Raw genomic sequence first — 56127 nt, 5'->3', positions numbered from 1 at the left:
CGGACGCCGCGGTCCTCGCCGCCCAGCTCGACCAGGACGTCACCGCCGAGTACGGCGAGTGGCACCTGCACGCGATCCAGGTCCGCGAAGTGCGCGGATACCTCGCGGCCCTGGCCGGAGACCATGCGTCGGGCCTGCCCTGGTACCTGCACGCCACACAGCTGCGCGTCACCATCCAGGGCCCCGGGCACCCCGACGTCGAGGCGGCCACCCTCCGCGCCTACGGACTGTGGCGGGCCATGCCGTCGCAGGCCGACCGACAACGACTGGGCCCTGACCTGCTGACGATCGCCGGCGACATCCACGGCCCCGACTCCCGGATCGTGCGCCGCATCCGGGAACGGCTGTACACCCTCGCTCTGCCCTCCGGAGCGACGCCCGCACAGTGATGAGCACCCCTACGGGGCGGAGGAACAGACCGGCGCCGTCAGGGCCTGTGCGCAGGTCGGCGTCCTCGGGTGTGGCTCCTGGGCTCCACAACGGGGAGCGGATGACAAGGCGGGCACACACGCGGGCGGCCTCGTCCCCGCTCCGGGGGACGGCGGCAGAGGCATCCCGGCCCCGGCCGCCGCGCCCTCGCTACGTTCTCCAGCACCGCCGGCCCGGCCCGCTGCCGCCCATGGACCGCCGGGCGGCGCGCACGGCAGAGGGCCCTGCGGACTCCAAGTTCCCGGCTCGGGATCTCCGGTTTGTTCGGCGGCCTCCGGAACAGCACACATGGCCTCGTCGACCTCCCGAGACATAGGGGCGTCGCGACCGGCCCACCTGGGGATGCGGCGGCCGAGGTGAGCGTCGAAGGTGGGTCACATGGTGATCGTCGTGCTGCGCGAGCTACGCAAGAAGCTTTCCGAAGACTTCGGCCCGGGCGATCCGGTCTCGGAGATCGAGGCGGTTCACGCGGCGCCGACCGACCCCGCCACCCCCGGCGGCGTGGACGAACGGACATTCTGTGGCAAGCCGACCCTGGACATAGAGCGGGCGAACTACCAGCCCTCGGAACCGGGCGCATCGTGGTCACCGCCCAACATGAAACGTTGGGAGTGCTCCGACTGCGCCGACGCACTCCGTTCGCTGTAGTCCCCCAAGGTGTCACAGGCGATCTCGACGAGCGGGGCGTTCTTCAGGCGATCGATGTCGTCCATGTAGCGGGCAAGGACACGGGAACCGTCGCGTCGGCGGCGATCATGTGGTCGAGCGCTCAGCGACGCCGAAAACGATGGGCCCCGGCAGCATCTTGATGCTGCCGGGGCCCATCGTTTTTCGCAGAGGCCTGGAGATCCCGAGATCTTTGGCGAGAGCAAGGACTCCCAGACCTTCCATCACCCGTCGGGTAAGCAGCGCGCATGAGCTGTCCCAACGCGCGTCTTCAGAACGTCCCCACTGTCGGGGCGCCGTCACCAGTAATAGGCGGTGAGATCCGCGAACCGTGCAGTGGATCACGGATCTGATTCGAGTGAACCATGTCACCTTCAGCCGAGGTCATTTCGGGGCGTATCAGCTGCTCGCGCTCTGGTTCAATGCTGGCAAAACTCAACAAGGGCCAAGCAGGGCCCGCCACTTCACGAGGTCTTTGGCGAGAGCAGTGGGGTGTGCGCGGCTTCCGTCGCCCGAGGGGAGGGTCACCGACGCCGCACGAGCGGCTCGGTTTCCCTTCCCCTCTTCGGCTGGCCCCCGAACGAAGGGGGGACCTTCATGGGTCTTTCTTCTGTGTGCGCGCGCATCCAGGGGATGCGCCGGCGCCTTGTCCGCGGCGTGCGCCGCATGCCGCCCCTGCTGCGCCGCTGGGTACGGGCGGTCGACCTCTGGGTGCAGGACCACCACGTCAGGGTCGTCACCGGCATGTTCGTCCTGTTGATCGCGGGTGCCGTGACGCTGCTGTGGATGGACTGGAACACCGTGGTCGGGTTGGCGACGGATCTCGCGCCCGTCCTCACGATCGTTTCGCTGATCGCCAGCGCGTTCCTGGGTGTCATCAAGTGGTTCCGGGAGCGCCGGGCCAAGCGGCTGGCCCTTCGGGACGCCGGCTCTGCCACCGTGCCGCACGCGCGCGGCGGAGGGCACGGCGGGCCGACGAGTCCTTCCGGCAGCGAGCGTGGAGGGCATAACCATGACCGGGCCTGACACCTCCATGCCATCGGTCCACTACGCCTCCCTCATGGTTGACGACGAGAACCATCCACGGGAGGTCGGGAGCACCTACCGGGTCGGGCACCGTCCTGCCGAGCCCCTTGCCGGGGTTGCTTTCGCGTCCGTGCCCTTGGATGTCGACAGCGTCGATGGCGGCCCGGCCGACCAGCAGTACGGCAATGTCGACGGCATTCCATTCGAATGGGTCAAGGACCTGCCCGTCATGGACTTCGACGAGTTCCATGCCGAGCACCGGGCGCGGCTCGTCGCGCTCGTCCGCAAGGTCCTGCGGGAGTGTTGGTACGACGTCAGCATCGACCCCGAGGACGTTGTGCAGGACACCATGGAGATGGCCGTCCGCAACTGGCCACGCATCGGTCGGATGATGCACCCGGACCGGTACTTGCGAAGGGTGGCTGCCAAGCGCGCGCTGCGCGCGATGGAGAAGTCCGCCCGGGAGGTGTCGACGTCGACCGAAGGGTTCTTGACGATGTTCGAGGGGTCCCTCACCTCGGGCGCAGAGCGAAGCCCTGAACAGATGGTCGCGGCGGATCTCGTGCGGGACGTCCTCATATCTCTGCCCCACCGGCAGGCACAGGTACTCCTGCTCACCGCGGACGGTTGGAGTGACTCTGAAATCGGGAAGAGCCTCGGTATCTCTGCCGGCACCGTACGGTCCCACCGCCGTCATGTGAGGAAGGTCTTCACTCAGAGGCTGCCTATCAGCCGTTGGTGGGGGCTCGTGGGCGTCATCGACTGAAGTCTGGAAGTCGAAGAGGGCCGCCGGGTACCGAGTCCGGCGGTCCTCTTCTGCTGTACGAGCACACCCGCAGGATGGTCCCGAAAAATCCAAAGACCCTCGCCGGCTACCTTGTGCTCTGCCTTCTGGCCGGCGTGATCTGTGGGGGTGCGACGGCGGCCTGCTGGTGCTGTACGGCTCGCTTCGCCTGTTCCTGTTGGACGGTACGGCGTCCGGTCATCTCCCGAGCGTGCAGATCGGGGAACTTCTCGGCGATTGTGACACGCAGGGATTGCTCGGCGCGCGCGTGGGCGGCCTGGGCTCGGTGGCTGGCGGCGAAGGTCCGGAACTCCCTGGCCTGGCGGGTCGCGCGGCTGACGTCGTCACGGTCGCACTTGTTCATGCTGTGGCCGTGCCGGGAGGCCGTGGAGCGCAACTCCAGGAACCACTCGGCGGCCCTGTCCGCTGGTCGGGAGTGGGCCGGCCCGCCGCGCCGAGCGAGTGGGTGATCGGGCTGTCCCGGACGGGCTCCCACGCCGCGTCCAGCGCCTGCCGGGCGTCGCGCCGGGAGTCGGCCGCAAGATCGAGGTACGCGGTGCGCTCTGCGGTCAGGCGCTGGATCAGCTCACGGTGTTCCTTCAGCGAGGTGCCCGCCAGGCGCAGCGCGAGGCGGCTCCTGCCCTCGCCCTCGGCGAGCTTGGCGAGCCGGCGGGTGCGTTCCTCGGCGTGGCCGGCGGCCTCTGCGGCGGTCCTCTCGATGCTCCCGCGCGGTGGCGAGGTGGGTCTCCGCCTGGTCGAGGATCTGTCCGGCCTCGGCGGCGAACCGCTGCCCACGGGTGGGCCGGCCCGTGGCCTGCTCCAGGTCGAGGCTGGCGGCGAGTTCACGGGCAGCGGTCTCCGCCTTGGTGGCTTCGGCCTCGGCGTCGACGGCGAGCCGGTCCCCCTCGGCGATCCGGCGGTTCAATTCCTGCGGAGAGAGCGTGCCGTGGATGCGGGTCCGCCAGGACGGCACCGCGCCCTCCTCCGCGTCGGCCTTCAAGCGGGCGAGGAGCTCCTTGGCCCTCTCTTTCGCCAGCCGGGCCTGTACCTGGAGCCAGGCTTCGTCCTCGGCCCGGCGGTGGGAGAGGTTCACCGACTGCGCGCGGGCGGCCTTGGCCATGCTCGTCCGCCGGAGCCTGCGTTCGGACTCGGCGCGTGCCTCTTCGGCGGACAGCTCGCGCCGCCGGGGCAGCGGCGCGGGCGCCGGCGGCACGCGCAGGAGGTCGGAGACCAGGCTGTCCGGCCGGGACTGGCCCAGGAAGCGGGGGAACGCGTTGATGGCGCGTTCCAGGCGCTCCTTCTCGCTGCGGGCCTCGCCGAGGCGCGCCCGGGTCCGCTCGTCCTCCAGGACGGCCGGCGGCAGCCACAGGTGGTTCTGGCGCCGGGCCCGGGAGGTGCCGGGATAGGCGGCGAAGGCGTTCGCGCCGTGCCCGTACATTAGGGACGTGTCGCACGTCAGGCCCTGGCTTGCGGCGATCGTCATGGCGTAACCCAGTGACAGGGCCCCGCCGGTGACGCTCTGCGCCGACACCCAGCCGGACTCCTCGCGGTAGCCGCCGGGCGCCTTGGCGTCCTTGGCCCGCCAGGCGATCTCGACTCGGTGCCGGTCGTCCAGCCCGGTTAGGACGGCCCGGTAGCCGTTGAGCATGTCCGGACCCGCGCCGCGGCGAGAGCGGTAGTCGTTCTCCCTGACACGGACGACGTCGCCCACGGCGAGGGTGAGCGTGTCGCCGCCGGGCAGGACGTAGGTGTGCTCGGCGCCGAGTTCGCCGGCCTCGCGGCGGATCGCCCGCGCGCCGAGGTTGAGCGCGTCGACGTCGCGGTTGCGGGCGGCGAGCACCACCATGCTGGCGATGGCGTCGTGCGGGTCGGCCCACTCCAGCAGACGCAGTTCGTCCCAGGCCATGAGGATCTGGGAGCGGGCCTCGTCGGCGGTCTCGGCGGGATGGACGCGCCCGCCCTCGGCGAGCATTCGCAGCGCCAGCTCGTGGTTGCCGGTGCGCCACACATCCAGGGCGGCCCGTTCGGCGGCGTCCTCCTGGCGGCGGTTCTCGGTGAGAGTGAGCCCGTGCACCAGTCGGTGGGTCTCCTTGAACCAGCCGCCGGGACCGATCGCCTGAAGCTGGAGGTGGTCGCCGATGCCGACGACCTTCGTGCCGGTCCGGGCGGCCTCGCCCATCAGCACGGCCGCAGCTCGGTCATCGACCATCGTCGCCTCGTCCACGACCAGGACGTCGACGCCGCGCAGGCCGTTGCCGTTCTCGATCTCGCCGAGCCAGGCCGCCACGGTCCTGGCGGGGATGCCGGAGGCTTCGTGCAGCTGCTTGGCGGCGACCGCGGCGAGGGTCGCGCCGGCGTACGTCGTGCCGGTCGCGTCCCAGCCGATCCTGCACGCCTCCATCAGCGTGGACTCGCCCGCCCCGGCGACGCCGACCAGGACGTCGATGCCGTGCCCGGCGTTGAGCACCCGACTCACCGCGGCCTGCTGCTCGGCGGCCAGCTCGAACCCCCGCGGCCACCTGGAAGACATCGATGGCGGCGGCAGCCTGGTCGATCGTGAGCTGCGCGGTGCGGGTGTCGAAGCGTTCCCGCGCCTGGACGCGCACGGACTCCTCGGCGTCGAGGATGTCTTGCGTGGTGTAGCGGGCGGTCGAGGACATGACGGTGGAGCCGAGGGTGGGCAAGCGCACCGCGTAGCCGGTGACGTCCACGACGTCTCGACAGCCCAGCATTTCCTGTGCGGCGTGTCCCGGGCATGGAGCCAGCCGCGGGCTACTCCGCGTTCGCCGAACTCAGCACCCCACGGGAGGGCATCCTGCCGCTCGGAACGCGACCTCATGCGCACCGCGTCCCATGCCGTAGGAGTCGGTATCGCTCCTCGGACACGGGACCCGCGGTGTTTGGGGCTCTCAATCGACGATGCCATGGACATAGAACAGCGGCGCGACGCACCGCTCAGTGCTCCCTCACCGGACGGACGGCCAACCTCCCTTCACGCGATGCCCTCATCACTCCACAAGCCGCCCCAACAGGGACGTCTCGAACGGCTCAGCCTGACGTGCGGCTACCGGCGGGAACAGGTGAAGTGATGCCTGTCCCTGTCCTCCAGCATCTGGAGAAAGATCATGATGGGTATACGTAGGACTGCCGCGGCCACCGCCCTGGCTGCTGCTGCTGTGCTGGCCGGATCCGGCGTAGCCGCGGCGGGAGACGGCTCCGACGGTGACAGCGTCCAGCAGGTACTGGATGCACAGTGCAACGACTTCACGACCCAGGTAGGTGTGGTCAACGTCAACCAGGGTCCTGTCTGCGTCGACTTCGACGACGACAACGCCGGCACTCAGGAGGCGCTCGGCGGGGACAGCTACGACAACAACACCACCGCCTACTGCAACTCCTTCGTGAACCAGTACGGCGTGATCAACGTCAACCAAGGCCCGGTCTGCATCGACTTCTGAAGTAGCGCCGCGCGGACCGAATCCGAACAGCGAATCTCCCTTCCCGCCGAAAGGCGAAGCCGCTGCGCGTGGATACTCCGGTCGCGTAAAGGGAACACACGAAGTGCGTGAGCATCCGACCTGGCCCGGCTTCGCAGTCAAATGGTTCTCCCGACTGCTCCGACCGCGCCAGGCCGGGTGAGGTCGTTCCAAGTGCACCAATTGGTCGAGCCGTTACGGCACGCCCGCGGCGCAGCGATGCACGCAGCTGCCCTGGGCGCACGAGCAGGAGCCGATCCTCTACGGCGCGTCGGTCGCGTTTGTTTCTCGACCTGGCTAGCAGTGCTACTGTGACGCCCCCGCTGGGCAGGGGCCTCCACTCGCATTCAGCCTCTGCCCCGACCGCTCCCCCTCGGTCGCCCGTGAGCGGGCTGGCGGTGCGTACGAACCGCTCCCAGCTGATACGCAGCGCCCCCTCGCCTGCACCGGCGCCCGACGTGTGCCCCTCCCCAGAGCCGCTCCCCCAGCCACCGCGTGCGGACTATCGTGCCCTCTCACCGCAGACGTCCGGCACGTACGACCAAGTCCGGGTCCGTCACGCATGCAGCATCAGCGGTGGCCACGAGTACGATGCCGGACCCGCCAGGAGTTCGTGGACGGTCGAAGTACGTGTCAGCTGGCCCGAAGACCGACCGCCAGCGTCAGTTCAAGGACCCGGTGTGGCGATGCGAGATCCGGAAACAGCTCCCGCAGCTGCGACATCCGGTACCGGACGGTCTGGGGATGGACGAACAACGCCGCCGCCACCTCGTCCCGCCTGCCCTGGTGCAGCAGCCACGCCCGCAACGTCTCCTCCAGCCGCCGTGCGGTCGCCACGGGCAAGGTCCTGAGCGGGGCGAGGGCTCGGGCACGCAGGTCTGCGAACGCGTCCACATCGGCGGTCAGCACCAGCTCGGACAGGTGATCCTCGGTGTCGCGAATATCAGAGGAGAGAGAGCGGGCGCGTACGGCTCGTCCGTACGAAGCGGACGCACGGGTCCATGGGCGGGCCGGGCCGACCACGGCCGTGTGGTCGGTCAGCTGCCGCAAGAGATGTGATCGGTCGGCATCGGGCACGAGCAGCACACCGGTGGCGTCCGGCAGATCGTCGAGGACGAGGGTGCTCGGGTCGAGCGCGCGGTAGGCAGGCCGGGCCTGGGCGGCGGGCAGCAAGACCGCCGTCAGCGAATCCGGAGGCTGCCATCCGGCCCGTTGAGCAGAGGCCAGCAGCACGTCCGGACTCGCGCCGGCGAGGAGATCGCGGGCCAGGTGTTCCAGGTGGCGCTCGTGGGCCCTGCCCCGGGCCGCCAGTTCGTCGGCGTGGCCCGCAGCGCTCGCGGCGGAGAGCTCGTCGATGTAGGCGAAGGTCAGCTCGGCGAACTTGGCGACCTCGGCGGCGGGCAGACCTGCGGACACGGCGCCTGCGGCCAGGCGTCGCCAGGCCACGCGGGCGCCGACGCGGTAGGCGCTGAGCAGGGCGTCCATCGAACGGCCGTCGCGCACCTCGCCGCGGCCCAGCTCGTAGGCTGCATCGCCGGCGTCGCCGCCTGTGGCGTTCCCGCTCGCGAGGTCCAGGTAGTGCCCCAGGGCGGTGCGGACGGCCCGGCGGATGGTGGCGCCCATATGGCCCGACAGGGCGTTGGCGTAGGAGGGGACTTCGTCGATGATCGCCTGAACGACCTCGTCGGCGGTGGTCTTCAGCGCGGCCCGCAGTGCGGTGACCGTCGTCTCATTCAGGGCCAGTTCGCTGGCCCTCCGGATTGCATGGCTCACGTCTTTGTTCCCTGCGAACAATTCCACCCACCAGATTCACGTCCTGCGGTCAGGACTTTACGCCCTGAGGCGCAGCAAGCTGGAGCCATGACGAGTGCAGCCCTCCGCAGCAGGGCGTGGAAATTGCTGGAGATGGTCACAACGCCGCTGCTGCCGTCGGACTACCTCGACCTGCTCAGCCCACTGCGTGCGGGCGCAGACCTGCGTGGGCGCATCGAGGCCGTGCACCCCGAGACGGGTGACGCCGCGACCATCGTGATCAGGCCGGGACGGGGCTGGCGCGGCCACACAGCCGGTCAGTACGTGCGGATCGGGGTCGATGTCGACGGGGTGCGCCTGTGGCGTGCCTACTCCATCACCTCGCCGACGAACCGCCAGGACGGCCGCGTCACGATCACCGTGAAGGCTATCCCGGACGGCAAGGTCAGCAACCACCTGGTCCGCAGGGCGAAACCGGGCACGCTGATCGAGCTCGACCAGGCGACCGGTGACTTCGTGCTGCCGCAGGCCAAGCCCGCCAAGGTGCTCTACCTGACGGCCGGCAGCGGCATCACACCCGTGATGGGTATGCTGCGCGACACCGAGCCCGACGACGTCGTCATGGTCCACTGCGCGCCACAGCCGCAAGACGTGATCTTCCGCAACGAACTGCACAACCTGGTCGCGGACAAGAAGCTGCGGCTCACCGAGGTGCACACCGCCAGGGACGGCATGCTCGACATCGCCCGTCTCGACGAACTCGTGCCCGACTGGGCCGAGCGCGAGACCTGGGCCTGTGGGCCCGCGGGCCTGCTCGACGCCGCCGAAGAGCACTGGAGCACACACGGCCTCCAGGACCGTCTACACACCGAGCGGTTCCGCCCCAGCATCGTCGTCGCCGGTGATGGCGGCGAGGTCACGTTCAGCGCCACCGGCAAGACCGTCGACGCGGACGGCGCCACGCCGTTGCTCGACATCGGCGAAGGGGCGGGCGTGCTCATGCCCTCCGGGTGCCGCATGGGCATCTGCTTTGGCTGCGTCACGCCGCTCAAGGCGGGCGCCGTCCGCGACCTACGCACCGGCGAGATCACCGAGGCCGAGCCAGGCGTCCTCATCCAGACCTGCGTGTCCGCCGCCGCGGGCCCCTGCGACATCGAACGGTAGGAGAACCTTGACCGCTATCGACCCCACCGCCCACCTGACTGCGCAGCAGATCGAGGAGCTGGGCCGCGAGCTGGACGCGATCCGCGACGAGGTGATTGCCAGCCGAGGCGAAAAGGACGCCGCCTACATCCGTAAGGTCATCGCCGCCCAGCGCAAGCTGGAGCTGGTCAGCAGGGGCGTGCTGCTGTTCTCGATATTCCCGCCCGCGTGGCTGCTCGGCACCGCCGGTCTGTCCGTGGCGAAGATCATGGATAACATGGAGATCGGCCACAACATCCTGCACGGCCAGTGGGACTGGATGCGGGACCCGAAGATCCACTCCTCCACCTGGGAGTGGGACCACGTCTCGCCAGCCGACCAGTGGAAGCACTCGCACAACGAGCTACACCACACGTACACCAACGTGATCGGCAAGGACAACGACCTCGGCTACGGCATCATGCGCGTCGACGAGGACCAGACGTGGCACCCGTTCCACCTAGGCCAGCCGCTGTGGAACTTCCTCAACGCCTGCTTCTTCGAGTACGGCATCGCAGCGTACGACCTGGAGCTCGGCAAGAACCTGAACAAGCGCCGCCGCAAGGACCCGGAGTTCCGCGCGCGGGCCAAGGCCGTGGGCCGCAAGATCCGCAAGCAGGTGCTCAAGGACTACCTGATCCACCCGCTGCTGTCGGGCCCGTCGTTCCTCCCCACGCTCGCCGCCACGTTCACCGCGAACCTGGTCCGCAACATCTGGTCCCACTCGGTAATCATGTGCGGACACTTCCCGGAGGGCGTACAGGTCTTCGAGCGCCGGTCGATCAAGGACGAGACGCGCGGCCAGTGGTACCTGCGCCAGATGATGGGCTCGGCGAACATCAGCGGCAGCAAGGCCATGCACTTCATGACCGGCAACCTGTCGCACCAGATCGAGCACCACCTGTTCCCCGACCTGCCGAGCAACCGGTACGCCGACGTCGCGGTGAAGGTGCGCGCCCTGTTCGAGAAGTACGAGCTGGAGTACGTCACAGGGCCGCTGCCCAAGCAGGTGTTCTCCGCGTGGCGCAAGGTCTTCCGGCTCTCGCTGCCGAACAAGAAGCCCGAGGTCGGAACGCCGGATCGCGAGCAGGAGCTCGTCGCCGCCTGATTGTTACAAGCGCCTGGCTCACGAACCCGAGGTCAGGCGCCCTTGTCCGCAGGCTCCAGAATCGCCACGCACTCCACGTGATACGTCATCGGACGTCACAGGGTGTGTGGACGGGAGGAGGATCTGCGGCAGGTCAGCTGCGGGATGCCCGGCGCAGCGCTCGTCACCGGGCCGCCCGGGCCAACCCGGTGGGCCGGTGACGAGGCTGGACATCCGACCGACTCGTCGCCGGGTTTCACCTCGTGCACTTCGGCGTCCGCCCCGGACACCTGCCCGGGTGTTGCTCAGGCGTCGATGATGATGGGGATGATGAGGGGCTTGCGGCGGTGGGTGCGGAACGCCCAGTTCGCCACGGCGCGGGCGACGAGTTGTTCGAGTTGGCGCGCGTCCCCGACGCCTTCCTCGGCCGCGGTGGCCAGGGTCTTCTCGATGACGGGGATGACCGGCTCGAAGGTGGTGTCGTCGTGGACGAAGCCCCGGGCGAGGAAGTCGGGGGCTTCGGCGAGGGCGCCGGTGTCTGCGTCGACGATCGCCACCACCGTGACGACGCCTTCGGCGGCGAGGGTGAGGCGGTCCTTGAGGGACGCTTCGGTGGCGCCGCCGACTTCCATGCCGTCCACGTAGACGTTGCCGGCGGGGACCTTGCCGGTGATGGACGCGCGCCCGTCGACCAGGTCGACGACGACGCCGTCCTCGGCGATGACGACCCGGTCGGGGTCGACACCGGTGCGGATGGCGAGGTCGGCGTTGGCCCGCAGGTGGCGCCATTCGCCATGCACGGGCATGACATTGCGGGGCTTGACGATGTTGTAGCAGTAGACGAGTTCGCCGGCGCTGGCATGCCCGGAGACGTGCACCTTGGCGTTGCCCTTGTGGACCACGTGGGCACCCCACCGGGTGAGTCCGTTGATCACCCGGTAGATGGCGTTCTCGTTGCCGGGGATGAGGGAGCTGGCGAGCAGGACGGTGTCGTCCTTGCCGATGCGGATCATGTGGTCCCGGTTGGCCATCCGTGACAGCGCGGCCATCGGTTCACCCTGGGAGCCGGTGCACACCAGAGCGATCTTGTGATCCGGGAGCTTCTCCAGCTCCTTCGTGCTCACGACCAGACCGGAGGGGACCTTCAGATAGCCCAGGTCCCGGGCGATGCCCATGTTGCGGACCATCGACCGGCCGACGAAGGCGACCTTGCGGCCGTGCTGGTGGGCGGCGTCCAGGACCTGCTGGATGCGGTGCACATGGCTGGCGAAACTGGAGACGATGACCCGGCGCGGCGCGGTGCGCATCACCTGCTCGATCGCCGGGTTCAACTCCCGCTCGGAGGTGGTGAAGCCGGGTACTTCGGCGTTGGTGGAGTCGGTGAGGAACAGGTCCACACCCTCCTCTCCGAGGCGGGCGAAGGCACGTAGATCGGTGATGCGGTCGTCGAGAGGGAACTGGTCCATCTTGAAGTCGCCGGTGTGCAGCACCATCCCGGCCCGGGTCCGGATCGCGACCGCGAGGCTGTCCGGGATGGAGTGGTTGACCGCCACGAACTCGCAGTCGAAGGGCCCGAAGCCACGCCGGTCCCCCTCCCGCACCCGCACCGAGCGCGGCCGGATGCCGTGCTCCTTGAGCTTGGCCTCCAGGAACGCCAGCGTCAGCTTGGAGCCGACGACCGGGATGTCCCTCCGCTCGCGCAGCAGGTACGGCACGCCGCCGATGTGGTCCTCATGACCGTGGGTGAGGACCACCGCCACGACGTCGTCCAGCCGGTCCCGGAACGAGGTGAAGTCCGGCAGGATCACGTCCACGCCGGGCTGGGTCTCCTCGGGGAACAGCACCCCGCAGTCGACGATGAGCAGCTTGCCCGCGTGCTCGAACACGGTCATGTTGCGGCCGATCTCACCCAGGCCGCCCAGGGCGATAACCCGCAGCCCTCCTTCGGAAAGGGGAGGGGCGGCTTTCAGTTCGGGGTGTGGATGACTCATACCCTGACGGTACCCGGAGAGCGGGACAGGATGATCCATTACCTCCTCCTGACAGGGTCGGGCCGCGATGGTGTGGTCTCGGGTGGGCACGAGCGTCCCGTCCACGATCAGTACGGTGCCCTTGTCGAAAGACCTGCGGGGCCAGAGCGCGATCACCGGCCCGAGATGGCCGATGATCCGGCCCACGGCTGACAACGACACACCGAGGAGCAGGGCGAGCTGCCGCATCGTCAAGTTCGTTCGCCAATAGGCCGCGACCAGCAGCGTCCGGTCCTCCAGAGCCAGGCTCCACGGCCGCCCTCTACCGACGGCGTCCGCACCCTCGCGCCGCAGAACCGTCACCAGCTTCCCGAAGGAACGCAGGCTCAGCCCGGTGAACGGGGCTATCCAGGACGGCAGCGATGCCGTAATCACACCAGTCACAACTGGATCACCCCGGTTGCCGCTGCCGCCCCATGCCCTCGATTCTGCGTGAGGGGGTTGGTCCTCTCCGAGATGTGAAGGCTTCGGCACCGAACGCCTGGCGCACCGATGAGTTTCCTGCACTGCGTAGGTCTTATCGGCAGCAACGCACACCACAGTGGTACGGCCCCTACGTGAAGCGGAGAGATAAACATGGCAACAGCGCGAGGGCAGTCGCCCGGAGCCGAGGCCCGCGTCGTCTCCGCCGACGGCACCGAGATCGCATTCGAGCAGTCGGGCCGCGGTCCGGCCGTCGTCCTGGTTGCCTCGGCACTGGCAGACCGCTCGGACACGACCAAACTTGCGGCTCTCCTCGCCCAGCACTTCACTGTGCTCAACTACGACCGGCGCGGGCGGGGTGCCAGCGGTGACGCCCATGCTTACGCCCCCGACCGTGAGGTTGAAGACATCGCCGCGTTGGTCGAACACGCCGGCGGTTCGGCGTCGCTGTTCGGCTCGTCCTCCGGAGCGGTCCTCGCCCTGCGCGCGGCCGCGGCCGGAGTCAACGTCGACCGCCTGGCTCTGTATGAGCCGCCGTTCGTGGTCGCCGAAGGAGACGACGGACCGCCCAAGGATCTCGCGCAGCAGATCACCGTGATGCTCGCGGAAGGCCGGCACAGTGACGCGGTCAAGTACTTCATGACGAGGGTGCAGGGCATGCCCGGCATCGCCGTGTTCTTCATGAAGCTCATGCCGAAGATGTGGGCAAACCTCACCAAGCTGGCCGGCACTCTGCCCTATGACATCGCGGTCATGGGCGATACCCAGCAAGGCAAGCCGCTCGATGCCGAGGAGTGGAAAGGGGTGGCCGTACCCACCCGAGTGTTGACCGGTGGCAAGAGTGCGGCCGCGTTCCAGCGCGCCGCCCTCGCCGTCACCCAGATCCTGCCGCAGGCCGACCACCGCACTCTGCCCGGACTCAACCATGGCGCCGTCGCCATGGCCCCGCGAAAAATCGCCCCGCAGATCATCGAGTTCATCAAGGGATGAGTTTGTCGTTCGAGCGGTTCGGCGGCGCTTGGCACCTCTCTTCTGGCACTCGGAGCGGAGCACGCCCCATCCCCAACTGACCGCCGAACCCCGAACGACCACTGAGCCTTTTCCAACCTCAGGTTGAGGCGTGGTGAAGGACGACGACGGCCTTCACCACGTCCGTGATCTGGGTTGTGCTGCAGCGGAGCTTCCGGAGGAGGCGCCAGCCCTTGAGGGTGGCCATGGCGCGTTCGCCGAGGCAGCGGATCTTGGCGTGAGTGCTGTTGTGGCGACGCTTCCATCGCTTGAGGCGACGGCCGCGAAAGGGCACCCGGACAGGTCCACCGGCTCCTTGGTACGCCCTGTCCGCCCAGCATTTGAGGTCCGCATCGGCGAGGGCTTCGATGAGCCCGTGGTGGCGTGCGGCGGTCAGGTCGTGCGTTGATCCGGGCAGAGCCGGCGACGCCCAGAGCAGCCGCCCGGACGGTCGGTGAGGACCTGGACGTTCATGCCGTGGCGTTTGTGTTTCCCGGAGTAGTACGGGGTGTCGGCGGCGATCCGGTCGATCGGCAGCAGGGTGCCGTCCAGGATCACGAATGCCTTCATCCGGATCGTCGTCATCGCCTTGGCCAGGGACGGGGCGAGGGCGGCCAGTACGTCGACGGCCTCGCGTATGTAGCGGAAGGCGGTCGCGATCCCGATACCGAATCCGGCGGCGAGCTGGGCGTAGGCGTCGCCGCACCGCAGGTGGGCCAGGGCGAGCAGGGCCTGGCGCCCTGATGTCAGTCGTCGCCACCGCGTTCCGATCTCCTGCCGCCGGAAGGTGAGTTGTCCAGCCAGATACCGCAGGGTTTGACTGGACAGGTCGATCGACGACGGATAGACAAGCACGCGAAGCTCCTGGGCAGCACGGTGGATCTTGGTCGTGACACCGTCTACCAGGAGCTTCGCCGTTGCACAGGAACGTCCAACTCGTGGCTGGTACGACCAGGTTGGGAAAGGCTCAGTGGCTCATGGCTCTAGGAGGAAAATGAACACTGCGACGTCCGGAATCGGATTCGACAATCCAGTAGCTACTTGGGCCCTAGGAGGTTTCGTACTAGTGACTACCATCCTCCTGGCCTACTGGAGTTACAAGAGAGAAAAGAAATAGCGGCCCAAAGTGCCCGCCTGAGTTCAATTTGAACGTTGGGCGGGCGTCTTTGCTGCCTACGTCACGAGGAGTGGTACCGACATGGGCTGCCGGCGAATGGGGGGCGCAAGAGTGGGCGCGTACGCCGACGCGACAGGCCTGTAGGAGATGGGCAACGGCCACTACGACCCCGTCCTCGGCCGCTTCACCCTGCCCCGACCCGTCGGGACAGGAAGAGAACCTCTACCTCTACCTCTACGCGGGCGGTGACCCCATTCCACTGCGTCGACCCGAGCGGTCTGGACGCCCTGCTGGGACGGCGGCCAGTGGGCCAGCACCGCAGGGTCGGCGTCTCGGTCGCAGGGACGTTCCCGGACGGTCCGCTCGGCATCGGCTTGGCGGCCGCCTCGGTGGTCCTCGGCGTCCATCGTAGGTAGGACCGGAATCGGTCTTACCGTTGGGCACACCGCGCTCGAGGTAGGGGGCGGGGTCGGGATCTCGTGCAGTTTCCCTAACAAGTCATCTCATTTGGTTCAGCGGGTGGTGCCGGAGGCGCCGTCGCGGCCGCAGGGTGGCGGCCGGCGTCGTCACGGCGACCGTGAGGTGTTGGCCGCGATTGTGTTCGTTGCGACGTCGGGCTGCACGTGGCAGCAGCTGCCGACGGCCTCTTTCGGCCCGTCCGGCGCGACGGCTCACCGCCGCTTCACCGAATGGACGAAGGCCCGGGTGTGGGCCAAGCTCCACCGCCTGGTCCTCGATGAGCTCGGCTCCCGCGGCGACCTGGACTGGTCGCGGTGCGCGATCGACTCGGTCAACATGCGGGCTCTGAAAGACATCTCAGGGGGCTAACAAGTCAAGCGTCGCCGCGGTAGTCGGCTTCCATGAGGCGAACTCGTCGTCCCCTTACGATTCCGGCTCGCCCTGTAAGACGGGTGTTTCGAACGTCCCGAACAACTGGCTGCATGACTGGCCTGTGCTCTTGGCCGCAGGCAGCTGATCAGGCTTCAGGCGTAGCGCGCGAAGAGCGCCTGGAGGTATCCCTCCAGGCGCCTGGTCAGCAGGGTGGGGGTCAGATCGGCACGGCCCACCTCGCGCCATGGGACGGCGACCTTCTCCGCGTCCGGAGCGAAGGCCAAGGCGTCCAGTAGACGCCAGTAGAGATGAGAAGCGTGATCCTCAGCCAGCGTCCCTCCCGCCGCAACATAGAGGTCGGAGAACTGCATGCCCGTGGAAACCCCGTGCAGCAGGGCAAGGGCTGTCGAGCAATGGGCCACGTCCAGGTCGGCCGGTCCCCACGAGGTCTCTACCCATCGACGAGGCCGCTGATCTGCAACCCGTCGCCCTCGCCGGTAAAGAGGACATTGCCGGGATGGAAGTCCCGGTGCAGGAAGCAGGCCCGGTAGTCCGGGGGCTCGCGGCGGATCACGTCCACGGCCCGTTGCCACAGCTCAGGCCGCTCGGTGTCTTCGGGCGGGCTAAGTGAGCGTTTGATTCTCGGTTGTCTGTTTCATTTGGTTTAGCTGTCCCGCCAGTTGTGGGTGGTTTCGTGGGTGAGGCGGCGGGTCATGAGGTTGATGGCGGCGAGTTGGATCATGGCTGCCGATCGGTGGGGGTGGGTTTCGTAGTCGCGGGCCAGGCGGCGGTGGTGCATGAGCCAGCCGAGGGTGCGTTCGACGACCCAGCGGCGGGGCTGGACGTGGAAGCCGCGGGTGGCGGGGTCGCGTTGGACGATCTCGAGGTCGATGCCGAGGTGGGCGGCGTGTTCGACGGCTTTGGTCTTGTAGCCGTTGTCGGCCCAGGCTTTGGTGACGGTGGGATGGTGTGCGGCGATGTCGGCGAGGAGCTGGGTGCCGGCGGCGGAGTCGTGGACGCTGGCGGCGGTGACGGTGACGGCCAGGAGGAGGCCGAGGGTGTCGGTGACGATGTGCCGTTTGCGGCCGATGATCTTCTTGGCCGGGTCGACGCCTTGGCTGGTCAGTGGGACGGTGGCGGAGGTCTTGATGCTCTGGCTGTCGATCAGGCAGGCGCTGGGTTCGCTCGAGCGGCCTTCGGCCTGGCGGACTTTGCCGCGTAACAGGCCGGTGAGCTGGTCGAAGATGCCGTCGGCTTCCCAGCGGGCGAAGTAGCCGTAGACGGTCTGGTGGGGCGGGAAGTCATGGGGCAGGTAGCGCCAGGGGATCCCGGTGCGGTCGACGTAGAGGATGGCGTTCATCAGGGCGCGCAGGTCGTGGGTTGGCTTGCGGATGCCGTTGCGGGCCTGGCGCCAGGCTTCGAGGGTGGGGCGGATGAGTTCCCAGCGGGCGTCGGACAGGTCGCTGGGATAGGGCCGTGAGGACTGCATGCTGTCTGCGTACGCGGCGGCAGCTGGCCTGTGCAGGGCGTGTGCGGGGGTGCCGGGTGCACCGGAGCGTGAGTTCTCAACTCGGTGCGAACCGGTGGGTTTATGAATGAGACAGGAGCTCTTGCCAGGAACCCGGCGCATTGCCGTTCTGCTGATTGCCGCAGAAGCGGCGTTTCCGACGAATCACTCCGTTGAGTGCTCGATCCAACTCACGAAATTCATCATGAACCGTCCAATACTAGAATCAAACGCTCACTAAAGAGGAGTTCGAATGGACAGCCTGGCCTTCACGCCGATCAACGATTCTATGCCGGCGACTATCATCCTGGGAGTCGTCGCAGTGGTCGGAATCGCCGTGGGAGCCATGTTCCGCCAACGGCGTGAAGCAAAGAAGAAGGGTGAGAGGTAGAGACTCTCGGACGGCACGACGCAGCCCAGGTGACGGCGAAAGCGCGTCGCCCCGAGTGGGGCGACGCGCTTTCGCCGTGTGGCGTTCATGCCCTGGCGTCCGGTGCGGCCAGGGGGAACTAGGGCGTGTCTGACAAATGATCACCTGGCTGGTTCTCTGAGCCAGAGGATCAGGGAGGCCAGGATGATTCCGGCTCGGTAGCGGTCGGCGAGTTTGTCGAAGCGGGTCGCGATCGCGCGGAACTGCTTGAGGCGGGCAAAGCATCGTTCGACCATGTTGCGATCGCGATAGATCTCTTTGTCGAAGGCAGGCGGGCGGCCTCCCAGGCGTCCACGCCGTCGGCGGTTGGCCGCCTGGTCGCGGCGCTCGGGGATCGCCACCGTCGCCGTCACGGGCCGTGCCGAGGGCCGTTGACGGCGGCCGGATCCGGTGGTCACCTCCGTGAGACCTCGTACGCCTCACGGATGCTCGAGGGAACCCGCCCGCGGTCGTTCACGACCATGCCGTGGGCGCGGGCCCAGCGGCGTACCGCCTCGTCCTCCGGCCGGGGCTCATCGCGCTTGAGGGGCCGCGCGGGCGCGCCGGGGCCGCTCCAGTCCCCGGTGGAGACTCCCTCCAGCAGGTCCGCCGCCTGATGAAAGAACGCGGACAGCGAGGCGTACACCCCTTCCTCCGGCGCGCACGCCTCGGCCCACGTTCCGATCGTCCCCTCGGCCGTGTCCAGGAACGTCCCGTAGAGGCCGTCGCGCTCGGCGGCAATCGGCAGCCACTCATGGCGCCAGAGCGGGCAGTCGGGGTCTTCGGACGGTTCCATCCGCTCCATGTCCAGCTGGTGGAGGTAAACCCGCTGAATGTCCTCCAGGCCGAGCAGGAGGTGCCCACCGGGAACGGGCACGTCGCACCCCCGTTCCACCAGGGTTTCCCGGGGATCGGTGCGCTCGTCTGCGTCCACGTCGTTCGCCAGGAGCCACTGCCACAGATCCGCCGGCAGTTCCAGCCCCATGCGCTGTTCGGCCCGCCTGATGGCCTCCGGGCTTCCGGGACCGCCGAGGGCGGCGAAGACCCCGGGGTCGTTCCGCTCGAGCCATGTGGCCACCCGGGCCCATGCCTCCCGTACGTCTCCTGCCTCACGCATCGGAGTCCCCTTCGGGTGCGACGGCCGTTGAACACACATGGGAGAACCGTAGGCGTGGCCACTGACAAGAACGCTCGACCCGGGGATCCCAGGGTCCGTCCGATAATTGATCTTGTGGCAGGTCGAGGCGAGTTGACGGACGCGGTGTGGGAGCGGATAGAGCCCCTGTTGCCGCACGTGGACGGGCGTAGCCGTCCGTGGCGTGATCACCGGCAGGTGGTCAACGGCGTGCTGTGGCGGCTGCGGACCGGGGCTCCGTGGCGCGATCTCCCGGAGCGGTACGGGCCGTGGCAGACCGTTTACGAGCAATTCGCCCGCTGGGAGGCGGACGGCACGTGGACGACGCTGCTGGAAACACGTCTGGGTCCGCGACGACTCGGTAGGCCAAGTCGAGTGGACCGTCGCCGTCGACTCCACGATCAACCGGGCCCACCAGCACGCAGCCGGCGCCCGCAAAAAGGGGCCACAGACGGGGACGAACTGGAAGATCCGGGCCGCTCTCAGACGCGCCAGGCCCTGGCCTACTCCAGCCGGGCAGTCCGCCACCTGCTGCGGCGCCGGGGCATTGCCGCCACGATCCCCGAGCACCGCGACCAGGCGGCCAACCGCCGACGGCGTGGACGCCTGGGAGGCCGCCCGCCTGCCTTCGACAAAGAGATCTATCGCGATCGCAACATGGTCGAACGATGCTTTGCCCGCCTCAAGCAGTTCCGCGCGATCGCGACCCGCTTCGACAAACTCGCCGACCGCTACCGAGCCGGAATCATCCTGGCCTCCCTGATCCTCTGGCTCAGAGAACCAGCCAGGTGATCATTTGTCAGACACGCCTTAGGAGCTACGGTCCCACCCGGCTCTTCTGAAGGTGTACCAGCCTTCCCTACTCCCCCACCCGCGGGAACGGTCCCCCGCACGGTCTGGGCAGAGCGAAGCCTCTCCCCCGTCCCCGGCACCGGCGTAAGCAACCCCGGCTTCGGTTCCGTCGACCCCGCCCGCCCCCGCGCACCTCCAGCGACCCATGACCGATCAGCAATCGCGCCTCCTCAAGACCCTCACCGGCACGGTCCCACCCGACACGCCGAGCCGAATTCCCCTCCCGCGCGATAGGCCAAGGTCACCCGCACCGCACCCAGTTGACGCGCCCCGCCAAGCGCCGGAGAGCCCGACTTGATCTTGGACCCGGGGATAAGGTGCGGCTTCACGAGACTGCCCTCGGAGGTGCGCGCCTGGTGGCCGACAGCTTTGTTCACCTGCACAATCACACCGAATACTCGATGCTCGACGGCGCTCAGAAGCTGAAACCGATGTTCACCGAAGTGGACCGCCAGGGCATGCCGGCCGTGGCCATGAGCGACCACGGCAACATGTTCGGGGCCTACGAGTTCCAGCAGGTGGCCAAGGGCTTCGGCTCGGTCAAGCCGATCATCGGGATCGAGGCGTACGTGGCCCCCTCCTCGCGCCGGAACCGGCGGCAGGAGTTCTGGGGGCCCGGCGGCCAGCGCGCCATGTCGGACGACGGCGAGGGTTCGAAGGACGTCAGCGGCGGTGGCCGCTTCACTCACATGACCATGTGGGCGACGGGGGCACAGGGCCTGCGGAACCTCTTCCACCTGTCCACCGAGGCGTCGTACTCGGGGCAGTTCCCGGCGGGCAAGCCCCGCATGGACATGGAACTGATCGCCGAGCGTGCCGAGGGCGTCATCGCGACGACCGGATGTCCGTCCGGCGCCGTCCAGACGCGGCTGCGCCTGAACCAGTACGACGAGGCCAGGCAGGTCGCCTCCGCCTACCAGGACGTCTTCGGCAAGGAGAACTACTTCCTGGAGCTGATGGACCACGGCCTGTCCATCGAGCGGGATGTACGAGAAGGACTGCTCCGCCTGGCCAAGGAGCTGAACATCCCGCTCCTGGCCACCAACGACGCGCACTACGTCCACGAGAGCCAGGCCGACGCGCACGACAACCTGCTGTGCATCGGCGTGGGCAAGAACAAGGCCGACGAGAAGCGGCTCCGGTTCAGCGGCAGTGGCTACTACCTGAAGACCGCGGCCGAGATGCGGGCCCTGTTCGCGGAGCTCCCCGAGGCCTGCGACAACACGCTCCTGATCGCCGAGCGGGTCGGGTCGTACGACGAGGTCTTCGACAACGTCGACGAGATGCCTCAGTTCCCCGACGTGCCCGACGGGGAGACCCAGGAGTCCTGGCTGCGCAAGGAGGTCCTGGGCGGCCTCGCCATGCGCTACGGCGATCCCGTCCCGGCCGAGGTCCTGGAGCGCTTCGAGACCGAGATGTCGGTCATCGGCCCCATGGGCTTCAGCTCCTACTTCCTCGTGGTCGCCGACATCTGCAAGTACGCCCGTGACAACGGCGTGCCCGTCGGACCCGGCCGCGGGTCGGCCACCGGCTCCATCGTCGCCTACGCGACCCGCATCACCGAGCTGTGTCCCCTGGAGCACGGCCTGCTCTTCGAACGGTTCCTCAACCCCGAGCGGATCAACCCGCCCGACGTCGACCTCGACTTCGACGACCGTCAGCGCGACAAGATGGTCCGGTACGTCACCGAGAAGTACGGCGACGAGTACACCGCCATGGTGAACACGTTCGGCAAGATCAAGGCCAAGAACGCGATCAAGGACTCGTCCCGGATCCTCGGCTACCCCTTCAGCCACGGGGAACGCATCACCAAGGCGCTGCCGCCGGACATCATGGGCAAGTCGATCCCGCTCGACGGGATCTTCGACCCCGCCCACCCGCGCTACGGCGAGGCCGGCGAGATCCGGGCGATGTACGAGAACGAGCCGGACGTCAAGACGGTCATCGACACCGCCAAGGGCGTCGAGGGCCTGACCCGCGGCACCGGTGTGCACGCGGCCGCCGTCATCCTGTCCAAGACCCGGCTCACCGACCGCATCCCGCTGCACATGCGCGCCTCCGACGGCGTGAAGATCACCGGCTTCGACTACCCCAGTTGCGAGAACATGGGGCTGGTCAAGATGGACTTCCTGGGCCTGCGGAACCTGGGCGTCATCGACCACGCCATCGAGAACATCCGGGAGAACCGCGGCGTCCGACTCGCCACCGTCGACCCGATGGACGGTGGCACCACCGGCACCGTCGTCATCCCTCTCGACGACAGGAAGACCTACGAGCTCCTCGGCCGCGGCGACACCTTCGGCGTCTTCCAGCTCGACGGCGGCGGCATGCGCGCGCTGCTCAAGCTGATGGAACCGACCCGCTTCGAGGACATCGCCGCCGCCCTCGCCCTGTACCGGCCCGGCCCCATGGCCGCCAACGCGCACACGAACTACGCCCTGCGGCAGAACGGCAAGCAGGAGCCCGACCCGATCCACCCGGAGCTCAGGGAAGTCCTCGACCCGATCCTGGGCTCGACCCACCACCTGCTCATCTTCCAGGAGCAGATCATGGCCATCGCCCGGACCCTGGCCGGCTACACGCTCGGCGGCGCCGACATGCTGCGCCGCGCGATGGGCAAGAAGAAGCCCGAGGTCCTGGCCGCCGAGTGGCAGAAGTTCCACGACGGGATGAAGGCCAACGACTACTCGGAGGAGGCCATCAAGGCCATCTGGGACGTGATGCTCCCCTTCTCCGGTTACGCCTTCAACAAGTCCCACACCGCTGGCTACGGCCTCGTCTCCTACTGGACCGCGTACCTCAAGGCCAACTACCCGGCCGAGTACATGGCGGCACTGCTGACGTCCGTCGGCGACGACAAGGACAAAGCCGGCATCTACCTCGCCGACGCCCGCAAGCTCGGCGTCACCATCCTGCCTCCGGACGTCAACGAGTCCGTCGCCGAGTTCACAGCCGTCGGCGACGACGTGCGCTTCGGCCTTCGCTCCGTCCGCAACGTCGGCGACAACGTCATCGACACGGTCATCACGGCCCGGAAGGCGAAGGGGAAGTTCACCGGCTTCGCCGACTTCCTCGACAAGGCCGACCTGCCAGCCCTCAACAAGCGGGCCGTCGAATCACTCATCAAGGCCGGCGCCTTCGACTCGCTCGGTCACACCCGCAGGGGACTGTGCGCCGTGCACGAGACGGCCATCGACGCGGTCGTACCGCTGAAGAAGGCCGCGGCCTACGGCCAGGACGACCTGTTCTCCGGACTGGGCGCCGGCAGCGACGACGGCGAGTCCGGCTTCGGCCTCGACGTGAGGATCGACGACAGCGAATGGCCGCGCAAGCAACTCCTCTCCACCGAGCGCGAGATGCTCGGCATGTACGTCTCCGCCCACCCCCTGGACGGCACCGAGCACATCCTCGCAGCCCACCGGGACACCACCATCCCCGACCTGCTGGCCTCCGGCCGGACCGAGGGAACGGTGCGGCTGGCCGGGCTCATCACCAGCGTCCAGAACAAGGTGACCAAGCAGGGCAACGCCTGGGCGATCGTGAACCTCGCCGACCGTGACGGCACGATCGAGGTCCTCTTCTTCCCTGCCGTCTACCAGCTGGTCCTGAGCGCCCTGGTGGAGGACAGCGTGATCTCCGTCCAAGGGCGCATCAACGACCGGGACGGCTCCCTCAGCATCTTCGGGCAGGAGCTCCAGGTCCTCGACGTGACAGCCGCCGAGCGCAGCGGAGCAGCACCGGTCCAGCTGGAGTTCCCCTACCACCGCGTCAACGAGCGGATGGTCGGCGAACTCAAGCGGATCATCGGCGCCCACCCCGGGGAGAACCCCGTCCACCTCTTCGTACGCGGCCCGCAGAAGACCACGGTCTACCTGCTCGGGGCGATGGTGAACGCGGCCACGATCGCCTCCGACATCAAGGGCTCCTTCGGCCAGGACACCTGGCACGGTGTGGCATGACCGACGGTGACGAGATCGCCGTCCAAGTCGGCCCGCTACCGCCATGTTCCCGTTGCGGAGGCGCGGCACTGCTCCGTGTCCGGTTCGGTCATGTGTGGCCGAACATCGCCGGGCACTCCGTCGAGGGGTTCCGGGAAGCGGACCTGTGCCCGGCATGCGACAGCGGCGAGACGCCGGCGGACGCCCTATTGGCCCTCTTGGCCCTCTTGGCCGTCGCCGAGAAGATCCCCCTCACACACATCGCCGAATTCGGCTGCCATGTGGCCGCCTGGGTCGAGTCGGTTCGACGGCTAAGCGTCGACATGGTCCGTCTGCGAAGTGAGGAACGCGCTCACCGGCACACCGGCGAGCCGCCCTGACACCGAGCGTCCGCCGTCATGGGCATGTCCGGCGGTACGCGGCCCCGTCAGGGACGTAACGGTGCCATTCCTGTTCGGTCAGGGACCGGCCCGCGAGGGTGCAGGCCCGGCCTGTGAGAGTGGCGAGGTCGCGGAAGGCGCGGGTGTCCCACAGCCGTACGGTCAGATCGGAACTGCTGGTGACGAGGGTGTCCCCGTCCGGGGAGAAGAAGGCCGAGTTCACGACACCGGTATGGCCGGTGTAGAGGGCCAACTGCCGGTGGGTCTCGATGTCCCAGAGGCGTATCGCGCGGTCGTCGCCGACCGTTGCCAGGGACTTGCCGTCCGGGCTGACGACGGCCGACCAGACCACTCCGGTGTGGCCCGTGAGGTTGGCGAGGCGACGGTGGGTGTGCGCGTCCCACAGCATGACCGCCCCGTCCCGACCACTGCTGACGAGGGTCTTCCCGTCCGGGATGAAGGAGACCGACTGAGCCATGTCGGTGTGCCCCGCGAGTGTCACGGTGAGGCGGCGCCGACCGATGTCCCACAGCCTCAGCTTCCCGTCCCCGCTCGCCATGGCCAGAGTGCTGCCGTCCGGGCTGAAGGTGACGGAGTGGATGCTCTTGCTGACCGCGTCGAGAGTGTCGAGGCGACGGTGGGTCCGGACGTCCACCAGGTGTACCGACGAAGACTGGAAGCCGCCGGTCACGAGGGTCCTGCCGTCCGGGCTGAAGACCGTCCAGCCGGCCCCGGCGGCGACGGACGCCAGCTGCCTATGGCTCCGTACGCTCCACAGACGGGTCGTTCCGTCGATGGAACTGCTGGTCGCCAGGGTTTGGGCGTCCGGGCTGAAGATGACGGAATGCACAGGCCTGTCGTGGCCGTCGAGGGTGGCGAGGCGACGGTGGGTGCGCGCGTCCCACAGCATGACCAGCGAACTGTCATGGCTGCTCGCGGCGACATACTTGCCGTCCGGGCTGAACTGTACCGAGCTCACCTTGCTGCTCTGCCCGGTCAGTCGGCCCAGCGTGTGCCGCGTACGGGCGTCGTACAGTCCCACGGATCCGCTGTTGTCGCCGACCGCCAGCACCTTCCCGTCCGGGCTGTATACGGCTTGCGGGCTCGACACCACGATCTGGGGTACCGAACCGTCCGACGTGGCGATGGTGGCGCGCGGCCGTCCGGCCCGCATGCCCCACAGCCGGACCGTGGCATCCGCGGACCCGCCGGCCAGCGTCGCGCCGTCCGGGCTGAACGCGAGTACGTTCACCAACCCGGTATGACTGTTCAGCACGACCAGGGCCGTGCGCTCCCGCACGTCCCACAGACGTACGGAGCGGTCCTGGCCTCCGCTCGCCAGGGTCTGGCCGTCCGGACTGAAGGCTAGGGCGAACACGGTGTTGCTGTGTCCGGTGAGAGTGGCCAGCGAACGGTGACCGCGCACGTCCCACAGGCGCGTCGTGGCGTCACTCGCCCCCGTGGCCAGCGTCGCGCCGTCCGGGCTGAACGCCAGCGAGGTCACCTGCCCCGTATGGCCCTGCAGCCCGGCGGTGCGGCGCTTCTCCGGTACGTCGCACAGCTGCACCGCGGCCTTCTCCCGGTCGCTGGAGAGGAAGTTGGAGAGGGCGACGGCAAGGGTGCTGCCGTCCGGGCTGAACGCGAGGCGAGAGGGAACGGCGGTGTCATCGCTGTCGGCGACCTGAAGTGCGGCGACCCTCTGATGAGTACGGGCGTCCCAGAGCAGAACCGTGCCCCGCCGGCCGCTGGTGGCGATCATGTCTCCGTCCGGGCTGAAGACCGCCGGGCTCCCACCCGGCGCCGGACAGGGCGCCGGTCTGCTTTCGCGTGTGGGCGTCCACAGCCGTACCTCCGGGCTGGTGACGAGAGTGTTGCCGTCGGGGGCTGAACACTGCCGTCTTCACCTGACCGCTGAGGCCGTCGAGTGAAGCCGGCTGCCGGCGCCCCGCCACGTCCCACAGTCGCGCCGTGCCGTCGTCTCCACCGCTCACGAGGGTCTTGCCGTCCGGGGCTCGCGGGCTGTTCGGGCTGCGGCTGTTAGAGGTCGAACTCAAGGTGCTCGATGTCGGTGAAGCGCACCTCTTCCAGGGAGCCGGCGCGGCGGCCGCTGTCCTGAAAGTACACCTCCTTGAGCGCTTCGGCGGCGATCTCCTTTAGGCGGGCGTCGGTGGCGCCGGCCTCCTGGGCGTCGAAAAGGCGGGCGGCGTAGACCGGGGGCAGGGCGACGGTCAGGTGCCGGGTGCGGTCCTGGTCCGTCGACCCGATCGGCGCGGTGTAGCCGAGGCGGGCGCGGGTGTCGATGACGATGCCGCCCGTGCTGGCCGCCTTCGCCTTGGCCTTCGCGCGGATCTGTGGCTGCCACCGCTTCTTCACCTCGCGCTCCAGGCGGGCGGCAAGGTCCGGGCGGGGCTTTTTGATCTGGTCCTTCACGTACCGTTCGACGGTGCGCTGGGAGATTCGCAGCATCTGGGCGACCGCCTTCGTGCCCTTGAGCTGCTTGACCAGGTACCGCATCTGCGCGGGCGCACTCTTGGGTGCCGGGCGTGTGAACGCCTTCTGGACCGCGGCGTCCAGGCCGTCCCCGAACAGGCTCATGGTCACCTACTCCTACTCTCCGTTGTCGGCGTCGGTGACGGTGCCGTCCTTGATGTACCGGGCGAGGTTGAGTTCCGGGGCGTTGAACCGCTCCCGGACTTCCTCGCCCCACAGGACGGTCTGGGTGCCTTCGTGCTTGACCAGGCCGGGGTTGATGCCCAGCTTGAAGCCACCGGGCAGCGGCTTGCCGTCCCGGTAGGGCAGGAAGTCCAGCGGCGAGGGCCCGCCGGCCGCGTAGACGACGCAGTCGGACAGGACCGCTACCGGGTACTGCCCGGTGAACGCCGCGTGCTTGATGATCTTGCGGTGCAGGTTGATCCGGGTGCGGGAGATGACCGCCGCGCGGATGTCCGGCCGCCACGTGGGCCGGGCCAGGGCGCGCCACGGCTGCCCGGGTTTCCAGCCCTCGCCACGGGGCCGCTCGCGGAGCTTGCCCAGGCCACCCTTGACCGTGGCCTTGATCGCCGAGGCGACGACCGCCAGCTCGGGGTCACGCTCCTTGTAGTCGTCCATCGCCGCGAGGAAGTCCGCCGGGGTGAGGTCGGCGTCAACGCCGAGGTCGGCCATCGTGGCGAGGTAAGCGTCCCGGAGCCGCTGGTACCAGCCGTCCAGGTAACGGCCATGGTCGTACCGGACCCACGCCTCCAGCGGACGCACCTCGTAGCCGAGTTCCGCCGCGTACGCGACGGTGGGCGTCGCGTACCAGGCCGGGCCGGTCGGGCGCTCTCCTTTCGGGGTGAACGGAGACGGCAGCAGCGAGCCGTCCAGCTCCACCCACTCCTTGCCGACCTTCACGCGGGACAGGTCGATGTGGGAGAGGTCGACCAGCCACGAGCCGGGCAGCTTCGGGTCGAATGCGGGGGCCTTGACGTGCGTCGCCTCGCCCAGGCCGACGTTCAGACCGTTGGCGCCGGCGGCGAAGGCCATGTTGACGTCGATGCCGACCAGGTGACGCAGAGTGCACTCGGCATCGGTCATCGGCCGTGCCCAGTCGTACGCCTCCTCGAACAGCTTCTCCGCCGGACCCCGCACATGGAAGCGGGGCAGGTCCTTGAGAACCGGGTGGCCGTCGGGGACCTCGCACGGCGGCCAGTTCATCGGGTCGATGGCGTCCTTGCCCAGCGAGCCGGGGTTGTGCTCGGAGTGCCGCTTGCCGTCGGCGTCCGGCTCGGAGGCCCGGGTCGGCGGGTGCAGGGCGGTCATCAGCTCCAGGCCGGTCACTGCGGTGGAACCGCGCGGCGTCATCACCCGCGAGGCGTACGCGCCGAGCACGCGGGCGAGTTCGGCCGGCGGGAGCTGCCCAGCCTCGCCCCAGTGCCGCGTGTCTAGCGCGTTCCACGACGGGATGCACAGCTGCACGCAGGCCCGCTCCGAACCGTGTGCTGGCCGGTAGATCCGCGCCCACGGTCCGAAGCCGCGCTTGGTCAGCTTCCACTCCGCGCGCGCGAGCTGCTTGACGACCTTATGGCCCTCCGGCAGGCGCCCAGCGTGCTTCTCTTCCTCAGTAAGCGCGACGGGCAGGCCGTAGCGCTCCAGTGCGGCTTCAGTGAGCACGAGCAGCGGGTCGGCGTCCTTACCCGGCCCGGACAGTCGCGGCTGACCGAGCTTGGCCTCGCCCAGGGCCCAGTCGACCAGGGCCGGGATGCTCTTGGCGGGCACGTCCAGGACCAGGCCGCCGGTGACATACGCCAGCGCCTGCCCGTCTTCGACATCGACAACTGCCAGCGGCCCGTTCTCGAACCGCGGATCGGCGGAGCTCGCCGGGGCGCCGGCCAGGGCCGCCCTTTTCGCACCCGGGCGTCGCGGCGCCGACGGCGTCCTGGTCGTGCGCGCCGGGCGGGGCGCGGCCGGAGCAGCGGTGACAGAGGCAGGGGGCTGGGTGTTCTCGGTTGGAGTCATGGCCGCGGCCTCGGACGGCTTTGCCGTGGACAGAGTCCGTACTTCCGCCGGGTCGGCGAGGCCCGCCGGGCGGGGCGCTTCGACGATCTCTTCGGCCGCAGCGTCCCGAACCTCTGGCATTTCACCTGCCGGATCGGGTGTGCCGGTGAACGTGGCGGGCACCGGGGCCGCCGTCCTTTCCGGTGCTGCGGGTGCGGGGTAGAGCTCCGCGAGCTGCCGCAGCAGCCGGGCGTATGCCTCGCGCTCCAGGCCACGCGGCTCGACCGGCTTCTTCGCCGACTCCCAGCCGGACACCGTGGCCCGACGCACATTCAGCGCGCCGGCGACTTCGTCCAGCGTCAGGCCGTGCGCGACGCGCAGCCGCTTGCGCTCCTCTGCCGGCGGCAGCGGAGAACGGGACGCTACCAGCGCGTCGACCGCATCGAACAACTCGGACATGGAGAACCTCCCGAGCATCACCCTACTCCACGGAACGAACAATTAGCGTGCTTTTCACGTACACTTAGCGTACGGATTGCGGCCTCGGACGAAGTGGCGCGCCAGCACCTCCGGCCGGACCTGCTCTCTCGCAGTGAAGGTTGAGCGTTGTCATCGAAGGTCGGTGACCGCTAGGTTTTCTCACCGAAAGGTTGAGTGATCGTTAGGGCTGGTTGTCTACGGTGGGGGAACCGGTACGCGCGTACGGCGATCCCGTGCTCAGCGCCCGTGATGGGAGACTCTGATGGGCCCGTTCGATGTGCCGTTGGATGACGAACGAACCCAGCTCGATGCGTTCGTCCAGGAGTATCGGGACGCCCTCGAGGTAACCCTCGTCGGCCTCACTGAGGAGCAGACCCGCCGCCGGCTCGTCCCGTCGGCGACAACGTTGCTCGGCTTGCTCAAGCACGTCACGTGGATGCAACGGGTGTGGTTCGAGGAGTGTGTCGGCGGCACATCACGTCAGGAGCTCGGCATGGTTCAGAGCCCGGACGAGTCCTTCCGGCTTGCCGAGGACGACACCGTCGCCTCCGTCACGGCGGCCCACCGGAAGGCTTGCGCGACGGCCCGGATGGTGGTCTCCGACCTGCCGCTGGACACCATCGTGACCGGCCACCGTGCCGGGCCGCGCACGCTGCGCTGGGTGTACTTGCAAGTCCTACGCGAGCTTGCCCACCACTGCGGGCACGCTGACATCTTGCGCGAGCAGCTACTCGCCGCCGACTGAGTTCTGAGACTGGACACCTGCGTAAGGAGGAGCGGCTCCCTCGGCAGTCACAAACGATGATGCCCAGGAGTAGTCACTCAACCTTGAAGGTCGGGGCAGCCTGGCGGCGACGCTGAAGACGGGCCTGCTCAACCGGAGCCTGGCGCGCCGTCCAAAACGACGTCTGGCTCAGGGAACGCCCGGCGCGCCAGCTCTCGCATCGCGGCGGTCTGCCGCTGCACCGCCTCAGCGATGGCCGGGTCAGCGAGGGACGGCCGGACGGCCTGGCGCTCCATCGGCACGGTGGGTGTATCTGGTTGAGGAAGCGGGTCGGCGGCCGCCGTGGCGGAGCCGGCCTTCGCGGGCAGGGGCGCCAGGACATGGACGGCGCGGACGTTCGCATTCTGGTAAGGGTTCTCCATCCCTTCGCGGAATGGTGCATCCTCCGCGACGCCGGTCCGACCGAGGCAGCTATACGTCCGGCGCCGCCTCCGTCGACCGCATGGAGATTCGCGCCGCCATAGAGTTCATTGCCTGGCTCGAGACGGAAGACCTCGATCTCGACTCGCTGAACCAGGGCGATCTCGACCTTTGCATGACATCCCACCGAACCCGGCGCATCGGGGCGTTCATCCGGTGGACCGTCGCCCGCCGCCTCACCGGGAAGCTCACCGCCGTCCCCCAGCACAGCGGCCTGCCGACCAGATTCCTCAGCAGCGAAGAACACCACGAACAGCTACGACGATGCCTCAACGACGACGAACTACCGCTCGAAGTCCGCATCGCTGGAGCCCTGACCAGGCTCTACGGACTGCCCACCGTCCGCATCCTGCAGCTCACGACAGACCGGTTCCACCATGAGGATGACGACGCCTACCTCACCATCGACCAGAACCCCGTTCTCCTGCCGCCCAAGCTGGCCCGACTCATCGAACAACAGGCCACCCGTCCCATCGGCCACGTCTCGATCATCGAACAGCCGACAGGAGACCATCCGAAGTACTTGCTGCCTGGGCGCCCACCCAGCCGGCCACGATCTCCTGACGGACTCCACTCCCTCATGCGCCAGCACGGCCTTCCTGGCCCCAGCGCACGCAACACCGCCATGATCGAGGCAGTCGCCGAACCTCCCCCCGATCGTCGCGAGCGACCCTTTCGGCATCCATCCTCAGACCGCACACAGATGGGCTCAGTTCGCACAGGACAGCTGGACGGACTATCTCGCCGCCCGCGCCGCCACAGAGGAGTGAATCTTCGCATTGGCCTGTGACCGGCCAGCTTGATGGCTTGATCACGAGGTGGTCGTTGGTCCGACTCACTACGCTGAGCGCCTTCGCGCCTCGGGAGGTTCGGTTGGTACGGCGGAGCACGCTCGGGCAGGACTTCCGGCGGTTGTGGGGCGCCTATGCGGTCAGCGCAGCGGGCAGTGCCGTGGGCATGGGGGCGTTGCCGCTGATTGCCCTTCTGGTGCTGGATTCCTCGGCGTTCCAGGTCTCGGTGCTCGCTGCGTTGGCTACGGTGGCCAGCGCGCTGATCGCTCTGCCGCTCGGTGTGCGAATCGAGCACCAGTACAAACGGCCGGTCATGATCACCGCCGATCTGGTCCGCTGCGTGCTGCTGGTCAGCATTCCTGTCGCCATGGCTTTCGACAGGCTCACCTTCACCCAGCTGTGTGTCGTCGGCGTTCTCCAGACGGCTGCGTCTGTCGCCTTCGACGCGGCCAGTGGAGCACATCTGAAAGCACTCGTCCTGCCCGAGCACCGCCTTCGTGCCAACAGCCTGTTTGAGACGACCAACTGGATCAGCGTCAGTGCCGGCCCGCCCGTCGGAGGGCTTCTGATCGGGGCACTGGGCGCGGCGGCCACGATGGTGGTCGACGCGCTGTCCTTCCACGGATCGGCTGTGGGGATCCGTCGCATCCGGCAGCCCGAATCCGCGCCACCGGCACGCGCCGCCACCGCTCACCTGGGCCGGGACATCGCGGCCGGTTGGCAGTACCTCCTGCGCCACCCAGGACTACGGCCGCTGTTTTTCAACGCGCTGCTCTTCGGCGGATCCGTCATGATGGCCTCCCCGCTGATGGCCGTCCTCATGCTGGATGACCTCGGTCTGGCGCCGTGGCAGTACGGACTCGCTCTGGGACTGCCGTGCCTGGGCGGTGTGCTGGGTTCGCGCCTGACTCCGCTCCTCACCCGGCGATTTGGACAGCGTCGCGTTCTGCTGGTGTCCGGTGTGGCACGCACGCTGTGGACGATCCTGCTGCCGCTGACGCCCTCCGGTGCCCTCGGCCTGTTTGTCATCGTGGCCGCCGACTTCGGCCTGCTCTTCTCCGCCGGGGTCTTCAACCCGTCGTTCACCACCTACCGCATGGCGGCCACACCGGACGCCTTCATGTCCCGAGTCGGCACCTCCTGGTCAGTGGGCGCGAAGACGTGCCAGGCCGCATTTGTGATCGCCGGTGGCCTCATCGCCGCCGTCGCAGGCGTACGTGGCGCCCTGCTCATCGCCGGCGTGCTGTGCATGGCGAGCGCGCTGCTTCTGCCATGGCGAAAGGCACGCTCGTCCAACGGGCATGTTCCGTCGCCTACGACAGAAGCGGCTCCGTCCCCGGCCACGGACAGTCCGGCCGCGTAGCGGCTTCCTGGGCTGCAGGGACGAGACTTCGTCAGCCCGGTCAGGCGTCCGCGCCTTCGGTGCCGACCTACGGGGTCACAAGCCCCACGGCCGAAAACCGCCCGGGCCTTCGACACCCGCCGGCCTCCAACCAGTTCGAGGTGCCCTCGGTCAGTCGGAGTTCGCCCTCGGGGTCCAGCCATGCGGTCCGATGAATCAGCCCTCTGGAACGTCCGGCTTGGTGGGCAAGAACCGACACATGGATCGAATAGTGCAGGGTCGGAACACCGCCTCTTCGCCAGTAAAACGCGCTCAATTCGGGTATGGAGTGTGCCTGCTCTGGCGCTGGAACCGGCGGCTGAAGTCGGACATGACAGCGGCGATGGGCGCGTTACGGGCGAGGATGTCCGCGGTCGCGTCTGGGACTCCTGTGGGGCACTGGCCGTCGGCATAGGCCCGTGCCAGGGCGTAGCGGCCATCCTGGTCCTGTTTCGAGAATCCGTGCAGAGCCGTGACGAGCCAGTTGACCAGGTACGTGGCGGTGTAGGAGCGGTCGTAGGTGTGATGCTGGTCGAAGAATTCGACCTCTTCCGGCGACAGGTCGAAGCCGGACGACATGGCGAGGCCGTAGTCCGCGAAGTAGAGACGCTGGCCGTCGGTGAGGATGTTCTCGAAGTGGGCGTCGAAGTGCAGGAGCCCGCGACTGTTCATGAACGAGGTGCCGGCCTCCAGCGCTCTCTCCACCATGGTGGAGGCCCGGTCGGTGCTCTCGTCTCCTGCCGCTACCTGGGCACCGAGCCACTGGTGCAGGTTCTGCGGAATGTACTCCAGGAACAGCGCGACGCTCGCCGAGGAGTTCTGGAGGGCGTGGATCCGCTTGCGCACCTGCGGCGCGTCGCCCCAGTAGGCGACGGCTCGTTCGACGTCAGCCAGTTCTTCCGGCAGCGGCGTTGAGTCCGGCAGTACCCGCCAGTGGTACATCAGGGGAAAGCCCTCGTGTTCTGCCGCGAGCACCCAGCTCGTGGTCATGGTGTGCACCGCGAGCTCGCGCCAGACTCCGAAGCCCGGGCCTCCGATGGCACCGATGCCGTAGTGGCAGAAGACCGGCAGATCGAACAGGTTCGCCGTGGACCGGACATGCTCAGGTTTCCGCTCCAAGTCGGTGAGGGGCACCCGCTTCACGAAGACCGGCGTGCCGACGACGTCCACCAGGGCCGACGTCCCGCCGATGCCAGCGCCGACCGGCAGCGCCGTGCTCAGGAACCCGTGCAAGGCGTGATCGCTGTACGCAGCCAGAGATGCGGACACCGCCCGATGGACGGCCAGGCGCGCACCGTGCGACATGTCTCGACACTCCACTGCGGCCTCCCCTGGGTACCGACCTCGACTCTGCACCCATACCGATAGTGCAGCGCAAGAACACTGAGCGTTTTCAGCGTTGTCTCTCCAGGGTGAGGACGGCAGCGGAGATGGCGGTCATGCGGTTGGGGCTGCAGCGCGACCGGCGGAAAATGCGCCAGGACTTGAGCCGCGCGACGCTTCGTTCGACCGGTGCCCGTGCCGCTGACAGGGCCCGGTTGATCGTCCGCTGGGTCGGGCTGAGGTCCTGGTGCGGAAGTCGTCTGATCGGCGTGGTCACCCAAGGACCGGCGCCGATGTAGGCGCGGTCGGCGAGGACGGGCACTCCTTGGCATTCGCAGATCCGGATGATGCGGTGGGTGCGAGCCGCGGTCAGGTCATGAGTGCGGCCGGGCAGCGCAGGCGAGATCCACAGCAAGTTGCCCGCGGGATCGGCGACGACCTGCACGTTCACGCCGTGGCGGCGGTGCTTCTGCGAGAAATCGGCCCGGCTGTCGCCGACCCGGTCGCACTCGGCGAGCGTGCCGTCGAGCAGGACGTGCTCGGGATCGGTCTCCCGCAGGACTCGCAGCAGGCCGGGAGCCCGGCGGGCGAGGTGGCCGACGACGGCGGTGACGTAGGCGTGGGCGGTGCCGACGGATATGCCGAAGCCCGCGGCGATCTGCGTGAGCGGGTCGTGCCGACGCAGGTAGATCAAGGCGACGAGAGCACGCTGGTGCGGTGGGAGCTTGCAGCGGCGGTCACCCTCACGGGTGACGACGAGCATGGTTACCCACTCGACCAAGGCGTGCGGCAGGTCGAGTGAGGCAGGATGGGGAACCAACGAGGCTCCTGCGCTGCTGAGTTGAGACATCGAACACCTCTCTCAACGGCACAGGAGCCTCGTGCGTTGCGGGCCGCTGGCCGGTCACCCGATCAGTGGCCACTCTGAAAGAGCTCACTGCCTCTTCACCAGTAAAGCGTCTGTGACGGAAAGGTCTCCAGCACAGTTTGCCGGGCGGCAGCCGATCCCCCGTCCTTCAGCACGATCAATCGGATGGTGCAGTTCTCCGAAGCGCGGATCGTCTCCCCAGCCCAACGCAGTCCGTCGTCGTCGATCTCCACCTGGACGATGTCGCCGCTGGCGACCCCGCGTACGAACCATGGGGTGTTGTCCAGTCTCGCTGTCCCGTCACCCAGGTCCACCGCCCAGAGGCTCTCAACACTCGCTGGGGGCCAACCGTCCTCGTCCACCTCCATTTGGAAGTGGATTTTCACATGATCATCGCTGATGTTCGTCACCGCGCCATCATCCTCATCTGTCCCGTCCGTCGAAAGCGGCATTGGATGCGGTGACGGGAGGGTTTGCCGCAGGCGAGCGCAAGGCGAAGCCACCCAGGTGGCGCCTCATCAGAGGCCGCGCATTTAGAAGGGAGGGTCGTTGGGGCCACGTTCGGCCTGAATGGCCGCGTCGCGCCGCCGGCTGGCCGCATGTTGTTCGGCGAGGGAGGGCATTCCGGCGACGGCTTCGGTGGCGCGGCCATGCCGGATGAGCAGTTCGGCCACTTCCGATGGCCGCAGTTCGGTATCCGCCCGCAGCAGCATGAGAGCTTCCTCAAGGCGCCCCATATCTTCCATGATCCATGCCTTGCTGACCGTCAGGCCGTACGTGTCCGGTGGCAGCGTCTCAGCGTAGGCGAGGGCCTCCTCGTGCCGACCGGCCTCACCCAGCAGCCATATCCGGTTCGAGCTGAACCAGGATGAATGCTCCTCGACGAACTCAGCACTGCGTTCGTCGAGGAGCGCCAGGGCGTCGTCCGGCCGTCCGGCTTCGTGTAGCAGGTGGATGATGCCTTCGAAGAGGCAGGCGTCGTGGTAGTCGAACGTCGGGCGACCCACCTCGACGGCTTCCTCGATCCGACCTTGGCGGCCCAGCAGTTCGATCAGAGGCCAGCGGAACCGGTCCGGATACTCGGCGGTCGCGATGAAACGCCGCAGCGCGGCCTCGGCCACATCTGCCTGTCCGTCGTCTTCGAGCGCCCGCGTGTAGTACGCGAGCGTCTCACCCGCACGCTCACCGGTGCCCAGTACGCGCAGTTCTTCCAGGCGCCCGTGGCGCCGCAGGAGCTCGGCGTAGGCGATCAGTGTGTTCTGGACCAAGAAATGCCCGGCTGCGATGTCTGCCCCAAGCATCCGTACGGCCTCGTCGGCCCGGCCCGCGCGCTCCAGGACCTGGGCTTGGAGATCTTGCGCGTTGCTGGGGTGGAAGCTCCATCGCTCCTCACCACGGGCGCTGCGGGCCCGCTCAGCGCGGGGCGCGATCAGCTCCAGGACCTGTTCGTCACGGCCCTGGCCCACTGTCAGCTCGACGAGGGTGGACAGAATCCACTCCCTGTCCAGATGCGGCGTGAGTACGATGATCGCCTCGTTTAGCCTGCCCGCCTTGGCCAGCAGTTCTGCGAAGTCGTGGCACACCCACTCCGAGGCAAGGCCTTCCTCGTCCGGGCGTACGGCGTCCAGCGCCTGCTGCACCCTCCCCGCCTCGAGCAAGACCTCGGCCTTCTCCCAGCGCGCCCGGTTCCATCCAGCCTCGATGAACGGCTCCAGCACGCTCAGGGCCCGCTCGACCTCGCCCGCCCGGGACAGCTCGCGAGCCGCCGCCTGGGCGCAGAACCACTCCCCCCGCTCCGATGCGGCCTGAACCAGCAGCTCCACCTCCCCCTGCTCCACGAGCATGGTGACCAGGCGAGGAGATATTCCGCCGAGTGTCCGTGACTGCCATTCAAGATCGTCAATGTTCACGGGCCTGAGCGTACGGGCGACTACTGACAGGCTTCATCGACCAGCTGCCGGAACCCACTCGTTCTATGCCGGAAACACAGGCTGGCGGACGGGTTCCCCGTCAGACTCCTGCCAGATTCCGCGAACCCGCGCGCTTCGCGCCCCGGAGGTCAGGAGCCCGTCGCTCGGATCGAATGCCGCGGCGGGAAGCGGTGGGCGTGGCTGTACCGGATCGACCTGGCGAAGCCGAAGATCCCGATGACCCTCGCGAAGGAAGCCGCGCTCGACAAGGCGATGGAAGCCCGCCAGACGTGCGGCACCTGCCGCCGGCGCTACTTCCACTGCATCCCCTTGAAGACCTTGGGTTCGTGCTTTCTCCGAACTACTAGGGGCGTCCCGTACTTGGCTACGGGGAGATGATGAGGCTCGTTGAATTTCCCCACCTGATCCCGAGCTGGAACGGCCGATGCTACGGCCGCTCGGTCGCCACCGGCAGGTTGTGCCATGCATGTCCGCAGGCGCCTTTGCAGTACCTCTCGCGGCGGCGAGTGTCCGCAACCGCGAACACGGAAACAAGCACGCGAAACGCCTTGACGTGTTCGGCGGAGGGCAGGCCCGCGAACCCGTAGCGGGGCGGGTCCATGCAGATCATGACCGAGGGGTTAGCCGTGGGCTTCACCCCAGACCGCGCCACCCCCGCACGGCCGTCCGCAGCTGTGATGTGCGCCTGCATCGCATAGCCAGCGACTTCCCGTAGAACCATCTGCTGGCGTATCGGGGCAAGGTCGGAGAACCACCTCACACCAGCGTCCAACGTGCGGAGCCCCTGAGCGATCTCGTTGACGACCCGCTCGGTCTCGCGCCGGAAGGTGCGGCCGGCGGCGCTGCTCGGTTCAGTCATCGCTAGATGATTTCACGGCGCTGATTCCAGGCAAGGGCCGGCACCAGCACCCGACACAGCAGGGGCGACCCTCGGCCACCGTTGCCTCCGACCATCAAGCAGGGAGCGAAAAGCAGCACTGGCCGATGTCACAGCTCCTCATCAGTCACGCAGGCTCCGGCGAGGTGGCCGCCGCAGTGGTGCGAGCAGCGATCTCCCGGAAGGTAGGAATTCCCAGGTCGACAGACTCCCGCTTCCGGGAGATCTGGGCGTCGAGTTGGGCTAGCTTCTCCTCGGCGTGGGTCAGGCTGCTCTGCAGCCCTTCGATCTCGCCGAGCCAGCCTTCCCTCTCGGCTTCCATGATGCGTGTGAGGAGGTTGTCGCGGATTTCGACAAGCCGGGGACGTTCTGTCGCGTGGACGATCAGAGCGGGGCATCGGACACAAGCTTATCCGAACTAGCCCAGACGGCCGGATCGCAGACGAGTTGCTCAAAGTAGTGGGCGCTAATCTCGGTGCCCGGGAGAGTTCAAGCGTGTCGCGCCGCGAACTCCGGCCTGGTCGACCTTCATCCCCCGTCCCGGGGCAGGGAGAATGCAGCACATGGATGACGCGTTCACACTCCTTCGGCAGGCCGTCGACCTGCTGCCTGAGGATGCAGTAGCCGAGAACGGCCAGACGGTCGGGGATGTGCGTGAGGACATCGGGCGCCAGGAGTGGGAGGTGGTGCTCGGTGTGCTCATCGAGATCGGGGATGTCCACCCGGTGTCCGTGGATTTCTGGGAGCTCCTCGCCGAGGCTGCTCGGCAGATGCTGCTCGACCGCAGCCGCCGTTGGTGCGAGTGGCGGGTTTGGGAAGTCCGGCACGGCACCGTGCGAGCCACCCTGAGCCTGGTGGGTGCGGAGGAGGGCCGACGCCGGACTGCCTTTTCCGGAGACGGACAGCTCCGGCCGATGTGGGACATCGGCAACCGCACCACCGACGGGGAGCGAGAACTGAACATCGCCCGGCTGTGGGTGGAGTATGCGCAGGAGCTCGGCCCAGGAGAGACCGCCGACGTTCGGCTGGCTCCTTTGAGCCCTGAGCAGTGGAGGCATCTGAAGTGCGGTGATGTGATCACCATGCACGAAGCCCGACCTGTTGCTGGCACGGCCACCGTGATCGAGGTCCTGCCACCGCGCGCCTGAACTTATCTCGTGGTCACCGATGCGCGGTCGGGCATGGCCTCTCCGGACCACGGGTTGGTTGCCCGAGTTTCAGCGCTCAGTGCTCTGCCCGGAGCGGATAGTGCGCACGGCGAGAATAGGATCAGGAACTGGGACGAGGGCCCTGGTGGCAGCGTCCACAAGTCGAGATGGTGCGGGTCCGGTCTGCAGGGCAGTCACGTATTCGATGACTTCGCCGGGCCACCGCGGTCTGGCGGATCTCGTCGTGCAACTCGTCCACGGCGGTCCGGGTGACCATCTTCCGGATACGGCTGCGGTAGTCGACCTCCCAGGCGCCGGTGACGTAGGAGACCGGTCCGATTTGGTGCAGACCTCCGTCGACGAGGTCGACCAGGTAGGGTCCGTTGCCACCCAGCATGTGGCTCAAGTCCCCGGTGCGCAGGTACTCCGCGCTCTGGTAGTAGACGATCCAGACGAGTTCGTGTTCCTCGGTCCCGGACACCACCAGCTGTCCTGAGTATCGGCGGTCCAGGTCTTCCTGGGCCGCCCGGACGGCCAACTCACGGTCGATCATGCCTGGCAGCATCTCGCACGCTGCCGCACGTGGACAGCGGTTTTCGCTGCGCTCGTCCGGCGGGCACCGCCCGCAGCCTGGTCATCCTTGAAAACTGTCTGAGTTCAGCTGGGTGGGACCAGTACTGTTCCAGCGTGATGAAGCCGGATGGGATGAAGTTGGGGATCGAAGCAGCGCGCCTTCTCGCTCTTGCGGACTGCTGCGCGATAGCTCCGGGGCTGAGCGAGATCGAGCTCCAGCGCATTGAGCAGGAGTACGGCTTCGAGTTTGCCGACGACCACCGGGCCTTCCTGGCGTCGGGTCTACCGGTCAGCCAGCCGCCCGAAGAGGGGGACACGTGGGAGAACCCGTGGCCGGACTGGCGCCACGGCGACCCCCAAGGGCTCCGAGAGCGACTTGAGTGGCCCGTGGAGGGCATCGCCCTGTCAGTCCGACGCGGCTACTGGCATCCGACCTGGGGGCAACGGCCGGAGGATGCCGACGAGGCCCTTCAGCAAGCCCAGGGGCTGCTTGCCCGGGTCCCCAAGCTCGTCCCCGTCTACGGGCATCGGTTCTTGCCTGCCGGCCACGGCTCCCACGGCCACCCCGTTCTCTCAGTGTGGGGCACCGACATCATCTGTTACGGCACTGACCTGGTCAACTACGTCAACCACGAGTTCGACGATTTCGACGCCCACACCCCAGACGATTGGCGACCGCGGGCGACCGTCTCGTTCTGGCAGGACTTCCTGCCTAAAACTTGATCGCCCGGCGGCATCCGTCTGGATCGCGCGATCGACTCACAATGGGCCTGCCGAGGTCGGTGGGGCTTCGGGCTCTGTGGTGCTTCGTCCGGCGGTCCGGCGGAAGTCGGGCATGCCCAGGTGGATGGTGGACGGCTGGGCCGCACGCTCGCGCATGGCCTCCAGCTTCTGCGCTGCGGCGGCCATGGTGGTCTCGATGGCGGCCACCTCGCCGAGCCACCCCTGCTCCCTGGCCTCTTGGAGCCGGTCGACGAGGTTGGCGTGGATCTCCTGGAGGCGTGGCATCTGGGCCGGGTCCACGAGCAGTAGGGGACATCTGACGCAGGCTTCTCTGAACTATCGGTAGCGGGTGCGGATTACGTCTCGTCGGAGCCGATTGCGGCGTTCAGCGCGCGCAGGGCGTCGTCGTATTGACGACGGTCGAACTGGAACGGACCGAATGCCGTGTACTCGCGGGTCTTGCGATGGGGTTGCTCAAAGGAGTCCCAGATCACGGAGTCGGTCGTCGGGGTGATGCGGGCCATGAGGGGCCAGCATCCCCATTCGCCGCATTCACAACCGAGAACGGGTGTTTTCGGCCCCATCGCGTTGGTGGACCGTCCGAGGAAGTGATTCTGCATCGGGCCGAACCGGAAGAACTCCGGAATCAGACCGCCGTAGGCGTCGCCTGCGGGCTCCATCCCAGCGGCGATCTCGAACCCGTCTATCAGCTCGGTGAGTGGTGCTCCGTCGATGCGGGGGACGATCACGAGCGGGCCGCCGTCCCCACGGTGCTGGCAGTCGAACCGGATGTCATTGCTGGTCATCCAGTGATTGTGTCAGTGAAGCCATTTCTTCCACCTGGGTAATTTGAGCTGGGGCTATGCGTGGCATGCCGAGGTCGATCGCCGTACCGCCGGAAGCTCGTCGGTCCATGTGAGCGAGCTTGTCTTCGGCGCCGGCCAGGCTGACCCTGAACCCTTCGACCTCCCCGAGCCAGCCCTCGCGCTCGGCCTCGGCGATGCGGGCGCGGAATATGACCCGTATCACCGATCTCGGCATCCCCAAGATCAGAAAACCCTGATGATCACGCGAGATGCGGCCCGCCCATGGCAGCAGGCCGCATCTCGTCTCCATACCTGAAGAACTGACGAAATGCTTGGAGTTCAACGTGTACGTTCCCCACTGCGGCGGGTTGCCCGCTCAACTCCTCATTAGCGCGTCACGGATCGGATCGCCGTGTGCCTCGTCAGAGTCCGCAACCTCCTCCCTCTGATCAACCAACCACTTACCGTTCTGCTGGACGAGACGAAGGACGTATTTTTGGACTCCGGAGTCATCAGGCCACGTGTAGGTGTACTCGACCATCACGCCTGTCCCGGCCGGGTGGTCGCCGAAGGGCGGGACAGCTTTCGAACCGGTTGCTTTGACTGGACCGAGCTGGGCGCGTTCCGGTCCGCTATCCGTGGGCGTCTGTCTCGGCGGGACAGTCGAACCGTCAGCCCTCACCAACGGCGGTGAATCAGACTCCTCGGTCACCGAGGCGGTTGGCTCCGCAGCGTCGACGTGGAAGCCAGCGACGCACTGCTGGATCGTGCCGTCGCGATACCGATCTGTTCGCATTTGGCAGACCCGTTGCCAATCCTGGTCGTTATCCGCCTCTTGGTAGGTCTTGGCGAACTTTAGGACAGAGGCGATGGTGTCTGTTCCCCCACCGTCCTTCGTCTCCGTCCCCTTATCCCCGCCAACGTTCGACGAGCATCCCGCGACGATGATCGCTAATGCTGCAGTTGCCGCCACCCTGACTGCGTGCCTCATGTCGTACCCCAGCTCCATATGCGAGTCCGTACGTAGCTGTTGATCCTATTCACGACGCACCCGAGCATCATCGTGTGGCCCAGGACGCTGAAAACCCGACTTGCCCGTCGCGAGACCCCGCCGCACGCCAGAGACCGATCCCCGCGCAGTCCGGGAAAACCACTTCAAGGCCGTGAACGACACCATGGGCCACGCCGCCGACGACGCTGTCCTGGCCATGACCGCCGCCCGGCTCACCGCGTGGGCGGGCCCGCGCGCAGCTGTGGGCAGGCTCGGTGGCGACGAGTTCGCCGTCGTCCTCGAACTGCCCGCCGCCCGCCGCGAACAGCGCCTCGCGCAGCTGATCCGCATGTTGCACACGCCGGTCGTCCTGGACGACGGCCGCACCGTCGACGTCGCCGCCTCGGTCGGCGCCGCAACGCCGGACGCGATCGGGACCTGCGACCTGCGTTGCAGAGGGCCGCCGACGCCGCTCTGTACGACGGCAAGCATACCGGCCACGCGACCGTCGCCACGGTCGCGCACGTCACGGTGCCGTCCGTCAACGGACGCCGGTCCGGCCGCCCGGGTACGGCCATGTGGGGGCGGGCCGCATGTGCACCGTGTCTCTGCCAACGGGCGACTGGAGCCGCGGCATCAGCGTCCAGCAGCCGCACGCCACCTGCATCCTGACCGGTGCCAAGGGCATCGAGAACCGCCCCTGACTCTGGAGTTGGCGCGGCTGGATGCTCCTGCACGCGGACCAGCGGATCGACCGGCCCGCCCTGCGCGTCCCGCTGATCGCCCGCACGATCCGCGGCCGCGAGCTGACCACCGGAGCCGTGATCGGCATCGCGTGCCTGGTCGACTGCCACCAGGACCCCGCGGGCTCCGAGCCCTGTACGCCGTGCGCAGGCCGGCGCCTGGCACCTGGTCTTTCAGGACGTCCAGGAGCTGCCGGTGCCCGCCGCCGGGCAGCTCGATGCCCACCCAGCCTCAGCGCACCGTCCTGGAGCGGTTCCCGGCGGGAAGCCCCCGTGGCTCCTGGCCAGCGGAGGAGTACGCCGCCGCCCAGCGCGCCCAGGGCACCATCACCCGCGTCGTGATGGACCTGTCCAGCGACCAGTTCCTCGTGATCACCGACACCACCGCCCAGTAGCACCACCCCGGGAGAGCCGCGCCCCGTCCTTCCCGGCCGGGCGCGGCTCTCCGTGCCCCGCCCCTCACCACCAAACAGGAGGCTCTCCCTTGCGCCCGATCCGTCTGACCTCGTTCGGCTACCTGCACCTGCCCACCAGCCCGGACGGCTCCCCCGTCCCGCCCGCCGCCGACCGGACCGAAGACGTCCGCGACCGGCTCCGCGACCCGGCCGCCGCCCGCGACATCCTCGACCTCGACGGCCTCAACCCCCGTGTCCAGGACGTCGTCCTGAACACCCCCGGCGCTCGCGAGCTGCTCGCCAACCTCTCCGACTACGCCGACTTGCCCGCCGGCCCCAGCCACATCGCCATCGGCTGTGTCGGCGGTCTCTAGCCACAAGCAACTGTTGCTGGGATTTCAGTGACTGTGGGTGGCTGTACGTTTACTCGTTGATGATCGATGAACTTGAGGTGGAAGCCGGTCCGTTGGCGCGGTGGCAGGTGCATTGGTGCGATCCGCGGCGGAAGGTGCCGTGGTACGCGGCCGATCCGGTGCTGGCGGACCTGCCGACGCTGGCCGAGTGAGCGCACGCGCACGGCACTCAGAGGGGACAGCCGGTGCTGCTGCGGGCCGACGGATGGTCGGTGCCGGAGGTCAACGGGTTCTTCGCCTCGGCGCGGATGCGTAACGCGAGCGCGGGCACGCGAAGGAAGTACGCCTTCGCGGTAGCCGTCTGGCTGGGGTTCCTTGATGCTACAGGCCGGGCCTGGCACGACGCCGACGAAGAGGATGTCGCCGGGTTCAAGTTCTGGCGGATGACCGACGAGGCGGATGTCGGCGCGTGGCCGGCGGGACGGTGCTGGACGACCTGATCGCGATCAGCGCGTTCTACAGCTGGGCCGGGTTTCGGTTCGGAGTTAGCGATCCGGTGGCCCGGCGGCAAAATCCGGGTCCTGACCCGCGCACGGTGACGGAGTCGTTCGAGGCCGGGCCGCACCTGGTGCGCGGCAGGGACGTGAAGTGGCTGGACCCGGCCGGTTACGCCCGCTCGGTCGATGTCGGGCTGCGCGGACTGGACCTGTGTGGCCAGGAGATCGGCGGGTGGCGCGGGCGCAACAGCCAGCGTGACTGCGCGTTCGCCGACGGGCTCTACGGCACCGGACTGCGGCTGAGTGAGCGGGCCAGCGTCCTGCGTCTGGAGCTGCCCGCCGATGACGAGACCCGCACCTACTCCACCTGCCGGTTGTCGGCGGCCTGCGCCAAGGGTGGACGCGGGCGCCGGTTCTGGATGCCGCGCAGCGTGCTGGCCGACGTACTGGCCTACGAGGAGGGCGAACGCGCTGCGGCGGTCCGCCGCGCTCAGCGCGCCGCCCGCTACGACCATCTGGCGGGGCTGTTGTTGGTCGAGCGCAAGACCCGTAACCGGCGGCTGGAGATGCGCGACAGGGGCGATCGCCGGGTGGCCGCGTCGCTGGACTCGCTGGATCCCGGCGCCCGCAGGAATCTGTTCCGCCAGGCCGCCGCCGGGCTGGAGCCGCTGGCGGTCTGGCTGAACGAGGACGGCATGCCGCGCGAGGCGCACGGCTGGCAGCACACCTTCGACACCAGCAACGAGCGGGTCGCCCGCGCGGGACTGACCTCGTTGGAGGCGAACGCGCACATGTTGCGGCACTCGTTCGCGCTGCGCTGGTACTCGGTGGGCCGGCTGCTCTACGAGCGGCAGGTCGCGCACCTGAACGCTGAGGAGGTACGCGTTCCGCGGCCAGTTCGGCGACACCTGGTATCTGGTTAAGACGTTGCTGGGGCACGTCGACGTGACCACGACGATGGATATCTACCTGGAGCCCTTCCGCGACCTGGACGTCTCGCTGCTGATCGAGCACGCTCACGGGGTTGCGTTGTCGGCAAACAGCACCCAGCGGAGCCCCGTCCGGAGCCTCCCCACCAGCCACCTATGAAGCGCGGGGCGCAGCGCCTGGCCGCGGTCGGCGCCGGCTCACCACTGGGTGATGAGCGGTGTGTCCGGTCCGTGCTGGCGCCAGGCCTCGGTGAGGCGGACGAGGCAGGCGGGGGCGGCGATGCCGCGCACGGTTGCGATCTTGCCGCCTGTGATGTCGAACGTCACGGCGCCCACGACCTTGCCGTCGGGCACGAAAAGGATGGCGGGGGCGCCGTTGACGAGCGCGTAGTGGACAGCGGAGATTCCGCCGGCAAGCCGCTGTTTCGCGGGCGTGGATTTGAAGCCGGCCCGTGCGATGGCGGCGATGCGCTGCGGAGTGTCGTACCGCAGCAGCTTCTCGGTCAGGCCGGCACCGTCGGAGATCGCGGTCGCGTCGTCGGTGAGCAGCGCCACTAGGCGTTCGGTGCGGCCCGAGGTGGCAGCGGCGAGGAATTCCTCGACGATCCTGCGGGCGGATGCCGGGTCGACTTCGCCACCGCCGCGACGCGCGGCGGTGATGCGGTGCCGGGCCCGGTGGAGGTGCTGCTGGCTTGCGGAATCGGTGATGTCGAGGATCTCGGCGATTTCGGCGTGGTTGTGGGAGAACGCTTCGCGCAGGACGTAGACGGCCCGCTCCAGCGGTGACAGACGCTCCATGAGAGTCAGCACGGCCAGGGAGACCGATTCACGCTGCTCGAATGTGTCGGCCGGGCCGAGCATCGGGTCGCCGTCGAGGAGCGGTTCAGGCAGCCAGGCACCGACGGTGCGTTCGCGGCGGGCCTGCGCCGAGCGGAGCCGGTCGAGGCACAGGTTGGTGACGACCTTGGTCAGCCATGCTTCCGGCACCTTGATCCGCTGCCGGTCGGCAGCCTGCCAGTGCAAGAACGCATCCTGCACGGCGTCTTCCGCGTCGGCGGCGGAGCCAAGCAGCCGGTACGCCAGCGAGGCCAGCCGGTTCCGGCTGGCCTCGAACCGGCTGGTGTCGAAGCGATCACTGGCGGTGCTGTCCACGCGGAACACCCTAACTGGACGGCTGCGCTACCACGTTGTCGGCGGACTCGGCGGACTCGGCGGCCAGGCGGCGTTCGCGCCTGGGCAGACCGCTGGCCATGCAAAGCGCGACACCGAATCCGAGCCAGGTCATGCCCGGCGGCAGCAGCTGGCCGAGCGTGCCGGACCAACCCGGCAGCATCTCGGGTGCGGTCGAGGCGCCTGACAGGGGGTTGCCGATGAGCATCATGGTGACGGCGCCGAGACCGAAGCCGGCGTACCCGAACTGTGACTCCAGCCCGATGATGGTCAGGGATGCGGCGGCGATGGCCAGGGCGATCGCGCCGGTGCTGACCAGGTAGGAATCGTCCAGTGAGCCGAGCCAGAACTGCAGGATCGCTGCCACCGCCAGGCCTCCGTTGATCGCGAAGATGAGTGCCCCGGCGACCTGGCGGACGATGCCGCGGACGAGCCTGGTCAGTAGCAGCGCGGCGAGCAGGCCGCCCATGACCAGGGGCAGGGCTCCGGCGGTCAGGCCGGCGCCGCGGGGGTCGTCGGCCGGCAGGGCGACGATGTCGCGGACAGGGGACGTCTTGCTGGGGCCCTGCGCCTGACCGAGCCCCACCGCGACGCCCTGAAGGGTTGGGGCGACCCCTGCGCCGGCGGCCGAGGCTGTGATGACCTGCGGAGCGCCGGAGCTGACGTCTATCGCCCCGTACACCTCCCGGTCGCGGATCAACCGTTCGGCGGATGAGGTGTCGGCGACCTCGGTGATCGCGAAGCAGCCCGGCAGGCGTTGGTCGAGCGCGGCGCTGACCTGCTTGACCGCGGCGGGCGGCCCGGCGACGGCGATCGGCACGTCGTGCACATGCGACCGCACCGACGGCCAGGCGAAGGCGGTGAGCAGCACACTGATGAGTGCCGTGAGCAGGACGACTGTCCTGGCCACCGTCGGCCAGGACGACGGCAGTGTGTCGGTTGGTGCCCGCGAACACGGCGGTGTCGATGCCGCGCAGGGCGGTGGGGTCGACTACGTGTGGGGCCGGAGTATCCATGCGTCCTCCTCGGACAGAGAGATCTCTTTGCCTGGTGACGGGGACGGGCTGGTTGCACACCCCGGGTCAGCAGCGGCTCCAGCCGGTTGCTGTTCCGGCCTCGCAGGTGGGCGGCCGGTATCTGGCCCAGTGCCGGGGTGCTCAGGCGCGCACAGGATGGGGCGGCGGTGATCCACCCCTGACCTCGAAGCGCAGTGGCAGTGCTGCCCACGGTGGCTACGCGGCCGCCTTCTCGGCTGACGCATCCGGTACGGCGGCCAGGTGGCGCTTGCGCTTGGGCAGGCCGAAGGTCGGGTGCGAGGTGGTCCACAGCGACATCTTGAGGATGCCCGCCTTGATCCGCGCGGCCTTCCTGCCGCCCACGTACTTGGGCTTCGCCCGTGCTTCGGCGTCGACCATCTGCAGGATCCCGTCCCGCCGCCCGAGGCTGATGTGGTTGCCGTGGTACTCCAGCTTGGCATTAGGGATCTTGCGGCCGGTCAGGCGTCCCACGATCGCGGCCGTGGCCTGCATGCCGGTATAGCCGGCCGAAGCACAGGACATCGGCAGAGGTCGGCCATTGTCGCCGATGGCGTAGGCGCTGTCGCCCACGGCGTAGACGTTCGGGTGCGAGACCGACTGCATGGTGCGATCGACGACGATCCGACCGTTCTCGGTGACCTCCAGCCCGCTGGCGGCAGCGATGGGGGTGACCGCGAACCCGGCCGTCCACACGGTCGCGTCCGACGCCAGGGCGGTGCCGTCGGCGCACAGCACCCGCGCCGCTTCGACGGCTTCGGCCTCGGTGTGCTCCAGGACGGTGATGCCCAGCCGGTCACAGGCCTGGCGCAGATGGCTGCGGGCTCCGGCGGAGAGTGAGGCGCCCAGCTCGCCGCGGGCGATGAGTGTCACTGACAGGCCGGGCCGGGATTCGGCGATCTCGGTGGCGGTCTCGATGCCGGTCAGCCCGTCGCCGACGACCAGCACACTCCCGCCTTCGCCCCGCTTGGCCAGGTTGTCCAGGCGCTCGCGCAGGCGCAGTGCCGCCGGACGACTGGTGACGTGGAAGGCGTGTTCGGCCACGCCGGGGACGCCTTGGTCGGCGACGCGGCTGCCGAGCGCGTAGAGGAGGGTGTCGTAGGCGAGCTCGCCGCCGCCGTCGGCATCAGCCACGGCGACGACCTGCCGCTCGGGGGCGACGGCGGTGACACGGGCCAGGCGCAGCCGTATCCCCGTGCCCGCGAAGACGTCGGCGAGCTGTGGAGCCTCGATCTCCTGGCCGGCCGCGAGCTGGTGCAGCCGCAGCCGCTGGACGAAGTCCGGCTCGGCGTTGACCACGGTGATCTCGGTGCCTGCCGGGGACAGCCGACGGGCCAGGGTCCCGGCCACGTAGGCTCCGGCATAGCCGGCGCCGAGAACGACGATGCGGTGCTTCATTTGCTGCTCCTGTCGGTTCGCTAGCTTTGTCGGTGACTTGAGCGGGACAGCGCCCCGATTCCTGACAGGAACGACATGTGACATGGATCACAGAGGGGCAGGAGTGCCGCCAACCGATGCTCGCAACGTCGAGGCGGCGCACATGGCGCTGCACGGTCTGCGGGCCGACGGCGGCGAGGAGGCCAACGGTGTGGATGCCGTAGTCGTGCAGGGCCTCGACCGGCAGCCCCAGCCAATCGGCCGCCTGGCCGGGGGCGACGGTCAGGACATCGCCAGGCGGGTCGACCTGCGCGGAGGCGGTGGCGGCGACGGTGACCGTCGGGCCGATGCCGACCCGCACGTCGATGCCGAGCCGGGTCAGGGTCCGCACCCGCAGGATCTCACCCAGCCGGTGCGTCTGGGGGCCGTGGTAGCGCAGGGCGCCCCTGAGCTCGACCAGGGCCGCAGTCGGCGGCAGCGCCCTGCACCATCGGCGACAGGTCCGCAGCAGCTCCAGCACCTACCGATAGATGTCCTCCCGGATACGGTCGGGGCAGCGCACATGCATCACCGCCGGCACCCCCTCACGGGAATTCGAACACGTGAGGTGGCGGCCGATGGAGCTAGAGTCAAAAATGTGCTCGATGATCTGCCCGACGACGAGCGTCTCCAGATGCTCCGCATCTGGCACGCTATGTGGGTGCAGCGCATCGACACCAAGCTCGCAGCCCGTCGGCAGCGATGGGCCGAGGAGGAGTACGGGCGCCGCAACCGCCCCGCGCCCCCGGAATGCCTCGTCGAGCTGGGTACCGGCACCCGCCACCCGCCGGGACAGGTCCACGCCGGGAACTGCTACACGGTGGGCCAGCGGCGCCGCGCGGTCGACCGTGATGAGGCACGGCGCCTGCTCGCCGCGGGCCTGAGGGCGTGCGGACACTGCCAGCCGGACGTCGAACTGGACGTCATCGGCTGACCCTGTGCGCCAGGTGCGTGCTACCGGACGAAGGTGACCTTGACCGGCTCGTTCGGGCAGTCCGTCATGCCGTCCGTGAGCGCCTGTCGCTCGGCGTCGTCGACGCTGAGCTGCCAGCGCAGTTTCACCGCCACCCAGTGAGCGAGGTAGGTGCAGCGGTAGCCCGGGTGCGGCCGGAGCCAGGTGGCCGGGTCCTGGTCGGCCTTGGACCGGTTCGAGCGGGCCGCCGCGATCAGCGCGCGGTCGTTACCGAGGTCGTTGGCGTACTCCTCGCGCTCCTTCACCGTCCACTGACCGGCGCCGGAATCCCAGACCTCGGCGAGCGGAACCATGTGGCCGATGTCCAGGCCGCCAAGAATCTCCGAGGTCGAGGTCTATACGGAGAGGGGCCCGGCGGACCATACTCCCCATGTACGCCCCGGAGAACCGGGTAAGTATCTGTCGGAAGGCCTCATGAGAATCACCATTGAAGGCGCGAGTAAGGAGTTCGAGCGGAAGCTGCTCGACATCCTCACCGAGCACCGTCACGAACTGGCGGTCACCGCGGACACCGAGTGGACGGTCGAACGCGCCGAACGCTACCTCCGCTCGCTCCCCGCCGGCGCCCGCCGCTTCGCCGAAGTGGTTGTGGTCGACGGCGACGGTTACGCCGATGCCGACACACTCCGCAGCGTCGTCGGCAAGCTCAACGGGCCGACGGTCGCCCTGTCCCGTGCCATCCCGCGCGGAGTGCGCGAGGGATGGTGGCCGGAGGGCACCACAGCGCCCATCACCGTGGTGTACGACCCCGAGAACCCCTCGTGGCAGAAGGCCAAGGGATACGAGATGACCGGGGAGAACGTACCGGTCTTCCGGGCCGCCATCGCCCGCATGGCCATCGCCAAAGGCGCCGCCGAGTCCCTGGGCCTCCCTCCCGGCGGCACCGGCAAGACGTCCATGTCCTTCACGCCCGACACGTCGACGCTGGAGGGGCTACACCCTCGTTGATCTGGACGGCGGTTCGCTCCCGGCCGACGACGACCAGGACGAGGAAACGACATGACCTTATCGCCCGACGCGCTGACCACGGCGGACACGCCATGGCAGCGCCTCACCGAGCACCAGCCCGCCGTGGCCGCCGCGCTCGCCATGCAGGTGCGGGCGCTGCCCGAGAGTTGGTCTCAGCGCGTCCTTGGCGTGGCCCGGCCGCACGCCGCGCTGGAGCTGCCTCCCACCGGCGACGTCCGCCTGACAGTCCTGCTGTCAAGTACGACCAGAGTCCCGAACCTCAGCCGCCGAAAGCCCCCTACAGCGATACGTGCAGACTCCCGAGTCGGCGCGCGTATGCCTCCGTACCCCAGCCGGCCTCCACCACGCTGTGTAACTACTGACTGGGTGGTCAAGCCGCGGCAATACGAGGGCCGTGACACCGGCCGCCAGGCCAAAGTGCCAAATTCCAGCACTTGAGGTGAACCGGGAGCGGGTTCGGTGGGATGGCATCCTGCCGCCATGCGCGAACGACTCCTGACCTTCACACCGGCGTGCACGCGTGCCCCTCCACACCCGAGCCTGGCGAGCAGTCTGGCCCTCCCCTGCTCGGCTTGGTGCACTACCACTCCCCCGTTGCTGCTGACCGCCAGTCAGCACCCGCCAGTGTGGCCTCCAAGCTCCACAACGATGAGTGGATGCAAGGCGATCACACAGGCGGGCGGGACCGTTCCCGTCTCGAGGAACAGCGGCAGCGGAATCCCGCCCGTGGACCGCCGGGCGGGAGCACGACGGCGAGCCCTGCAGACCCAAGCTCCCGACTTGAGGCCTCGGGTCTGTTCGCGACCTCCGGGCAGATGGCACGGCAGGCTCGACGACACCCGAGGCATCGGGGCATCGCGACCGGCCCTCCCGGGATGCGGCAGCCGACCTCAGCGCCGAAGGTGGGTCACATGGCGATCGTCGTGCTGCGCGAGCTACGTATGAAGCCGTCCGAGGACTTCGGCCCGGGCGATCCGGTCTCAGAGATCGAGGCAGTACACGCGGCGCCAGTCGACCCCCACACTCCCGGCGGCGTAGACGACCGGACTTTCTGTGGTAAGCCGACCCTGGACATGGAGCGCGTGAACTACCAGTCTGCGGAGCCGGGCGCACCGTGGTCACCGCCCAATATGAAGCGTTGGGAGTGCTCCGACTGTGCCGACATACTCCGTTCGCTGTAGTCCTCCGAGGCGGTCGATGTCCTCTCATCCTGTCCATGCGGCGGATCATCCTTAACGTTCCTCGTCGGCCACCCCGCGGCTCATGATCCACCGAGAGCAACACGGCCGCGCAGCAAGAGCCCAGAGCCCTGACCCCTGGGTCGTCATAGACCTGTGCACCGATCAGTTCCTCGTAGGGCCTCTCATCGACGAGCGAGCCCACTTACGCGGCAACACTGTTGGCTCAGGCGCGTAGGGCGCTAACAGGAGTGTGCGCGGGTTGTGGAGGGCCGGCTACGGGCTCAGCTATTACCGCGTAATAGCTGAGCCCTCCCCCGTTGGCCCTTCGCGGCTCCGCCATGGGCCTGCGACCTTCGGGACCAGCATTCGCGATCACCCGACCTGCAGGTCTACGAGGAGAACGACTCGATCACCTCGACGTCGCAGCGGGCACCCGATGGCCGGAGTCGCCCTCCGCCTTTATCAACACCGGTTTACCCAACCGTCGTCCAACCGCCCGGAGAACACGCCAAGCCGATCCTGGCCTTGCAACTCCCGCATACCGACGCCGACGTTGACTTCGCCGTCGGCATGGAAACACAAGATCGCCAACACATTGTCCGTCGATCAGACCCGCAGATCCGGGCACTCGACATTCGCCGGGCGAGACAGCACGGCCGACGCCAGGGGTACCGGAAGCATCATCTCTCCCTCAGAGCACTGGCACTTCCAACCCTTCTCAGCGACGACGCCCACCAGTCCTCCACCGAGGCATCCGGGACACGCACCTACGGCAACGACGCCCCCCAGTCCGGGGCATAGAAGCACTTCACGTCATCCCACAGCAGGCCAGTCCCCCCGCGATGTTGCCCTCCCCCGGCTTCAACGCAGACCTGTTTCCCTTGACAAGAATCAGGGGCACTCCCCCAGCATAATCCGGGGTGGTGCCACCGAGTCCCGGATGCTTCGAGGAACCGCCGATCAGGAGCGTGAGCTCCGGGTCGCCGGTTTCGCTAGACAGAAGAGTGCTCGGTGCCGCGGTGCGGTGTGGCAGCCCGATGCCCTGACCAGCCCAAGGATTGCTTGATGTAGAGGCCTACGGGTGATCGATACAGGCGGTATCGCCGTCACTTCTCGGCCTAGAACTCGGCAAGGCCAGCACCACGCCTACGCCATCATCTCGCCAGGAAGAAGGCGTTCGACAAGCGCTCGCCCAACACCGAGCCCAGCACACGAGCTGTTAACCAAGTGAACCGATGCATGGAACGGTGCTGGCTACGGTCGTTCAGGTCGCCTCATTCGACGCCCTGCCTTTGGTAGTCGCCCGCGACTCGACTGCCGAGCCGTCTATCCGCGCGGCCGACGATGCCGCACATCGCCGACCCCTACCCGGGCGAGGCCAACACGGATGCGAAGGACACGTTCATGGTCGTCGACGTGACTCGCGCGAATGGCACACACTCTGAGGACATTCGACACAGAGGAGGAGACGATCGCCGACCTGGACGTGACACCGGGTCCGACGACGACCTGGCCGGCGAGCTCACCCGGACCGCTAACCGGCCGCACAACCCCTGACCCATGTCCACCGCCCGCTGCGACGCCTTCCTGGGACCGCGAATGCAGCGCCTTGGCCACCCTCACCCCGCTCGAACGGGCGGAACGCCGGCCCCGATCCGCACGACTGGCCGACGGTGCCTGAACATCCTTGACGCGCGAATGAACACCCGGGGCACACGCCGGCTCCCCCGCGGGCACCTCGATCAGGCGCGTCAGGCGTCCCGCTTCACGACAAGCCGATACAGGACAGCCGATGCTTTGCAGGGCCACGGCTTCCGCCAGAACATCGGACGCGGCGCGCTTCGCACGTTCCTGCCCTTCCTGCCGGGCGAAGGGCTCCATGCACCCGATCGTCCTGGGTTCTTCCTTGCTATCGACACCCGCTGCTCAGTCCGTCCGCTTGGTCCCCCGCTCGGCGTGCCCGACCGCTACTGCAGGTGGGGACCTCTCGGGCCATGACACGCACCCTTACGTGGCATCAGCATTGCCACTGAAGCGTGGAGCGCCAGGTAGGGGGGCGAAGCATGCGGTCATGGAGTGCGGTGTCGGGCTCAGCTATTACCGCGTAATAGCTGAGCCCCTCCCCCACCTCGGGGGCACGAACTATTACCGCGTAATAGGCAACTGACGGCGCTACTCCCCCGCCTGCTGTCGTTTCTAACGTGTCGATGCCTCCAACGATCATCGACGTTAGTAAGGTGTCCCCATGAGCTCACCAACCACCTCGAACGACCGCGAGAAGGTCGTCTCCAAGCTGCCGGGCTGGCTCCGGCAGAACCTCAAGGTCAGAGCCGCACAGCACGGGCTCGAGATTCAGACTGCCGTCGAGCAAGGCATCAGAGACTGGTGCAGCCTGGCCTCTGCCACAGCAGCCGTCGACACCGCAGGCGCCGACTCCTTCTCCACCTTCCTCCCGCCAGGCCAGTGGGAAGAGTTCCGCCAAGTCGTCGCGGACCGCCGCGTCTCCCTGATCCAGGGACTTGCCCAGTCCATTCAGCTCTGGCTTGACACCAACCCGGCACCCGACGTCGAGCGTCCCGAGGTCACCCGGCGGATCATCGTCTGCAACCAGAAGGGCGGTGTGGGCAAGACGGCGATCACCGCCGGTCTCGGCGAAGCCCTCGCCGAAGACCCCAACGCTTTGCACGCCGTGCAGATCGCCAAGGCACTAGCCAAGGCCCTCCGAGCCAGTGACACCCAGCCCGAGGACCAGCAAGCCGTCGATCCACTTGAGATCGAGAACCTGCCCGGTCTCGGACTGCGTGTGCTCCTCGTGGACTTCGACCCCCAGTGCCACCTGACCAACCAGCTCGGCGCCAGCCCGCTGCCCATGAACGGTGACAGCCTCACCAACCACATGGCCGGCGACCCGAAGGGCGACCTCCGCGACCTCATCGTCTCCATCGACGACGAGCACTTCAACAGCCGGCTCCACCTCCTGCCGGCCTGCAACGACGCCTTCCTCCTCGACGTACGCCTGTCCGCGGTACGCGCCAGGGAAGCAGCCCTCGAGCGGGCACTTGCACCTCTCGAGCCCGACTACGACGTCATCCTCGTCGACTGCCCGCCCAGCCTCGGCCTCAGCATGGACGCCGCCTCCTACTACGGCCGCCGCCGGGACGGAGAACGGCCCGGTCAGTCCGGAGCCCTCATCGTCGTCCAGGCCGAGGACAGTTCCGCAGACGCCTACGACCTCCTCACCACACAAATCGACGACCTCCGCGGAGACCTCCAGATCGACGTCGACTACCTCGGCATCGTCGTCAACCTCTACGACTCCCGCCGCGGCTACATCGCCACGTCCTCACTCCAGGGATGGGTCGACATAAAGGATCCCCGAGTCATCGGACTCATCGGAGATCTCAAGGAACAGAAAGAAGCAGTCCGCATGAAGCAGCCGCTGCTGTCCTACGCACCGAAGTCCCAGCAGGCCATCGGTATGCGCGCGCTGGCCAGGGAGATCGCATGAGCAAGGCCGATCAGCTCGGCGCAGGCCGGTTCGGTGGGGGAGCGCGCCCGGTCAGCGCCCGCCGGCAGGCCGTTGCCGCCGCCACCGGTGTACCCACCGACGGCATCGCCCCGCCCACCGAGCTCTCACCGGACCGCATCAGCCTCAACCCCGACAACCCGCGCTCCAGCCTCGGTGACCTCACCGACCTGGCAGGCAGCCTCAAAACCCACGGCCAGAAGCAAGCGATCACGGTCATGAACCGCGACGCCTACATCAAGGCCAACCCCGAACGCGAAGCGGATCTCGAAAGTGACGCCACCTACGTCGTCATCGATGGCAGTAGCCGCCTCGCCGCCGCCCGCGAAGCCGGCCTCGCCACCATCAAGGTCATGGTCAGTGACGACGAAGGCAGCACCTCCGAGGAACTCCTCGAGTCCGCACTCGTCGCCAACATCCACCGCCAAGACCTCGAGGAATTCGACGAAGCCCGCGCTCTGCAGAGGCTCCTCGCCATCCACGGCAGCCAGACCGCTCTGGCCAAACGCCTCCACCGCTCCCAGGGATGGGTGTCCCAGCGACTCGCCCTGCTCAACCTCACTCCCGAACTCCAGGCCAGGATCCACCAGGAACCGATCAACCTCCTGCGCGCAGTGGGGAACAAGCCGGCCGAGGAGCAAGAGGCCGCCCTGCAAGCGCTGAAGGAGCAGCGCGCGCAGAGGGAGGCCGAGCACAAGCGGCGTCTCAGCGGTAGGGCAGGGGAGACCGGTGAGGCCGGGCAGCGCGGGGGAGTGGAGTCCGATAGCGCCGAGCAGCACGAGGAAGCGGACAAGGCCGACGGCTATTACCGCGTAATAGAGGGTGCCGGATCCAAGGACGTTCAGCCGGTCCCCGAGCCGGAGCCGGACCGCCCGCTGCCGCAGGTGGTGCCGGAGCCGCGGGCCGACAAGCCCGCACCCCCTCGGGTGAGTAAGGAGGGGGCCAAGGACAGCGCACGGAGAGTTCCGTATGACGAGCCGGGAAGCCTCGCCATGCTCCTGGACAAGAAGGTCGAGAACGACGACAACTTCTTCGCGCTCCTGCGCATCCTGGGCAAGAAGGCAGCCATCCGTGATCCACAGCGTCTGGCTGAGTTGCTGAGCGAACTCGCCCAGCACGTCCCCGCACCAGCCGAGTGACTCGGACGACGGCACCACTGGCCTGGCCCGGCTCGCGTGGCATCGCAGCCGGGCCTGCGGCCGGCGGGGGAGTGGTGTGAAGCTTCTGCTCGGATGGCTCCGCGACTAAAAGGTCGTTTCAGAAAGGCGGGTCGTCCGCGCAGCCCTCGGCATGCACCTGCATGTCCATGTCTTGCTGGAAGGGAGTTATGTCTTCCCCCC

Annotated in this window: 49 protein-coding genes and 9 pseudogenes (1 of these 58 only partly in view); 31 read left to right on the top strand and 27 right to left on the bottom strand. The window is 68.0% G+C overall.

The genetic code is table 11. The annotated features are described in order from the left end of the window. The 4 genes from ACGF5T_RS34590 to ACGF5T_RS34575 form a co-directional block, all read left to right on the top strand. Window positions 1–389 carry the 3' portion of a hypothetical protein gene (locus tag ACGF5T_RS34590; protein WP_366769087.1) on the top strand. It extends 157 nt beyond the left edge of the window, so only the last 389 of its 546 coding nucleotides appear in the window; its start codon lies beyond the left edge, outside the window; its stop codon occupies window positions 387–389. A gap of 418 nt (window positions 390–807) precedes the next feature. After that, the gene (locus ACGF5T_RS34585) at window positions 808–1077 is read left to right on the top strand and encodes a hypothetical protein (RefSeq protein ID WP_366769088.1); all 270 of its coding nucleotides are present in this window, start codon (window positions 808–810) and stop codon (window positions 1075–1077) included. Window positions 1078–1692: 615 nt separating this feature from the next. Further along, complete coding sequence (locus ACGF5T_RS34580) at window positions 1693–2121, top strand: hypothetical protein (protein ID WP_366769089.1); 429 nt, start codon at window positions 1693–1695, stop codon at window positions 2119–2121. A gap of 34 nt (window positions 2122–2155) precedes the next feature. Then, window positions 2156–2887 carry an RNA polymerase sigma factor gene (locus tag ACGF5T_RS34575; protein WP_366769090.1) on the top strand — a complete coding sequence of 244 codons (732 nt, stop codon included), beginning with the start codon at window positions 2156–2158 and terminating at the stop codon, window positions 2885–2887. A 604-nt stretch (window positions 2888–3491) separates the two neighbouring features. Here the strand turns inward: ACGF5T_RS34575 and ACGF5T_RS34570 are convergent. After that, entirely contained in the window at window positions 3492–5435 is a 1944-nt protein-coding gene (locus tag ACGF5T_RS34570) for an AAA family ATPase (protein WP_366769091.1), read from the bottom strand. 595 nt (window positions 5436–6030) lie between these two features. On the opposite strand from ACGF5T_RS34570, the gene ACGF5T_RS34565 reads away from it, so the two are divergent. Then, a complete protein-coding gene (locus ACGF5T_RS34565; RefSeq protein WP_366769092.1) occupies window positions 6031–6363 on the top strand; it encodes a hypothetical protein in 333 nt (110 codons plus the stop codon). Window positions 6364–7014: 651 nt separating this feature from the next. On the opposite strand, the gene ACGF5T_RS34560 is transcribed toward ACGF5T_RS34565, so the two are convergent. Next, on the bottom strand, window positions 7015–8154 hold the full coding sequence (locus ACGF5T_RS34560; protein WP_366769093.1) for a helix-turn-helix domain-containing protein: 1140 nt from the start codon (window positions 8152–8154) through the stop codon (window positions 7015–7017). A gap of 87 nt (window positions 8155–8241) precedes the next feature. On the opposite strand from ACGF5T_RS34560, the gene ACGF5T_RS34555 reads away from it, so the two are divergent. Continuing rightward, window positions 8242–9297, top strand: a complete 1056-nt coding sequence (locus tag ACGF5T_RS34555) for a ferredoxin reductase (RefSeq protein ID WP_366769094.1) — start codon at window positions 8242–8244, stop codon at window positions 9295–9297. 7 nt (window positions 9298–9304) lie between these two features. Then, window positions 9305–10423 (top strand): acyl-CoA desaturase, encoded by a 1119-nt coding sequence (locus tag ACGF5T_RS34550; RefSeq protein WP_366769095.1) that lies wholly within the window; start codon window positions 9305–9307, stop codon window positions 10421–10423. A gap of 284 nt (window positions 10424–10707) precedes the next feature. Here ACGF5T_RS34550 and ACGF5T_RS34545 read toward each other — a convergent pair whose 3' ends face one another. Continuing rightward, a complete protein-coding gene (locus tag ACGF5T_RS34545) occupies window positions 10708–12393 on the bottom strand; it encodes a ribonuclease J (RefSeq protein WP_366769099.1) in 1686 nt (561 codons plus the stop codon). Window positions 12394–12450: 57 nt separating this feature from the next. After that, window positions 12451–12816, bottom strand: a pseudogene (locus tag ACGF5T_RS34540) (transposase family protein); the annotation flags it as partial. Between the two features lie 192 nt (window positions 12817–13008). Between ACGF5T_RS34540 and ACGF5T_RS34535 the strand changes: the two are divergent. After that, entirely contained in the window at window positions 13009–13845 is an 837-nt protein-coding gene (locus ACGF5T_RS34535) for an alpha/beta hydrolase (protein ID WP_366769096.1), read from the top strand. A 118-nt stretch (window positions 13846–13963) separates the two neighbouring features. Here ACGF5T_RS34535 and ACGF5T_RS34530 read toward each other — a convergent pair. Next, window positions 13964–14718: pseudogene (locus ACGF5T_RS34530) on the bottom strand (transposase family protein). Between the two features lie 736 nt (window positions 14719–15454). Between ACGF5T_RS34530 and ACGF5T_RS34525 the strand changes: the two are divergent. After that, window positions 15455–15790, top strand: a pseudogene (locus ACGF5T_RS34525) (transposase); the annotation flags it as partial. A 173-nt stretch (window positions 15791–15963) separates the two neighbouring features. Here the strand turns inward: ACGF5T_RS34525 and ACGF5T_RS34520 are convergent. Together ACGF5T_RS34520 and ACGF5T_RS34515 are read right to left on the bottom strand one after the other, a co-directional pair. Further along, window positions 15964–16433, bottom strand: a pseudogene (locus ACGF5T_RS34520) (phosphotransferase family protein); the annotation flags it as partial. Window positions 16434–16475: 42 nt separating this feature from the next. Then, entirely contained in the window at window positions 16476–17300 is an 825-nt protein-coding gene (locus ACGF5T_RS34515; protein ID WP_239768711.1) for an IS5 family transposase, read from the bottom strand. A 271-nt stretch (window positions 17301–17571) separates the two neighbouring features. Here ACGF5T_RS34515 and ACGF5T_RS34510 point away from each other — a divergent pair, with 271 nt between their 5' ends. Further along, window positions 17572–17709 carry a hypothetical protein gene (locus tag ACGF5T_RS34510; protein WP_366769097.1) on the top strand — a complete coding sequence of 46 codons (138 nt, stop codon included), beginning with the start codon at window positions 17572–17574 and terminating at the stop codon, window positions 17707–17709. Between the two features lie 118 nt (window positions 17710–17827). On the opposite strand, the pseudogene ACGF5T_RS34505 reads toward ACGF5T_RS34510, so the two are convergent. Next, window positions 17828–18086 (bottom strand): annotated as a pseudogene (locus tag ACGF5T_RS34505) (transposase); the annotation flags it as partial. Window positions 18087–18142: 56 nt separating this feature from the next. Further along, window positions 18143–18844 (bottom strand): histone-like nucleoid-structuring protein Lsr2, encoded by a 702-nt coding sequence (locus ACGF5T_RS34500; protein WP_366769594.1) that lies wholly within the window; start codon window positions 18842–18844, stop codon window positions 18143–18145. A gap of 114 nt (window positions 18845–18958) precedes the next feature. On the opposite strand from ACGF5T_RS34500, the pseudogene ACGF5T_RS34495 reads away from it, so the two are divergent. From ACGF5T_RS34495 to ACGF5T_RS34485, 3 genes and pseudogenes are all read left to right on the top strand, one after another. After that, a pseudogene (locus ACGF5T_RS34495) lies at window positions 18959–19676 on the top strand (IS5 family transposase). A gap of 394 nt (window positions 19677–20070) precedes the next feature. Continuing rightward, a complete protein-coding gene (gene dnaE / locus ACGF5T_RS34490; RefSeq protein WP_366769298.1) occupies window positions 20071–23673 on the top strand; it encodes a DNA polymerase III subunit alpha in 3603 nt (1200 codons plus the stop codon). Next, window positions 23670–24032 carry a DUF6300 family protein gene (locus ACGF5T_RS34485; RefSeq protein ID WP_366769297.1) on the top strand — a complete coding sequence of 121 codons (363 nt, stop codon included), beginning with the start codon at window positions 23670–23672 and terminating at the stop codon, window positions 24030–24032. The genes dnaE and ACGF5T_RS34485 overlap by 4 nt, the downstream gene beginning before the upstream one ends. 16 nt (window positions 24033–24048) lie before the next feature. Here ACGF5T_RS34485 and ACGF5T_RS34480 read toward each other — a convergent pair whose 3' ends face one another. From ACGF5T_RS34480 to tap, 3 genes are all read right to left on the bottom strand, one after another. Beyond that, on the bottom strand, window positions 24049–25875 hold the full coding sequence (locus ACGF5T_RS34480) for a WD40 repeat domain-containing protein (RefSeq protein ID WP_366769300.1): 1827 nt from the start codon (window positions 25873–25875) through the stop codon (window positions 24049–24051). Window positions 25876–26069: 194 nt separating this feature from the next. Then, complete coding sequence (gene tpg / locus ACGF5T_RS34475) at window positions 26070–26627, bottom strand: telomere-protecting terminal protein Tpg (protein ID WP_366769296.1); 558 nt, start codon at window positions 26625–26627, stop codon at window positions 26070–26072. A 12-nt stretch (window positions 26628–26639) separates the two neighbouring features. Next, window positions 26640–28964 (bottom strand): telomere-associated protein Tap, encoded by a 2325-nt coding sequence (gene tap, locus ACGF5T_RS34470; RefSeq protein WP_366769295.1) that lies wholly within the window; start codon window positions 28962–28964, stop codon window positions 26640–26642. A gap of 283 nt (window positions 28965–29247) precedes the next feature. On the opposite strand from tap, the gene ACGF5T_RS34465 reads away from it, so the two are divergent. From ACGF5T_RS34465 to ACGF5T_RS34455, 3 genes are all read left to right on the top strand, one after another. Then, a complete protein-coding gene (locus ACGF5T_RS34465) occupies window positions 29248–29730 on the top strand; it encodes a DinB family protein (protein WP_366769294.1) in 483 nt (160 codons plus the stop codon). Between the two features lie 481 nt (window positions 29731–30211). Then, complete coding sequence (locus ACGF5T_RS34460; protein WP_366769293.1) at window positions 30212–30979, top strand: hypothetical protein; 768 nt, start codon at window positions 30212–30214, stop codon at window positions 30977–30979. A gap of 83 nt (window positions 30980–31062) precedes the next feature. Continuing rightward, entirely contained in the window at window positions 31063–32343 is a 1281-nt protein-coding gene (locus ACGF5T_RS34455; RefSeq protein WP_366769299.1) for an MFS transporter, read from the top strand. A gap of 291 nt (window positions 32344–32634) precedes the next feature. On the opposite strand, the gene ACGF5T_RS34450 is transcribed toward ACGF5T_RS34455, so the two are convergent. From ACGF5T_RS34450 to ACGF5T_RS34435, 4 genes are all read right to left on the bottom strand, one after another. Beyond that, complete coding sequence (locus tag ACGF5T_RS34450) at window positions 32635–33666, bottom strand: protein kinase family protein (protein ID WP_366769292.1); 1032 nt, start codon at window positions 33664–33666, stop codon at window positions 32635–32637. An 88-nt stretch (window positions 33667–33754) separates the two neighbouring features. Beyond that, window positions 33755–34504, bottom strand: coding sequence for a transposase family protein (locus ACGF5T_RS34445; protein WP_392890247.1), 750 nt, complete (start codon window positions 34502–34504; stop codon window positions 33755–33757). Window positions 34505–34629: 125 nt separating this feature from the next. Then, the gene (locus ACGF5T_RS34440; RefSeq protein WP_366769172.1) at window positions 34630–34962 is read right to left on the bottom strand and encodes a DUF4265 domain-containing protein; all 333 of its coding nucleotides are present in this window, start codon (window positions 34960–34962) and stop codon (window positions 34630–34632) included. A 123-nt stretch (window positions 34963–35085) separates the two neighbouring features. Continuing rightward, the gene (locus ACGF5T_RS34435; RefSeq protein ID WP_366769173.1) at window positions 35086–36462 is read right to left on the bottom strand and encodes a hypothetical protein; all 1377 of its coding nucleotides are present in this window, start codon (window positions 36460–36462) and stop codon (window positions 35086–35088) included. An 81-nt stretch (window positions 36463–36543) separates the two neighbouring features. On the opposite strand from ACGF5T_RS34435, the gene ACGF5T_RS34430 reads away from it, so the two are divergent. Then, window positions 36544–36861: an RRQRL motif-containing zinc-binding protein gene (locus tag ACGF5T_RS34430; RefSeq protein ID WP_392890257.1), complete on the top strand. Its 318-nt coding sequence runs from the start codon at window positions 36544–36546 to the stop codon at window positions 36859–36861. Window positions 36862–36910: 49 nt separating this feature from the next. On the opposite strand, the gene ACGF5T_RS34425 is transcribed toward ACGF5T_RS34430, so the two are convergent. Both ACGF5T_RS34425 and ACGF5T_RS34420 read right to left on the bottom strand, forming a co-directional pair. Further along, complete coding sequence (locus tag ACGF5T_RS34425) at window positions 36911–37342, bottom strand: DUF5958 family protein (RefSeq protein ID WP_366769174.1); 432 nt, start codon at window positions 37340–37342, stop codon at window positions 36911–36913. Between the two features lie 145 nt (window positions 37343–37487). Further along, on the bottom strand, window positions 37488–37682 hold the full coding sequence (locus ACGF5T_RS34420) for a hypothetical protein (RefSeq protein ID WP_366769175.1): 195 nt from the start codon (window positions 37680–37682) through the stop codon (window positions 37488–37490). Between the two features lie 232 nt (window positions 37683–37914). On the opposite strand from ACGF5T_RS34420, the gene ACGF5T_RS34415 reads away from it, so the two are divergent. After that, window positions 37915–38508, top strand: a complete 594-nt coding sequence (locus ACGF5T_RS34415; RefSeq protein ID WP_366769177.1) for a hypothetical protein — start codon at window positions 37915–37917, stop codon at window positions 38506–38508. Between the two features lie 121 nt (window positions 38509–38629). Here the strand turns inward: ACGF5T_RS34415 and ACGF5T_RS34410 are convergent, their stop codons facing one another. Further along, window positions 38630–39061, bottom strand: a complete 432-nt coding sequence (locus tag ACGF5T_RS34410; protein ID WP_366769178.1) for a YrhB domain-containing protein — start codon at window positions 39059–39061, stop codon at window positions 38630–38632. 137 nt (window positions 39062–39198) lie between these two features. On the opposite strand from ACGF5T_RS34410, the gene ACGF5T_RS34405 reads away from it, so the two are divergent. Continuing rightward, on the top strand, window positions 39199–39804 hold the full coding sequence (locus ACGF5T_RS34405) for a hypothetical protein (RefSeq protein ID WP_366769199.1): 606 nt from the start codon (window positions 39199–39201) through the stop codon (window positions 39802–39804). Window positions 39805–39840: 36 nt separating this feature from the next. Here the strand turns inward: ACGF5T_RS34405 and ACGF5T_RS34400 are convergent, their stop codons facing one another. The 4 genes from ACGF5T_RS34400 to ACGF5T_RS34385 all read right to left on the bottom strand — a co-directional run bounded on the left by ACGF5T_RS34400 (window position 39841) and on the right by ACGF5T_RS34385 (window position 41619). Continuing rightward, window positions 39841–40089 (bottom strand): hypothetical protein, encoded by a 249-nt coding sequence (locus ACGF5T_RS34400; RefSeq protein WP_366769179.1) that lies wholly within the window; start codon window positions 40087–40089, stop codon window positions 39841–39843. Between the two features lie 71 nt (window positions 40090–40160). Next, window positions 40161–40610 carry a hypothetical protein gene (locus ACGF5T_RS34395; RefSeq protein WP_366769180.1) on the bottom strand — a complete coding sequence of 150 codons (450 nt, stop codon included), beginning with the start codon at window positions 40608–40610 and terminating at the stop codon, window positions 40161–40163. After that, window positions 40597–40953 carry a hypothetical protein gene (locus tag ACGF5T_RS34390; protein WP_366769181.1) on the bottom strand — a complete coding sequence of 119 codons (357 nt, stop codon included), beginning with the start codon at window positions 40951–40953 and terminating at the stop codon, window positions 40597–40599. Before ACGF5T_RS34390 ends, ACGF5T_RS34395 begins: the two co-directional genes overlap by 14 nt. Window positions 40954–40986: 33 nt before the next feature. Then, the gene (locus ACGF5T_RS34385; RefSeq protein WP_366769183.1) at window positions 40987–41619 is read right to left on the bottom strand and encodes a hypothetical protein; all 633 of its coding nucleotides are present in this window, start codon (window positions 41617–41619) and stop codon (window positions 40987–40989) included. A 166-nt stretch (window positions 41620–41785) separates the two neighbouring features. Between ACGF5T_RS34385 and ACGF5T_RS34380 the strand changes: the two are divergent. The 7 genes and pseudogenes from ACGF5T_RS34380 to ACGF5T_RS34350 all read left to right on the top strand — a co-directional run. After that, window positions 41786–41962 (top strand): annotated as a pseudogene (locus ACGF5T_RS34380) (diguanylate cyclase domain-containing protein); the annotation flags it as partial. A 232-nt stretch (window positions 41963–42194) separates the two neighbouring features. Next, window positions 42195–42561, top strand: a pseudogene (locus ACGF5T_RS34375) (hypothetical protein); the annotation flags it as partial. A 1-nt stretch (window position 42562) separates the two neighbouring features. Further along, complete coding sequence (locus ACGF5T_RS34370; RefSeq protein ID WP_366769200.1) at window positions 42563–42739, top strand: hypothetical protein; 177 nt, start codon at window positions 42563–42565, stop codon at window positions 42737–42739. A gap of 89 nt (window positions 42740–42828) precedes the next feature. Next, window positions 42829–43113, top strand: a complete 285-nt coding sequence (locus ACGF5T_RS34365) for a hypothetical protein (protein ID WP_366769184.1) — start codon at window positions 42829–42831, stop codon at window positions 43111–43113. 56 nt (window positions 43114–43169) lie between these two features. Continuing rightward, window positions 43170–43304 (top strand): hypothetical protein, encoded by a 135-nt coding sequence (locus ACGF5T_RS34360; protein ID WP_366769186.1) that lies wholly within the window; start codon window positions 43170–43172, stop codon window positions 43302–43304. 33 nt (window positions 43305–43337) lie between these two features. Further along, window positions 43338–43592, top strand: a complete 255-nt coding sequence (locus tag ACGF5T_RS34355) for a hypothetical protein (RefSeq protein WP_366769187.1) — start codon at window positions 43338–43340, stop codon at window positions 43590–43592. Window positions 43593–43687: 95 nt separating this feature from the next. Further along, a complete protein-coding gene (locus tag ACGF5T_RS34350) occupies window positions 43688–44512 on the top strand; it encodes a hypothetical protein (protein WP_392890242.1) in 825 nt (274 codons plus the stop codon). Between the two features lie 204 nt (window positions 44513–44716). Here the strand turns inward: ACGF5T_RS34350 and ACGF5T_RS34345 are convergent, their stop codons facing one another. The 3 genes from ACGF5T_RS34345 to ACGF5T_RS34335 form a co-directional block, all read right to left on the bottom strand. Then, the gene (locus ACGF5T_RS34345; protein ID WP_366769189.1) at window positions 44717–45670 is read right to left on the bottom strand and encodes a sigma-70 family RNA polymerase sigma factor; all 954 of its coding nucleotides are present in this window, start codon (window positions 45668–45670) and stop codon (window positions 44717–44719) included. A 10-nt stretch (window positions 45671–45680) separates the two neighbouring features. Continuing rightward, a complete protein-coding gene (locus tag ACGF5T_RS34340) occupies window positions 45681–46598 on the bottom strand; it encodes a hypothetical protein (RefSeq protein WP_366769190.1) in 918 nt (305 codons plus the stop codon). 322 nt (window positions 46599–46920) lie between these two features. After that, window positions 46921–48120 carry an FAD-dependent oxidoreductase gene (locus ACGF5T_RS34335; RefSeq protein WP_366769191.1) on the bottom strand — a complete coding sequence of 400 codons (1200 nt, stop codon included), beginning with the start codon at window positions 48118–48120 and terminating at the stop codon, window positions 46921–46923. A 616-nt stretch (window positions 48121–48736) separates the two neighbouring features. Between ACGF5T_RS34335 and ACGF5T_RS34330 the strand changes: the two genes are divergently transcribed. Beyond that, window positions 48737–49072, top strand: a complete 336-nt coding sequence (locus ACGF5T_RS34330) for a DUF6233 domain-containing protein (protein WP_366769192.1) — start codon at window positions 48737–48739, stop codon at window positions 49070–49072. 20 nt (window positions 49073–49092) lie between these two features. Here ACGF5T_RS34330 and ACGF5T_RS34325 read toward each other — a convergent pair. Next, window positions 49093–49422 (bottom strand): annotated as a pseudogene (locus ACGF5T_RS34325) (HNH endonuclease family protein); the annotation flags it as partial. Between the two features lie 103 nt (window positions 49423–49525). Between ACGF5T_RS34325 and ACGF5T_RS34320 the strand changes: the two are divergent. The 4 genes from ACGF5T_RS34320 to ACGF5T_RS34305 all read left to right on the top strand — a co-directional run bounded on the left by ACGF5T_RS34320 (window position 49526) and on the right by ACGF5T_RS34305 (window position 55926). Next, the gene (locus ACGF5T_RS34320) at window positions 49526–50059 is read left to right on the top strand and encodes a hypothetical protein (protein ID WP_366769193.1); all 534 of its coding nucleotides are present in this window, start codon (window positions 49526–49528) and stop codon (window positions 50057–50059) included. A 932-nt stretch (window positions 50060–50991) separates the two neighbouring features. Further along, window positions 50992–51261 carry a hypothetical protein gene (locus ACGF5T_RS34315; RefSeq protein WP_366769194.1) on the top strand — a complete coding sequence of 90 codons (270 nt, stop codon included), beginning with the start codon at window positions 50992–50994 and terminating at the stop codon, window positions 51259–51261. 2245 nt (window positions 51262–53506) lie between these two features. Further along, window positions 53507–54769: a ParA family protein gene (locus ACGF5T_RS34310; protein ID WP_366769196.1), complete on the top strand. Its 1263-nt coding sequence runs from the start codon at window positions 53507–53509 to the stop codon at window positions 54767–54769. After that, window positions 54766–55926, top strand: a complete 1161-nt coding sequence (locus ACGF5T_RS34305; RefSeq protein ID WP_366769197.1) for a ParB/RepB/Spo0J family partition protein — start codon at window positions 54766–54768, stop codon at window positions 55924–55926. The genes ACGF5T_RS34310 and ACGF5T_RS34305 overlap by 4 nt, the downstream gene beginning before the upstream one ends. The last annotated feature ends 201 nt before the right edge of the window (window positions 55927–56127 follow it).

This window comes from Streptomyces sp. NPDC047853, assembly GCF_043204535.1.
Taxonomy (GTDB): Bacteria; Actinomycetota; Actinomycetes; order Streptomycetales; family Streptomycetaceae; genus Streptomyces.
The sequence above is the reverse complement of the archived record's forward strand: the minus strand, read 5'-3'. Positions and strand labels throughout refer to the sequence as shown.

Bases quoted from the DNA above. Each gene is read 5' to 3' on its own strand.
- ACGF5T_RS34580 (WP_366769089.1), top strand. From the start codon at position 1,693: ATGGGTCTTTCTTCTGTGTGCGCGCGCATCCAGGGGATGCGCCGGCGC.
- ACGF5T_RS34500 (WP_366769594.1), bottom strand. From the start codon at position 18,844: ATGCGTGAGGCAGGAGACGTACGGGAGGCATGGGCCCGGGTGGCCACA.
- ACGF5T_RS34510 (WP_366769097.1), top strand. From the start codon at position 17,572: ATGGACAGCCTGGCCTTCACGCCGATCAACGATTCTATGCCGGCGACT.
- ACGF5T_RS34310 (WP_366769196.1), top strand. From the start codon at position 53,507: ATGAGCTCACCAACCACCTCGAACGACCGCGAGAAGGTCGTCTCCAAG.
- ACGF5T_RS34420 (WP_366769175.1), bottom strand. From the start codon at position 37,682: ATGGAAGCCGAGAGGGAAGGCTGGCTCGGCGAGATCGAAGGGCTGCAG.
- ACGF5T_RS34555 (WP_366769094.1), top strand. From the start codon at position 8,242: ATGACGAGTGCAGCCCTCCGCAGCAGGGCGTGGAAATTGCTGGAGATG.
- ACGF5T_RS34315 (WP_366769194.1), top strand. From the start codon at position 50,992: ATGGCGATCGTCGTGCTGCGCGAGCTACGTATGAAGCCGTCCGAGGAC.
- tap (WP_366769295.1), bottom strand. From the start codon at position 28,964: ATGTCCGAGTTGTTCGATGCGGTCGACGCGCTGGTAGCGTCCCGTTCT.
- ACGF5T_RS34585 (WP_366769088.1), top strand. From the start codon at position 808: ATGGTGATCGTCGTGCTGCGCGAGCTACGCAAGAAGCTTTCCGAAGAC.
- ACGF5T_RS34515 (WP_239768711.1), bottom strand. From the start codon at position 17,300: ATGCAGTCCTCACGGCCCTATCCCAGCGACCTGTCCGACGCCCGCTGG.
- ACGF5T_RS34535 (WP_366769096.1), top strand. From the start codon at position 13,009: ATGGCAACAGCGCGAGGGCAGTCGCCCGGAGCCGAGGCCCGCGTCGTC.
- ACGF5T_RS34485 (WP_366769297.1), top strand. From the start codon at position 23,670: ATGACCGACGGTGACGAGATCGCCGTCCAAGTCGGCCCGCTACCGCCA.
- ACGF5T_RS34370 (WP_366769200.1), top strand. From the start codon at position 42,563: ATGCCCACCCAGCCTCAGCGCACCGTCCTGGAGCGGTTCCCGGCGGGA.
- ACGF5T_RS34425 (WP_366769174.1), bottom strand. From the start codon at position 37,342: ATGACTGAACCGAGCAGCGCCGCCGGCCGCACCTTCCGGCGCGAGACC.
- ACGF5T_RS34570 (WP_366769091.1), bottom strand. From the start codon at position 5,435: ATGTCTTCCAGGTGGCCGCGGGGGTTCGAGCTGGCCGCCGAGCAGCAG.
- ACGF5T_RS34305 (WP_366769197.1), top strand. From the start codon at position 54,766: ATGAGCAAGGCCGATCAGCTCGGCGCAGGCCGGTTCGGTGGGGGAGCG.
- ACGF5T_RS34450 (WP_366769292.1), bottom strand. From the start codon at position 33,666: ATGTCGCACGGTGCGCGCCTGGCCGTCCATCGGGCGGTGTCCGCATCT.
- ACGF5T_RS34320 (WP_366769193.1), top strand. From the start codon at position 49,526: ATGAGAATCACCATTGAAGGCGCGAGTAAGGAGTTCGAGCGGAAGCTG.
- ACGF5T_RS34385 (WP_366769183.1), bottom strand. From the start codon at position 41,619: ATGGAGCTGGGGTACGACATGAGGCACGCAGTCAGGGTGGCGGCAACT.
- ACGF5T_RS34415 (WP_366769177.1), top strand. From the start codon at position 37,915: ATGCAGCACATGGATGACGCGTTCACACTCCTTCGGCAGGCCGTCGAC.
- ACGF5T_RS34575 (WP_366769090.1), top strand. From the start codon at position 2,156: ATGGTTGACGACGAGAACCATCCACGGGAGGTCGGGAGCACCTACCGG.
- ACGF5T_RS34465 (WP_366769294.1), top strand. From the start codon at position 29,248: ATGGGCCCGTTCGATGTGCCGTTGGATGACGAACGAACCCAGCTCGAT.
- ACGF5T_RS34410 (WP_366769178.1), bottom strand. From the start codon at position 39,061: ATGATCGACCGTGAGTTGGCCGTCCGGGCGGCCCAGGAAGACCTGGAC.
- ACGF5T_RS34400 (WP_366769179.1), bottom strand. From the start codon at position 40,089: ATGCCACGCCTCCAGGAGATCCACGCCAACCTCGTCGACCGGCTCCAA.
- ACGF5T_RS34565 (WP_366769092.1), top strand. From the start codon at position 6,031: ATGATGGGTATACGTAGGACTGCCGCGGCCACCGCCCTGGCTGCTGCT.
- ACGF5T_RS34335 (WP_366769191.1), bottom strand. From the start codon at position 48,120: ATGAAGCACCGCATCGTCGTTCTCGGCGCCGGCTATGCCGGAGCCTAC.
- ACGF5T_RS34460 (WP_366769293.1), top strand. From the start codon at position 30,212: ATGGAGATTCGCGCCGCCATAGAGTTCATTGCCTGGCTCGAGACGGAA.
- ACGF5T_RS34395 (WP_366769180.1), bottom strand. From the start codon at position 40,610: ATGACCAGCAATGACATCCGGTTCGACTGCCAGCACCGTGGGGACGGC.
- ACGF5T_RS34545 (WP_366769099.1), bottom strand. From the start codon at position 12,393: ATGAGTCATCCACACCCCGAACTGAAAGCCGCCCCTCCCCTTTCCGAA.
- tpg (WP_366769296.1), bottom strand. From the start codon at position 26,627: ATGAGCCTGTTCGGGGACGGCCTGGACGCCGCGGTCCAGAAGGCGTTC.
- ACGF5T_RS34405 (WP_366769199.1), top strand. From the start codon at position 39,199: ATGAAGCCGGATGGGATGAAGTTGGGGATCGAAGCAGCGCGCCTTCTC.